Genomic DNA, 57,113 nt, shown 5'->3' with positions numbered 1-57,113 from the left:
GCCAACGAGGCCAAGGGCATCTCCGCCGAGGAGGTCGCCGAGACGATCACGCGCGAAATCACCGCCGACCGCCCGCTGCCCCTGGTGGCGCGCGGATCGCGGGCTGGGCTGGTCGTGCCGTTGACGCGCATCCTGCCGACGGAGGCGACGCTGGCCCTCATGCGACGTGTGCACGGGCTGAAGTAGGCCCGACCGAGGCACCACACGGCCCACCTCCCCGGCCACCGCCTCCGCCGCCGCCGTTGCCGCCGCCGCTGGGCCCTCGCCTGCCCAGCTTCCCCCGCCGCCGCCGCTGGGTCCTCGCCTGCCCAGCTTCCTCCGCCGCCGCCCCATCCTCCCGGACCACCGGCCCATCCCGGCTAACCCACCCCGAATGCGCAACCCCACCCGCTGTAACGGGTGGGTCTGCACATTCGGGGTGGGCTTGCGTCAGGGGTCCGGGCGCCACCGGAGGCAGCGTGCGGGTGGTTTAACGGGCCGGAGGGTCAGCAGGGCCGGCGGTTTAGCGGGCGGGCAGTTTGGCGTGCAGGCGGATCAGCGTGCGGGTGGTTTAGCGGGCCGACCGTTTGGCGGGCGCTCAGCGGCGGCGCCTTCCTCGGCGGCGGTGTCTTCCCCGCCGCCGGCCTCCCCCTCGTCGCGCCCCTTGTCGCGCCCCTCGTCGCGGCGAATCGCCCACCACGCGATCGGCCCGGCGTACGGCAGGACGACGCAGATGAACCACCACAGTGACGCGGCGAACCAATGCCCTCGCCAGACTTCGACGGCGACGACCGCCCACGCCAAGACGAGCGCGATCATCCCGAGAATCCACATGATGTCGAAGCTCTCGGGAATCTCGATGTCGCCGATATACGACGGCGTGGCGGTGGCAGCGGTCGCTGTGGCGGTGACGATCACGATCGACCCCCGCCGCTCGTGGCGTCACGCGGGCCGTCGTCAAGCTTCAGCAGCTCGACCCGCGGGCGCTGCGCACGGGCGCGCTCGGCCCGCATCCGCTCTCGCCGCGACCGCCGCACCGCGAACGCCACGACCACCACCGCGGCCACCGCCAGCAGCACGTACAGGACCACGGAGAACCCGTCGATCCACTCCGCGACGATGTGCCACCGATTGCCCAGCAGCACGCCCAGGTACACCAGCACGCCGTTCCAGATCGCCGACCCCGCCGTCGTGTACAGGGTGAACTTCAGAAGCGGCATCCGCTTCAGGCCCGCGGGGATCGAGATGATCGACCGGATGCCCGGCACCATGCGGCCGAGGAACACCGACGCGTCGCCGTGCTTGCCGAACCACCTCAGCGCCTTGTCCACGTCCGACGTCCTCGCCAGCGGCATTTTCCCGGCCAACGCCCGCACGCGCTCCGCCCCCAGCGCCGCGCCCGCCCAGTACAGGACGAACGCGCCGAGCACCGATCCGCCCGTCGCCCACGCCACCACGGCCCACCAGCTGAACTTCCCCGTCGTCGCCGTGAATCCGGCGAGCGGCAGGAAGAACTCCGACGGCACCGGCGGGATGATGGTCTCCACGAGAATGGCCACCGCCACGCCCGGCGGCCCCAGCGTGCCCATCAGGGACACGGACCAGTCGATGATCGTTTGCACGGGGCTCCTCCAGCGCGGCTCGGGGGTTCTGATCGTCGGCCGCTTGCGCCGATTGTCGCGCCTCGGCGACTCCCCCACAACGGGCCGCCGCCCCCGCGGGTTCCCGCCCGCGGCGGGGGTAGCGTGCGCGCCACCCGGATACGGGCGCGCGGGCCACTGTATTTTCGCAGGTGAAGCGGTGCAATTGGGTCAGACGGAGCAACGGGCCCCGTCACCGGGAAACGGAAGGACCCGTCATGAACACCCCCAACACTTCGCTTTACGACGCCGCCGAGGGGCGCGGCACGCGGTCCGTCGCCAAGCGCGACGACCGGCGCGGCGCGACCGCCGCAACCGACGATGCCGGCGCGCGCCGCCCCCGCACGCTGGGCGAAGGGCTGAAACGGCCCGGCTACCTGGTGTCGAAATGGCCGTGGCTTGCCATCGGCTACGCGCTGATCGGCGTCGTCCTGGCCTCGGCGCTGTCGTCGGTGCTGCTGGTTCTGCTGCTGCTGAGCCTGGTGCCGCAGCTGCGGGCAATGATCTGGCCGGCGCTGCTGCGCGCCGAAGCCTGGCGGCTGGGCATCATCGACGCCCCCGCGTCCGAGCAGATGACCCCTCCGCTCGCGCGGATGGTCGAAGACGGCGGCACGCCGACGTTCTCTCAGTTCGCGCACCTGGCGCTGGTGACGTTCGTCATCGGCCCGCTGTCGACGGCGCTGGCCGCCGTCATCCCCTTCGCGGCTTTCACCGTCCTGTTCCCCTGGTGGCTTTTCGACGTCGCCGTGGTGCAAAGCGGGGCCACCCCGCAGGAGGCCGCCGACGTGGCTTCCGTGTACGACGCCGTCATCGCACCGCTGCCCACGTGGGCCATCGCGGCCTGGGTGATCGTCGCGGCGCTGGTGACGATCATCGTTTCGCTGTACCTGTTCGGCCTGTGGGCCCTGGCCCTGGGCAAGCTGGCGAAGACGCTGATGGCGCCGACCGAGGAGCAGCTGCGCGCCGACGTCGACCGTCTCGAGTCCGCCCGCGCCGACGTCCTCGACGCCGCCGCGCTGGAGCGCACGCGGATCGAGGGGGCCCTCCACGACGGCGTCCAGCACCGCCTGGTCGCCCTGACCATGAAGCTCGGCATGGCCGAGGCCGAGGATCCCGACGGCCCCACCGGCAAGCTGGCCGCCGACGTGCACCGCGAGATCGACGAGGTCCTCGCCGACCTGCGCCGCGTGATCCGCAACATCCAGCCGCGCGCCCTGTCCGAGCGCGGGCTGCGGGCGGCGGTGGCGGACCTGGCCGCCGGGATGCCGCTGCCCGTCGACGTCGACGTCCCGTCGGCGCGGATGCCCCGCCACATCGAGGAGGCGGCGTTCTTCATCGCCGCCGAGGCGCTGTCCAACGTGGCCAAGCACTCCGGCGCCACGCGGGCGACGGTGATCGGCGGCATCGAGGGTGGCCTGCTGACCCTCACCATCGCCGACGACGGCCGTGGCGGCGCGGCGGAACGGGCCGCGGATCCGCTCGGCTCCGGCCATGGGCTGCGCGGCATGCGCCAGCGCGCGGCGGGCGTCGACGGTACCGTGACCGTGACCAGCCCCGACGGGCGCGGCACGACGGTGACGCTGACGTGCCCGGCGATGATCGTCCAGGCGGCGTCCGCGTTCGATGGTGGCGCGGGCACGGGTGCCCTCGCCGCCGCCGGCGGTCCCGCCGATTCCGCGGTCGCCGACCGTGCCGGCGGCACCATCGCCGGGCCCACCGCCCCGTCCCCCGAGGAGGATTCCCGCCGATGACCGCCGCCACCCCCGCGCAGAAACCGCTGCGCATCGTCCTCGCCGAGGACTCGCCCCTGCTCCGCGCGGGGGTGGAGGCCGTTTTGGCGCGCGGCGGCCATGAGGTCGTCGCGGCCGTGGGCGACGGCGACGCCCTCGTCGACGCGGTGCGCGCGACGGTGCCCGACCTGGTGATCACCGACGTGCGCATGCCGCCGGGCCATTCCGACGAGGGCCTGCGCGCCGCCGCCCAACTGCGCCGCGAGCGGCCGACGCTGCCGGTGATCGTGTTGTCGCAGTACGTGTCGGTGGCGTACGTCGACGATTTGATGGCCGGCGGCGGCCGCAGCCTCGGGTACCTGCTGAAGGACCGCGTCGCCCACGTCCGCCACTTCCTCGATGCCGTCGCCGATGTGGCGGCGGGCCAGACGATCATCGACCCGGAGGTCGTCCGCGCGCTGGTCGGCGGTGCGGCGGCGTCGGGCCCGCTGGCCACGTTGACGCCCCGCGAGCGCGAGGTGCTGTCGCTCATGGCGGAGGGCCGTACGAATCATGCGATCGCCGAGGAGCTGGTGGTGTCGGAGGCGGCGGTGCGCAAGCACATCGGCGGGATCTTCTCCAAGCTTCCGCTTGACGACGGCGCCGACCGCCGCGTGTCCGCCGTCCTCGCGTACCTGCGGTCGGAGGTCCGATAGCCGGGGCACTGGCCGCCCCCACCATCGCCCCGGCCCCGTTCGGGGGGGTTTCACCAGCAAAAGCGTTAGCCGCCATTCACGGAAGCCGATTTCGCCGGTAGGGTTGCCGCATGACTGTGACGCGGAACACACCCGGGTTCTCCGGCCCACCGGACGACCCGATCGAGCCCGGAAACTCCGGCACATCCCACGCCCCCACCGCGCCGCAATCCCCCGCCCGCCCCGCCATCGGCCGCCGCGACTGGCTCCGCGTGGGCCTGGCGATGTTCGCCATCGGCTACGGCGCGAACCTCTTCGCCCCGATGCTCGAGGTCTACCGGGACCTCAACGGCACGAGCCAGTCGTCGGTCACGGCGATGTTCGGCATCTACGCCGCCGGGCTGGTCCCCGCGCTGCTGATCTTCGGCCCCATCTCCGACCGCCGCGGCCGCCGTGCGGTGCTGCGCCCGGCGATGCTCGTCTCCGCCACCGGCACCGTCATCCTGGCGTCGGCGGCGGCCGGGCCGGAGTGGCTGCTGTTCCCCGGGCGCTTCGTCGTCGGCGCTTCGGTGGGCATGGCAATGGCGTGCGGGGCGGCGTGGATCAAGCAGCTTTCCGTCGACAAGCCCGCCGCGGGCCCCCGGCGCGCAACCGTCGCCGTATCCGCGGGGTTCGGCGGCGGGCCCTTCGTCGCCGGCCTGGTCGCCGAGTTCGCTCCCGGCCCGAAACTGGTGCCCTACCTGGTGTTCCTGTGCGTGCTGGCGGTGGTCATCCCGATCATGTGGACCACCCCGGAAACCCAGTTCCGCACCGGCGCGGCGACCGCCCGGCGCGGCCCGCTGATCCCGAAGGTCGCGCTGACCGGCACGTTCCTGTGGGCGGTGGCGGCATGGGCGCCGTGGGTGTTCGGCACGGTGACGGTGTCCTTCGTGACGCTGCCCGTCTACGTCGCACAGGACGTCGGCATGAAGACGGCGTACATCGGCGCGCTCGCCGGCGTGGCCATGATCGCGGGCATGCTCATCCAACCGACCGCCGCCCGCGTCGCCGCGAAGGGCATGCTGCCGCTGTCGGTGATGGCGCTGGGCATCGCGTGCGCGGGCATGCTGCTCGCGGCGGCGACGGTGTGGCTGGACAGCGCGGCGATGGTGTTCCCCGCGGCGATCGTGCTGGGCGCCAGCTACGGCATCATGATGGTCGCCGGCCTCCGCGAGGTCGAGGCCATCGCCCGCCCCGACGAGCTCGGCGCGCTGATCGGCGTGTTCTACGCGCTGTCATACATCGGCTTTTTCGTGCCGTTCACGCTGTCGCTCGTCGCGCCGCTGGTCGGGCGCGTGACGGGGCTGGGCGGCGAGTGGGGCATCATCCTGTGCCTGCTCTTCGGCGCGGCGGTGTGCGTGGCGTCGATGGTGCCGGTCGGCCGCGCCGCCGAGCGGGGCCTGAAACTCGCCCGACGAAAGGACTCCCCATGACCGACTCCACCCCGCCCACCAACCTCCCCGATCCCATTGCCGCATGGGTCGCGGCGGACCGCGCAATGGACGTGGACGGCATGCGCGCCCTGATGTCGCCCGGGGTCACGCTGGTGTCGCCCCTGACGGATGCCTTCGACTTCACCGGCCCCGTCGACGTCGCCGGGGTGTTCGCCGCGGCATTCGACGTCCTCGACGACGTCGACGTCGCCCGCGTGACGGGCGCCGGGCCGGACTGGGCGATCCATGCCACGAACACCGTCAACGGCCGCCCGCTGGAGGAGATCCAGTGGCTGCACCTGGGCGCCGACGGCCTGATCGACCGCATCACCCTGTTCATGCGCCCGGTTGCGTCGGCGGCGGAGTTGCTGGCGACGATCGGCCCGGCGCTCGCCCGGCGCGGCCTGATGATGCCGGGCCCCGCGCGGGCGGCGTCGGTCCTGGGCCGGATGCCGGCGATGCAGCTGCACATGGCGGAAAAGCGCATCATGCCCCGGCTGCGGCCGGGCCGCGCCTAACCCAGTCGCTCCCACACCTCGTGGTACGCCCGCGCCAGCGACGCGACCGTCTCGTGCGCGTTGAGGCCGCTGGGGTTGGGCACGACCCACGTCTCCGCGCCGCCGATTTCCCGGTCCTGCTTGCCGACGGCCACCGGCTCCCCGTCCGCCGTTTTCGCTCCGAACGCCGTGCGGAATGCCCCGATGCCCGCGACCATCACGATCTCCGGGCCACCCCGGGCCTCCCGCTGGCGGGCGACCTTGTCGTCGAGGATGCGGCCGCCGGCGCGGATTTCCTCGTCCGACAGTTCGCCCGCGCGCGCCGTCGCACGGGCCACCACGTTGGTGAACCCGAGGCCCACCCGGGCGAGCATGCGGAGGTCGTCGTCGCAAAGCCCCTCGCGCGCGTCGACGAGCCGGGGCGTGATGCCGGCCTCGTGCAGCGCCGGCCAGAAGCGGTTGCCCGGCCGGGCGAAGGGCGCGCCGACCTTGGCCGTCCACAGGCCGGGATTGATGCCGACGACGAGCAGGCGGCAGGCATCGACGTTGATGTCGTCGATGACCGCGTCGCGGAAGGAGTCGAGGTCCCCGCTCATCGGGGGCGTTCCTCCTCGCCGAAGAGAACCGCACCGTCGGATTCGCCGCGGCGGGCGCGGATGGCCAGCTCGACGGTGCGGTCGAAGCGGGGCCCCATGGACGGCACCTGCGACAGCGGCACCCATTCGGCGGCGGTGTTCTCGCCGTCGGCGGGGTGTGGCCGGGCATCTTGTCCGGCCTCGCCACTGCCCCCGTCACCGGCCACCCGGGCGACGAAGGCATGGTCCAGGTACCGCGCCCGGTCGCCGTTGGGGTACTCGATGGCGCGGGTGGCCTGCACGGCCAGCAGCGATTCCAGCTCGACGTGCAGCGCCGTTTCCTCCAGGACCTCGCGCACGCCGGCGACGTCGGGTTCCTCGCCGGGGTCGACGATGCCGGTCACCGGCGTCCACCGGCCGTCGTCGGCGCGCCGGACCAGCAGCACCTCCTCGGCGCCGTCGTCGCCGCGCACGACGATGACCGTCACGCCGATCAGCCACAGTTCCGCATGGCCGAGGTGCCGGCGCAGTTCCACGATGAATTCCGGGGTCATGCCCCCACGGTAGGTCCCATCCGGCGGCGCGCGCCGCAACCGGTTATCGGGCTACTCCGCCAGCGCGCGGATCTCCACGGTGTTGGCGCAGGCCTCGGCGGCCTCGGAGGCCAGGTCGAGGGCGATGTCGTCGCCGTCTGCCTCGATGATCCAGAAGCCGCTCGGGAACGTGTCGGCGTCGAGGTACGGGCCGTCGACGACCGACCCGTCGGGAAGCACGGTCTTCGCCGCCTCCGGCGGGACCAGCCCGCCGGCGAGCACCCAATGGCCACGGTCCTGGAGGGACTGGTTGAACACGCCGACGCGTTCGAACGCGGCGTGCATGTCCTCGTCCGAGTCGTAGGGGTTGATGTCACGGCGCCCGTGGACGCTCAGGAGATACTGCATGGCGTTCCTCCATTCACTGCCGGGGGCGCGCACCGCCTTCGCCGACGGCGGCGCGATTCCATCACTCCGGCCCTGCATTTGCCTACGAAATGGTAACACCGAGCGGAGATGGGCGGGAGAGCCGAAGCCCCGCTCACCTCCGTTAACGGTGTGGCGCTGCCCCTTCGGCGAACCGAACGGCGTTCGGCTCGCACGCGCGTAGGGTCGGGCCATGGGCGATTCAACGCGAGAAACGTCGGCGGGCGAAGCATCGGGGGACGCCGGCGGCGGGTCGATCCGCACGGCCAAAATCCACGATCTTCGGTCCGGCGCCGACGGCGCGGGCGGCGGGCGCACCGTGCTCGTCGACCGGCTCTGGCCGCGGGGAGTGGCCAAGGACGACGTCGACCTCGATGATTGGTTCAAGGACGTCGCCCCCTCCCCCGACTTGCGGAAATGGTTCGGCCACGACCCGGACAAGTTCGGAGGATTCGCCGACCGCTACCGCCATGAGCTCGACGAGCGCGCCAAGCGGATCCCCGAATCACGTCGGGGCAGCGGAGATGAAGGGGCCGGGAGCGGAAGCGGGAACGATGTCGCGGCAGATGGCGCCGATTCCGAGGCGGCCGAACTGGCGGAACTGATCCGCGCGGCCGGTGCGGCGACCGTCGCAAAGCCGCTGATCCTGGTCTACGCGGCGAAGGACCGCGACCACAACCACGCCCTGGTGCTGGCGGAGTGGCTGCGCGGCGAGGTCGACTGAGGTCCGGCGTCAGCGGACCGGTGGGGCTACCGCACCCACACCCACAGCATGGTGATGGTGACCACGGCCCCGACCAGGAAGTTCAGCCACAGGAACACGGTCCAACCGCGGTGGGCGTCCTCGCAACGGTCGTCGGTGATCGTCCAGAAGCGCCCGGCATTGACGGCATACGTGATCGCGGCGAGCGCGACCACCCAACCCGGCGACGGCAACAGCAGGAGGAGGGCGGCGGCGACGGCGTACGTGATCGTCGAAAAGCGGACCGTGGCGCGCGCACCCAGCACCGTCGCGATGGAGTCCAGCCCGCCCTCCCGGTCGGCGCGGACGTCCTGCACCGCACCGAGGGCGTGGCTGGCGACGCCCCAGAGGAAGAAAGACGCGACGGCGACCCAGAAACCCGCCGGCGGCGATCCCGGCGCCATCGCCCCGCCGACCAGCGCCGGAGTGACGAAGTGCGTCGACGACGTCACCGAATCCAGGAACGGGCGCTCCTTGAAGCGCAGGTGGGGCGCCGAATACGCCACCACCGCGAACAGCGACAGCGTCAGCCACGCCGCCGACGCCCACGTGCCCACCGCATACAGATAGACGGCGAAGGGCACGACGGTGATCGCCGACGCCCACAACAGCGCCGAATGCAGATCCTTCGACAGCACCGCGCCCTCGACCCCGCCCTTGCGGGGATTGCGGATGTCGGACTCGTAGTCGAAGACGTCGTTGATGCCGTACATCGCGATGTTGTACGGCACGAGGAAGAACAGCACCCCCAGCCAGAAGACCGCGTCGAACCCGCCGCCGGAGACGAGATACGCGGCGCCGAACGGGAACGCCGTGTTCACCCAGCTGATCGGGCGCGAGGCCCCCAGCACGCTCAGAATCGTCCTCACGTCGGATCCACCTTCCCTTCGTCGTGCCCTTCGTCATTCGCGCCGCCGCCTCTCGCGGCGGCCGGGCCACCGCGGTGCCCCGTCCAGAGCGCCGGCACCGCAATGCCCGCGACGATGGCGTAGAGCAGATCCTCCACGGGCATCGCGCCGATGTACAGGCCGCTCATCTGCGCCTCGTCGTAGCCGACCAGTCCGGCGAGGATCATGAAGTTGTCGAAGACGGTGGTCAGCACCACCAGCACCGCCACCACGAGCGCCGTGACGGCGAGCTGTCGGGGCGCGCTGCCTCGGCGCCACAGCCACAGGGCCAGCGCCAGGACGATGAACGGCACGCTGATCAGCAGGTACGTCATGGCGCCGCTCCTTCCGGACCCCGCGCCCCCAGCAGCAATCGCGCCCCGGAGGTCAGGTTCATGGTCAGGTACGTCAGGAAGAACAGGAAAATCGGCTCCTCCAGCGGCATCTCGGGCGCCAGCTCGATGCCCGTCATGAACGGCGAGCCACCCCGGAAGAACACGCCGGTGACGATCCCCAGCGCATCCCACGCCAGAAACAGCGCCAGCATCAGCGCGCTGACCGCCCACGCCCGCCGCGCATCGTGGAAGAACACCAGCCGCCAGCGAAAGTCGCACAGCACCATGCACACCAGGGTGGTCAGCAAAATGACCAGGTAGACGAAGGGTTCCACGGCGGCGGGGATCATGGGAGGGCCCGCCTCCCGCGTCCCGTACGCCCCATCCGGGCGGCGGCGACGACGGCGCGGCCCGCGATGGCGGTCTTCTTCGGGCCGGGCACGCGGATCCGGGAGGTCGCGATCAGCTCCGCCGGCGTCGCGCGCAGGCGCCGGGACAACTCGGCGAACAGGTCCGTCGCCGCGAGCACCCCCGCGCGGGCGGCGCCGGGCAGCAGGGGGATGGACACGCGCGCGTCGGCGAGGTCGGCGTCGATGTCGTCGAGCAGCTTCCCCTTGATCGGCTCGGTCAGCGTCCGGCCGTCCAGCTCGTCGAAGTACGTCCGCCCGAGCTGCCCGGTGTCCTCGGCCAGGTCGCGGAGGAAGTTGATCTTCTGGAACGCCGCGCCCAGGCTCCGCGCCCCGGACGTCATGGTGGCTCGGTCGGCGGCGCCGGCTGGGTGGCCGGCGAGGAAGATGGACAGGCACATCAGGCCGATGACCTCGGCCGACCCGTATACGTACTCGTCCAGGGCGTCGGGGTCGTAGGTCGTTTCGGTCAGGTCGCGGCGCATCGACCGGAAGAACGCCCGCACGTGGTCTTCCTCGATCCCGCAGCGCCGCACCGTGCCCGCGTAGGCGTGCAGCACGGGATCGGAGTGGAAGGCAATCGAGGGCGCGCGCAGCACCTGCTCCTCGTATTCGTCGAGAAGCACGCGGATCTCGTCGTCGGAACAGCCCGCTTCCGCGGCGGTGCCGTCCACGATCTCGTCGGCGATGCGCACCATCGCGTACAGGTTCCGTATGTCCTGACGCTCGCGCTTCCCCAACAGGCGCGTGGCCAGCGAAAACGAGGTGGAATACGTGCCGATCACCGTCGAGCTCGCCTTGCGCGCCATGCGGTCGTAGCGCGGGGTGAACCGCTTTGCGACGTCCCGGCGCTCATCCTCGGCGGCCATGGCGAACCAAGCTCCCTTCGATAGGACCGGCGACGGCCGCCGGCCGCGACGACCGTTGGCCGACCGCGGGCGGACCCGGGGCCGGCGACATTTGCGTCCCTACCAAACGGAGCTTATAGGTGTTTCCCGGCGCGGGAGCGGCGAAGGCGAAAACGCCGTCCGATTCATCGGTTGCGGCAATCGCGCCCGGCCGCCGCCCCGGGCCGCGGCAACCACCGGTCAGCGGAAGACGTCGAGCTTCCCGAACTTCTCGGCCAACAGGTAGTAAACGGCGAGACGGCCATTGCGGGTGCCGTCGCGCATCTTCTCCCCGACCTCGGCGATCGCGGCGTCGAGCGCCTCGTCGTCTTCGGTCAGGCCGAGCTTCTTCTTCAGGAAGCTCTCCCGGACGGTCTTCAGCTCCTCCGGGTCGCTGAAGGCCACGGCGGCGGAGTCCCTCTGGGACAGCACCAGGCGGTAGGTCTTCAGCATGTTCTCCAGTACGGCATCATCCGCATCCGGTGCGTACTTCTTGACGTCCGCAACCCAATCGACGGCCATGTCCGATCCCTCCTCGGCTCTGGGGCGGAGACGCTGATGCGCCTCCGACTTCCAGGGTAGGCCCGTCATCACCGCCGGACAACGGGCTTTTTCCCGGCGCCCGCCGACCCGGGCAGCAGCCCGCGCTCGCCGAGGCGCCGGGGCGGGTGCTGGTCGCGCCAATTGACCCGGATGGTGTGCGCGCCGCGCCGGAACCGGCGGGCCACCTGGCGCATGCCGACGAGCGCCCGCGGGTCCATGTCCAGCACCAGATCCCGCTGGAACCACACCGTCTCGTGCGGGCGCACGGCAAAGGACAGGTGCATGTCCTCGTGGACCTCGACGTCGGAGAAATCGACGCCGCCGCGCACCTCCTCCCACCACGACCGGCGGATCGAGTAATTCGTCCCGAAGAACGGTTGATGCCCCAGGGCCGAACCCACGGATGCGCGGTATGCCCCGAGGTACATGGCCGTCGCCAAGCGCCCCCGGATGCCGGGGAGTTCGAACCGGCCCGAGCCCGTCACCCCGACGACCTCCCTCTGGCCGTGCTCCGGCCCGGAGTTGGCGTCGGCGGCGTCCCACGCGGCATGCAGCTTGCCGACGAAATCCGGCGCGGGAGCCACATCGGCGTCCGTGCGGAGCATGACGTCGCAGGTCGAGGCGTCGAAGCCGGTGCGGGTGGCCCAGGTGATGCCGCGGCGGGGCTCGTCGACGACCCGGGCGCCGAACTCGGCGGCGACGGCCGCGGAGTCGTCGGTGGAGCCGTTGTCCACCACCACGATTTCGTCGGCAAGTGTCGATTGGGCCGCGAAGGCGGCGAGGCAGCGGCGCAGCAATTCGCCGTCGTTCAGGCATGGGATGACGACGCCCAGCGTGCGGGTCCGGGTCACGGGATTCCTTTCGGGTGGCGTGCCGTCGAGGGTAGCGGCTTCCCCGGCCTCCGGCGGCGCCACGTTTAATTGGGGCATGGGCAATGACGGGAGCGAGACGGGCGGCGGCGCCGGGCGACCGGCCGCGGGCCGGGAACCGTCGCGGCCGCGGCGTCCGGGCTCGCCCCGACTGGGGCTGGGCCGTCTGGTGCCGCGCAGTCTCGTGCCGCGTTCTCCGTCACTGCGGAGTCTGGTGCCGCCGGCGCTGGTCGGCGCCCGGCGCAGCCTGCCCGGCGACGCGATGGCGGGCCTGACCCTGGCGGCGATTGCGCTGCCCGGGTCGATGGGCACCGCGCAGCTGGTCGGCGCCCCCGCGATCGCCGGCCTGGTGGCGTTCATCGTCGGGTCCGTGGTCTTCGCGCTGCTCGGCGGGCACCGCACGCTGTCGGTCGGCGCGGATTCGTCGATCGCCCCGATGCTCGCGGCGGCCGCGGCCGGCGGCGCCATCACGGGCTCGGCCACCGTCGGCGAGCTCACTCCGGCGGGGCACCCGGTCATCCACGCCGAGACGCTCATGCTGACGTCGGTGCTGGTCGGCGCGATTCTGCTGATCGTCGGGGTGTTCCGCGGCGGGTGGATCACCCAGTTCCTGTCCCGGCCGGTGACCATCGGCCTGCTGGCCGGGATCGGGCTGGACATCATCGTCGACCAGCTGCCCGTGGCGATGGGTCTGCCGCGCCACGGCGGCGGGGCCATCTCCGGCGTCGTCGAAATGCTGACCAGCCTCGGCGAGATCAACTGGCTGACGGTGTCGGTGGCGGGCCTCGTCCTGTTCTTCACCCTCGGGGCGCGGATGATCGGCCCGCGGGTGCCGGGCGCGCTGGTCGGCATCGCCGCGGCCATGGCCTATTCCGCCGCGGCGGATTTGGGCGGCAGGGGCGTGGTCACGGTGCCGCGCCCGAACCTGGCGCCGCCGAACCTGGACTTCGCGTCGGTGACCCCGTCGGCGGCGATGGCGCTGCTGCCGACGGCGCTGGTCATCTCGATTCTCATCGTCATCCAAACCGGCGCGACGGAGGCGTCGTTCCCCGGCGAGCGGCGGACCCTGGACCGCGACCTCGGGACCATCGGCGTGGCGTCGGCGATCGCCGGGGCGCTCGGTTCGTTCGCCGTCAACGCCTCCCCGCCCCGCACGGCCGTGGTGACCGCCGCGAAGGGGAAGTCGCAGGTCGCGGGGCTCGTGGCCGCGGCGATCGTGGCGGCGGCCGGTTTCCTGGGCGCGGGCCTCATTCCCCTGCTGCCGACGGCGGCGCTGGCTGCGGTGCTGCTCACGGTGGCGGCGCGGCTGATCAAGGTGCGGTCGATGTCGCGGATCGCCCGGTTCAGCCGCATCGAATTCGCGGTGTGCCTGGCCACCGTGGTGCTGGTGGCGTTCGTCGGGGTGGTGCAGGGCGTCCTCATCGCCGCGCTGGTCACGCTTCTCGACCGGACCCGGCGCGAGGCCCGCCCGCCGACGCACCGCAAGGGGATGATCCCGAAGTCGAACCATTGGGTGCCCGTCGACGCCGGCACCCCGACGGTGCAGGTCCCGGGCGTTCTGGTGTGGTCGGTGGAGGCGTCGCTGTGGTACGCCGACTCCGAGTTCGTCGTGGACCAGCTCAAGGAGGAGCTCGATGGCGACGAGGGGCCCTACGCGGCGGTCGTCCTCGACGCCGCGGCGATCGCCGACGTCGATTTCACCGGCGCGGGGGCGCTGACGTCGATCATCGACCACCTCGAGGCGGAAATGCTGCCGCTGATCATCGCCCGCCCCAACCGATCGGTCCAGGGGGCCATCCGTAAGGCGGGCCTGGCCGAGCATGTGCTCACCGAGCCGACCGTCGGCGATGCGGTGAAGCATGCGACGCGGCTGGTGGGTCTCGGCGATGAACTGCGGGCCGTGCGCGGCAAGCGGAAGGACCTCGCCGCGCTGAAAGACAAGGGGGTCACGCCGGACGAGGTCATCGAGCGCGCGGAAGAGCAGCTCGAGGAGTAGCTCGAGGAGTAGCTGTCTTGTCCCGGTAGGTTGCGAACGGCTTACGCGGGAGCGGAGACGCTCGGCGACGGTGACGGCCGCGTGCGCCATGGGACGGCACATGTTCCGGCACCGGGGAACCGCGACGCGCTCGGCCATCGCGATCTGCCGGTACGCAATGGCAAACCCACCCCGAATCGCGCCCGACCACCGTCCCCTCCTCTGCGAACCCACCCCGAATGCGCCAACCCACCTGTTAAAGCGGGTGGGTATGCGCATTCGGGGTGGGTTGGCGTGCGTGCTGCGCCAGACGGATGGGTGGGCGCGGCAAGTGCGGCGGGCGCCGCGAGTGCAGCGTGTGCGGGCGGCGGTTCGGCGCCGGTCGCTTGGCGACGGTGACGGCCGCGAGCGCCAGGGCCCGGCAACTGTTCCGGCACCGGGGAACCGGGACGCGGCCCTCAGTGCTCCCGCAGGGCCGCGATCAGCTCGTCCTTGTTCATCGACGACCGGCCATCGACGTCCAGTTCGCGGGCCCGGTCGCGCAGTTCGTCGACGGTCCAGTCCTCGTAGGAGCCGGCTTCGCCGCCCTTGCGGCCGACCTTCTTGCGGGAGGTGTTCGCCGCGGCGTTGGCGATGCGCGCGGCCTTCTCCTTGCTCGCGCCGTCATCGCGCAGCGCCTCGTACACCTCGGGGTCCTTCACGGACGGGCCCGGGTCGCCCTTGCCGCCTGAGTTCCCGCGGCCCGAGCCGCTCTTGCCGCTCTTGCCGCTCTTCCCGTTCTTGGCGGAGTCGCCGCTGGCCATGATCCGCACTTCCTCTCGCGCTCATCCTCGACCCGACCCGATCCGGTCCGGCTCCAGCCGGACGGGGCCGGCGTCTGCCTGCCCCGTCGTTCGAAGGGGTCGGTCGATCGAATGGTCTCGTCGTTGGCTTGGTGCCGTCGTGCTTCCGGGGCGCCGCAGCCTCCGCTCGGTCACCGGTGTGCGCGATGGTAGCGACGGCCGCGGATCCGTGCCGCCCCGTCCACCGCCATCCGCCGCCGTCCACCACACCATTCGACGCCCGTGCACCACCGCACCAACCACCGCCCGGACCGACGCACGTCAGCCGCACCATCCGCTGCCCGGGCCGACGCCCGTCCGCCGCTTCCGCATTCTCGTTAGAATGGCATTCACCTTTTTGCGGCGTTGCCGGTGCGCGCGCGTGCCGCGCCGTCGATGGACGCATCCCCGACCCGAAACGAGTCCCCGATGACCCTCGCGAACCACGCACCGGAGGCCCCGGAAATCCCGGCGTCCGACGACCGCGCCGCCGTTCCCGGACCACCCGCGCCGCGCGGACCGGCCAGCGCATTGTTGCTCGATCTGCTCACCGGCCGCACCGCGCACACGCCCGAGACGATGCGGGCGCTCGCCGATCACGTCGACAGCGCGCTGGCCGAATGCGCCGGAGACACCGGCGACGCGCTCCTCCACCACGATGACGTGCAACTGACGCTTTTCCTCCTCTACCTGCTCCACTACGGCCCGGCGCGCTGGATCGCGGGCGATTTCGAGTGGGATCCCGACCTCCTGGCCATCCGCGCCCGCATCGAGGACGCCTTCGACACCGTCCTGCACGACATCGTCGAGCTTCCCGACGCCGCCGTCACCGCCACCGAACCCGCCCCCGGCCGCACCGTGACCGAGGCGCTGTTCGCGATGACGGATGCCGTCGCAAAGCCGGGCCTGGCCATGTGGGCGGGCCGCAAGGCGACCGAGGAGCAGCTGCGCGAACTGCTGGTGCTGCGCTCGATTTACACGCTGCGCGAGGCCGACCCGCATTCGTGGGCGATCCCGCGCCTGCGCGGCCGGGCGAAGGCGGCGCTGGTGGAGATCCAGTCCGACGAGTACGGCAACGGCCGCCCCGGCCGCATGCACGCCGAGATTTTCGCCGGCACGCTGCGCGGCATGGGGCTTTCCGACGCCCCCGACGCCTACGTCGACCGGGTCCCCGCGATCACGCTGGCCTCGCTGAACATGATGAGCTTCTTCGGCCTGCACCGCCGGCTGCGCGGGGCGGTCGTCGGGCATCTGGCGGCGTTCGAGATGACGTCGTCGATCCCGAACAAGCACTACGCGCGGGCTTTCCGACGCCACGGGCACGGGAACGACGTCACCTGGTATTTCGACGAGCACGTGGAAGCCGACGCCGTCCACGAGCAGATCGCCGGCCGGGATCTGGCGGGCGGCCTGACCGACGACGAGCCGGAGCTGGCCGCGGACATCCTCTTCGGGGCGGCGGCGAGCCTGCACATGGACGACCTCGTCGGCGCGCACATCGACGCCGCCTGGTCCGACGGGCGGTCCGCGCTGCGCGAACCCGGCGGCCCGAACCCGGCTCCGGCCGACGGCGAGGACGGGGGTACCGGCCGATGAGCGACGACGACGCTCGCACCGTGATCACCGCGTGCCCGAACGGCCCGCTGCTGGTCCGCGGCGATTTCGCCATCGCCGCCGAACCCGGCGCGGACCCCGAACGCCCCGATCGCGCGGTGGTGGCGCTGTGCCGGTGCGGGGCATCCTCCATCAAGCCGCTGTGCGACGGCACGCACAAGCTGATCGGCTTCACCACCGGCAAGTCGCGCGGTTAGGCGGGCTCCCCCGCATCCGGGTCGAGCACGAGCAGCAGATCGCCGCCGTTGACCTGGGTGACCCCGGCCAGCGGCACCTGCGTGACCGTGCCGCCGACGGGCGCGGTGATGGACGCCTCCATCTTCATCGCCTCGATGGTGGCCACCTGGGCGCCGGCCTCCACGACGTCACCTTCCGCGACCGTGACGGCGACGGCACCCGCGAAGGGCGCGGCGACGTGGCCGGGGTCTGCGGGATCGGCCCGGCGCACCTCCGGGATCTCGGTGGCGACCGAGTGGTCGCGGACGTCGACGAGCCGCAGCTGGCCGTTGAGGGCGACCATCACGGTGCGCATGCCCTTCTCGTCCGGCTCCGAGATCGCCTCGAGCGTGACCAACAGCCGGACGCCCTTGCCCAGCGAGATCACGTGCTCCCGCTCCGGCGTCAGGCCGTAGAGGAAATCGCGTGTGTGCAGGGACGACAGGTCGCCGTACTTCGCGCGGTGTTCGAGGTGGTCGCGGGTGGGGCCGGGGAACAGCAGCCGGTTCAGCGTCGCCCGGCGCGTCGCGGAATCCGCCGCGAGCGCACGGGAATCCTCCTCGCTCAGGTCCTTCACTCCCCCGGTGACGCCGCGGCCGCGCAGGGCCCGCGTCCGGAACGGTTCGGGCCACCCGCCAGGCGGCGTGCCCAGCTCGCCGGCCAGGAAGTTCACCACCGAATCGGGGATGTCGAAGTTGGCGGGGTCGGCGGCCAGCTCCGCCGGGTCGACGCCCATGCCCACCATCGCCAGCGCCAGGTCGCCCACGACCTTCGACGACGGCGTCACCTTGATCAGCCTCCCGAGGATCGCGTCGGCCGCGGCGTACATGTCCTCGATGGCCTCGAAACGATCGCCCAGGCCCAGGGCGATCGCCTGCTGGCGCAGGTTGGACAGCTGCCCGCCGGGGATCTCGTGGCGGTAGACGCGGCCGGTCGGGGCGGTCAGCCCCGACTCGAACGGCCGGTACATCGTGCGGATGACCTCCCAGTACGGCTCCATCGCGGAGATCGCGTCCAGCGGGATGCCGGTGTCGCGGTCGGTGTGCTCGAGCGCGGCGACCAGGGCGGACGCGGAGACCTGCGACGTCGTGCCGGCCATCGAGGCATCGGCGACGTCCACGGCGTCCACGCCGGCTTCCACGGCCGCCATGATCGTCGCCAGCTGGCCGCCCGCGGTGTCGTGGGTGTGCAGGTGGACGGGCAGGTCGAAACGCTCCCGCAGCGCCGAGACCAGCGTCTTCGCCGCCGCCGGGCGCAGCAGGCCCGCCATGTCCTTGATCGCCAGGATGTGCGCGCCGGCGTCGACGCAGCGCTGCGCCAGCTCCAGGTAGTAGTCGAGCGTGTACAGGTCCTCGGCGGGATCGGCGAGGTTGCCGGTGTAGCACAGGGCGACCTCGGCGACGGCGGTGCCGGTGCGGCGGACGGCCTCGATCGCCGGGCGCATCTGCTCGACATCGTTGAGGGCGTCGAAGATGCGGAAGATGTCCACGCCCGTATCGGCGGCCTCGCGCACGAAGGCATCGGTCACCTTCACCGGGTACGGCGTGTAGCCGACGGTGTTGCGCCCGCGCAGCAGCATCTGGATGGGAATGTTCGGCATCGCCTCGCGCAGCAGGCGCAGCCGCTCCCACGGGTCCTCGCCCAGGAAGCGCAGTGCGACGTCGTAGGTCGCGCCGCCCCAGGCCTCGACCGACAGCAGATGCGGCAGCGTGTGCGCGTACGCCGGCGCCGCGGCCAGCAGGTCGCGGGTGCGCACGCGCGTGGCCAGCAAGGACTGGTGGGCGTCGCGGAAGGTCGTCGACGTCACCGCCACGGCCCGCTGCTCACGCAGTTTCGCGGCGAACCCCTCGGGGCCTTCTTCGAGCAGCACCTGCCGCCACCCGGCCGGCGGGACATGCCGCGACGGGCCGTCGAAAGGCGAGCGCAGGGGTTCGTCCAGCTTGTCGCCGGGGTGCCGGGGCAGCTTGGCGCGCGGGTCCGGGCCCGCGACGGGCTCGCCATGGGGCTTGTTGACGGTCACCTCGGCCAGCCACCTCAATGCCTTCGTGCCGCGATCGGCCGACGCTTCGCCGCGGAGCAGCTCGGGCCGCTTCTCGATGAAGTCGGTGGTCACGTTGCCCGCCAGGAACTCCTCGTCGGCGACCACCGCACGGAGGAAGCTGATGTTGGTGGCCACCCCGCGGACGCGGAACTCCGCCAGCGCCCGGCGCGCCCGCCGGACGGCGGCCTGGTGGTCCCGGCCCCGGCAGATCAGCTTGACCAGCATCGAATCGAAGTGCGGGGAAATTTCCGCGCCCGCGTAGATGGTGCCCCCGTCGAGCCGGACGCCCGCGCCGCCGACCGAGCGGTACGCCGAGATGCGCCCGACGTCCGGGCGGAAGTCGTTCGCCGGGTCCTCGGTGGTGATGCGGCACTGCATCGCCGCCCCGCGCACGCGCAGCCGGTCCTGGGCGATGTCCAGGTCCGCCAGCGTCTGCCCGGCGGCGATGCACAGCTGCGCCTGGACGATGTCGACGTCGGTGATTTCCTCGGTGACCGTGTGCTCGACCTGAATTCGGGGGTTCATCTCGATGAACACGTGCTCGCCGGCGCGCTCGCCGACGGTGTCCACCAGGAATTCGACCGTGCCGGCGTTGACGTAGCCGAGCTCGCGGGCCAGCTTCACGGCGTCGCGGTGCAGGGCCTCGCGGATGCCCTCGTCGAGGTTGGGGGCCGGCGCGATCTCCACCACCTTCTGGTGGCGCCGCTGCAGGGAGCAGTCGCGCTCGAAGAGGTGCACCGTTTCGCCCGTGGCGTCGGCGAGCACCTGCACCTCGATGTGGCGGGGCCGCAGCACCGCCTGCTCGAGGAATACCGTCGCGTCGCCGAAGGCGGTCGCCGCCTCGCGCATCGCCGCGCCCAGGGCGTCGGGAAGCGCCTCGCGGGTTTCCACCCGGCGCATGCCGCGCCCGCCGCCGCCCGCGACGGCCTTGACGAAGATGGGGAAACCGATTTCGTCGGCCTGCTCCAGCAGCGCGTCGACGTCGTCGGACGGCTCCGTCGACCGGAGCGTCGGGATGCCCGCGCGCTGGGCCGCGCGCAGCGCCTCCACCTTGTTGCCCGCGAGCTCCAGCACCTCGGCGCGGGGGCCGATGAAGGTGATGCCGGCCTCCTCGGCGGCGCGGGCCAGATCCGGGTTCTCCGAAAGGAAGCCGTAGCCCGGGTAGATGGCGTCGCACCCGGATTCCACGGCGACGCGGATGATCTCGCCGACGTCGAGGTAGGCGCGGACGGGGTGGCCCTCGACGCCGATCTGGTAGGCCTCGTCGGCCTTCTGCCGGTGGATCGAATACCGGTCTTCGTGCGGGTACACCGCGACGGTCTTGATTCCCAGTTCGTAGGCCGAGCGGAAGGCGCGGATGGCGATTTCGCCGCGGTTGGCCACGAGGATCTTCTTGAACATCAGGTTGGTTCCATTTCCGCCCCGGCCGGCGGGTTCCGGCGGCCGGGGGCTGTTGTCGGGCGTGGTGCGTGCCGGGTCAGCCGAGGAGGATGACGTCCAGGCGGCGGGGCCCGTGCACGCCCTCGACGCGCTCGAGTTCGATGTCCGACGTCGCGGAGGGGCCGGAGATCATGGTGATCGGCGCGGTCGGCTCGACCCGGGCCATCGCCTCGGGCACGAGTTCGGTGACGCTGCCGGCGGGCACGATGCAGATGTGGTGGTCGGGCACCAGGCTGATGGCGCGGCGGCCCTCGTCCGGCCGACCGGTGAGGAAGATCGTCCCGGTCTCCGCGCAGGACACCGTCGACGACGTCACCACGGCGTCGACCGTGTCGTTGAGCTCGCGGACCCCGAGCGGCGCATCGGCCGTGTCGGCGTGGAAGCGGGCCGCACCCGGCGCGCCGTCGCTTCCGGCACCGCCCTCGGGCAGCCACGCCCGATCCAATCCGGAGGGGACGACGACCCGGCGGGCGTCGCAAAGCAGCTCCCCCAACCTGGCCGGGAGGGTGTCCGGGGTCTCGCGGTAGACGTTGGCCCGGTAGTCGATCAGCCGGTCCTCCAGCATGTCCAGGATCGCCGCGGCGTCCCGGCCGGAGGTGCGCCGGTAGTTGCGCGGGACGTCGGGGGCGACCGGCCCGTCGCCGAGCGCGTCCCGGATGCGGCGGAGGATCTCGTTTTTGGCGTCGCTCATTTCTGCTCCTGCTTTCCGCTCCGCGCCCGCTGCCGGGGCTGCTCCTGCTCTCCGGCCGCGCCGGCGTTGCGGGGCGCCCCATCCGGCGCGCTCTCGCTGTTGGTCGCGCCGTGCTTCCTCCACCACGCGCGGAACGACTTCTTCGGCGGGGCGGGGATGTCGCGCTCATCGGTCCAGCCGCCGGCCAACCCGGGCAGCCACCCGATCTTCCGGTCGCGGCCGGCGACGAGGCGGCCCAGCGGCAGGCCCTTTTCCAGCAGCGACATGCGCGATCCGGAGGACATCGCCGCCGACGCGGCCTTCATCATCAGATCCATCTGCGACGGCACCGGCCCGCGCTGCGCCTCCACCGCCTTCGCGCGCAGGTGCACGAGGATTTCGGGGATGTTGATCTTCACCGGGCACACGTCGTAGCAGGCGCCGCACAGCGACGAGGCGAACGGCAGCGACGCGTTCTCCTCCGAGGTGATGCCCGTCAGCTGCGGCGACAGGATCGCCCCGATCGGGCCGGGGTAGGTCGACCCGTAGGAGTGCCCGCCGGCGTGCTCGTACACCGGGCAGACGTTGAGGCACGCGGAGCAGCGGATGCAGTGCAGCGCCGAGCGGCCGACCTCGTCGCCGAGGACCGCGGTGCGGCCGTTGTCCAGCAGCACCACGTGCACGTTCTGCGGCCCGTCGCCGGGGGTGACGCCGGTCCACATGGAGGTGTACGGGTTCATGCGCTCGCCCGTCGAGGACCTGGGCAGCAGCTGCAGGAACACCTCCAGGTCGGAGAACGACGGCACGATCTTCTCGATGCCCATCACCGTGATCAGCGTGTCCGGCAGCGTCAGGCACATGCGGCCGTTGCCCTCGGATTCGACGACGGTGAGCGTGCCCGTTTCGGCGACGCCGAAGTTCGCGCCGGAGACCGCGACGGTGGTGCCCAGGAATTTCTCGCGCAGGTGCAGCCGCGCGGCCTCGGCCAGGTCGCGGGGCTCGGAGGTCAGCGACTCATCGGCGCCGGGCATCTCGGCGAGGAAGATGTCGCGGATCTCGTGGCGGTTGCGGTGGATCGCCGGCACGAGGATGTGCGAGGGCTTGTCGTGGCCCAGCTGCACGATCAGCTCGGCCAGGTCGGTCTCCGTCGCGGTGATCCCCTGCTGCGCCAGGTGGGCCTCCAGCCCGATTTCCTGGGTGGCCATGGACTTCACCTTGATGACCTCGGTCGATCCCGTGTCCCGGATCAGCTTTGCGACGATGGCGTTGGCCTCTTCGGCGTCGCGTGCCCAATGCACCGTGCCGCCACGGGCGGTGAAGTTGCGCTCGAATTCCTCGAGAAGCTCGGGGAGGTTGGCGGCGACGTTCTGCTTGAGCGCCGACCCCGCGTCGCGGAGCAGCTCCCAGTCGGGGAGCTCGGCGGCGACCGCGGCGCGCTTGCCGCGGATGGTGTGGGTGGCGTGGCGGATGTTCGCGCGCATCTGCCCGTTTTTCATCTGCTCCTTCGCCGCCGCCGGGAAGGCCTTGGTGGCGTGCAGGTTCCCGTGGCCGTGGACCGGGCGGGCGGCGGGGATGCCCAGGTTGATGGCGGTCATCGTCGGCCCCCTTCGGTCGCGGCGCTGCGCGTGTCGTGACCGGCGTGAACGGCGTGAGCGGCACCGTCGACGTGATCAGCGTGAGCGGCACGGTCGGCGCAGCCGGCACGGCGGCCGGTCCGCCCGCGGAACCGGCCCGGTTCGGGGATGGACAATTCGACCGGGCCCGACACCTCCAGGGGCTCCTCGCGGGTGGAGGCGAGGATCTCGGCGAAATGCACCGCGGTGACGGGAACCTCGCGCCGCGACATGGCTCCGCCCATGTGCATCAGGCACGAGGCGTCGCCGCCGGCGCACACCGAGGCGCCGGTGCCGACGATGTTGCCGATCTTCGCGTCGACCATCGCCCCGGACACGCCCGGGTTCTTCATGGCGAAGGTGCCGCCGAAACCGCAGCACTCGTCGGCGTCGGGAAGCTCCCGGAAATCGATGCCGCCGACCGTGCGGAGCAGCCCGGGCTGCCGGTCCCCCAGCCGCAGCAGCCGCATCCCGTGGCAGGAGGGGTGGTACGTCACCGGATGCGGGAAGTACGAGCCGAGCTGTTCCGCGGCGTCGGTGATGCCGAGGACGTCGACGAGCAGCTGCGACAGCTCGTAGGTGGTGCCGGCGACCTCCGCGGCGCGCTGCGCCAGGCCGTCGTCGCCGCAGATGCGGGCGACCATCGGCTGCTGGTGCCCGAGGGAGGCGACGCACGACCCCGATGGCGCGACGGCGACGTCGTAGTCGGCGGACTCGAACGCCTCGACGTGGTTGCGCACGACCGGCAGCGCGTCGGCGAGGTACCCGCTGTTGACGTGCATCTGCGAGCAGCAGCCTTGGCCGGGCGGGAAGACGACCTCGTGGCCGAGGCGCTCGAGTATGCGGACGGTGGCCAGGGCGACCTTCGGGTACATCGCGTCCACGATGCACGTGGAGAACAACGCGATTCTCATGGGACCTCCAGGGTGGGTGGGCAGCCGGGATTGCGTCGAAACAGCTGGTGGAGCGGCATTCCGGGGTGTGCGTCGGGTGCCGCCTCCGGCCTCGGCGCGGGATGGGCGGAGTCGAGCGTGACCCCGTCCCGGGCTGTGGTCAGACCACAGTAAACCAGTGAGGCAGGTCACGCAAATGCCGAAACATTTTTGTTTTGGCCCTTGATTTGGGTGACCGCAGTCACATAATCTCCTGTGGACTGACCACACGGAGAAGGCGATCGGCCCCGTCGCAAAGCGGGCCCGGGGACCTCCGCCCGGCGTCAGGCAGACACCCCTCCCCTCCGATCGGGGACGGATGCCCCCCGCATCCCCGAACGACGCACCCCCGGCCCCGCGCACAACCCCACCCAGGAGCACGCGCCCGGCCGCCGAAAGGACCGATACATGGACAATCTCGCCGTGCTGAGCTTCCTGGCTCTGCTGCCCCTGCTGCTGGTGGGCGTCCTCCTCGCCGGCTTCCGCTGGCCCGCCAAACGCGCCATGCCCGTCGGCTACGTCGCCGCCGTCATCGTCGCCGTCACCGTCTGGAAAATGAGCATCACCGGCGTCGTCGCCGCGACCATCGAGGGGCTCGTCGTCGTCTCGACCATGCTCTACATCGTCTTCGGCGCCCTGCTGCTGCTGTCGACGCTCACCGTCGGCGGCGCGATGGCCACCATCCGCGCCGGCTTCAACGACATCTCCGAGGACCGCCGCATCCAGGCGATCATCATCGGCTGGCTGTTCGGGTCCTTCATCGAGGGCGTCTCCGGCTTCGGCACCACCGCCGCCGTCGTCGCGCCGCTGCTGCTGGCCATGGGCTTCCCGGCCATGTCCGCCGTGATGGTCGGGCTCATCGTCCAGTCCACCCCCGTCAGCTTCGGCGCCGTGGGCACGCCGATCCTCGTCGGCGTGGCCAACGGCCTCGGCGGCGACCCCGCCGTCGCCGAGCGCGTCAAGGTACTGGGCGTCACCATGCCGGAGTTCATCAACTCCATCGGGTTCCACACCGCCGCCATCCACGCCATCGTCGGCGTGCTCATCCCGCTGATCATCGTCACCCTGCTCACCGGGTTCTTCGGCCCCGAGCGCCGCTTCCGCGACGGCCTGGCCGTGTGGCCCTTCGCCATCTACGCCTCGGTCGCCATGACCATCCCCTACGTGCTGGTCGCCCGCTTCCTCGGCCCCGAATTCCCGTCCATGTTCGGCGGCATCATCGGCCTCGCCGTGGTCATGTACACCTCCCGCAAGGGCTTCCTCATGCCGAAGGACACCTTCCGCTTCGGCCCCCGCGAATCCTGGCCCGCCCGCTGGATGGGCACCATCGAACCGGCCGCCGCCACCGACGTCTCGTCCCGCATGAGCCTGACCCGCGCGTGGGCGCCGTACGTGCTCATGGCCCTCCTGCTCGTGGCCACCCGCGTCATCGCCCCGCTGAAGGAGTGGCTGACGGGCATCGCCATCCCCTTCAAGAACATCCTGGGCACCGAGGTCTCCACCACCATCCAGCCCTTCTACCTGCCCGGCTTCGTGCTCATCCTCACGTCGGTGTTCGCCTACGTGCTGCACCGCATGAACGGCGCCCAGATCCGCGAAACCCTGCGCATTTCCGGCGGCCAGCTCGCCGGCACCGCCGCGGCGCTGGTGTTCGCCGTGCCGCTGGTGCGCGTGCTCATCCAGTCCGGCCCCGACCTCAACGAATCCGGCCTGTCCAGCATGCCCGTCACCCTCGCCGAGGGCGCGGCGCTGATCTCCGGGTCGGCGTGGCCGCTGATCGCACCGTGGATCGGCGCGCTCGGCGCCTTCATCGCCGGCTCCAACACCGTGTCCAACCTGACGTTCTCGCAGTTCCAGTACTCCACCGGCGTCGCCATCGGTCTCGACCGGCCGGAGCTGATCGTCGCCACGCAGGCCATCGGCGGCGCGGGCGGCAACCCGATCGCCATCCACAACATCGTCGCCGCCTCCGCGACGGTCGGCCTGCTCGGCCGCGAAGGCGACCTGCTGCGCCAGACGATCCTGGTCACCACCTACTACTGCCTCGCCGGCGGCGTCGTCGCCTACCTGTTCATCAACGGCTTCGGGCTGAACCTCGGCACCGTGATGCTCGTGGCGCTGATCGCCGGGCTGGGATTCCTGGCCAACCACCTGTGGCGCAAGGAGTCGCCCGTGAAGGTCGGCGCCCGAGTCTGACGCCCAAGTCGGACGCCCGATCGGTGCGGGCCTATCATCGACGAAAGTCGTTTTCGCCAGGAGGCCCGTTCATGCCCGCCACCACCGCCCGCGCCTACACGGTCGTCCTCGATTGGCTGGAGGAACGCCTCCGCAGCGGGGCCATCTCCGTCGGCGACAAGCTTCCGGGCGAAAGGCAGTTCGCCGAGGACTTCGGCATTTCGCGGGCGTCGGTACGCGAGGCCATCCGCGTCCTCGACGCCATGGGCCTGGTGCGCTCCGCGACCGGTTCCGGCCCGAAGGCGGGCGCCGTGGTCATTTCGGAGCCGTCGGCGGCGCTGGCCTGGGCGCTGCGCATGCACGTGGCCACCCGTTCCCTGCCCGTGCGCGACCTGGTGCAGACCCGCCTGCTCCTGGAGACCCAGTCCGCGCTCGAGGCGGCGTCGGCCCCGGATGGCGAGGAACGGGCGAAGACCCTGGAACGCGCCGGCGAGCTGCTGGACATCATGGATGATCCCGACCTCCCCGCCCGCGACTTCCACTCCAACGACGCCGAGTTCCACGTCCTGCTCGCCTCGCTGGCCGGCAACGTGGTGGTGGAGACGATCATGGCGTCGCTGCGCCAGGCGACGATCGGTTACGTGCAGGAGACCGTGTCGGGCCTGGAGAACTGGCCGGAGATCAGCCGGAACCTGCAGAAGCAGCACCGCGAGATCCTCGCCGCCGTGGTCGAGCGCCGGGGCGAGGACGCGGCGGAACTGCTGCGCCACCACATCATGTGGTTCTACGGGTTCAGCGACCAAAGCTGAGCGCCGCCTACTTTTCCGCCTCCGAGCGTTCCGGGAAGCCCCCGTCTTCTTCCCATCTGGCGGAATCTCGCCGGCTTTCCTTTGCGGAGGTGCCTCGTCATCCTTCCTTTACGGAGGGCGTCGACAGAGGTTGTCCGGAGATCGTTCGCGAGCGGCCGCTTAACGACGTTTGCCCAGGAACCGTTCGTGGGCCGGCGCTTGACGACGGTGGCCCGGGAACCGTTCATGTCGTTTGATCAACGCTCCCCAGTAGCACTTCTGACCACCAGCGGATTCGCGACGCGGATTTCGGCAACGTTGATCATCTGACACAACGGACAGTTGGGTGGCTCGACGAAGAACAGAATGGCCCGCGAACAACCGGGGCTAGCGAACAACCGGAGCCCGACGAATAGACCGAAGATGCAACGGACGACAGGGCAGCTCACCGAACACCGGATGGCCTGCGAACGACCGATACTCAACGAACGACCTGGACTCAACGACGGATGCCCAGGGACCGTTCGTGTCGTTTGATCAACGCTCCCGAGTAGCACTTCTGACCACCAGCGGTTTCTCGGCACCGTTTTCACAAGCGTTGATCATTCGATACAACGGGCACCTGGGCGACACGACGAAGCACCGAATGGCCCGCGAGTAGCTGGGTGGCACGACGAAAAGACCGGAGGTCACGAACCCTTTTCGAGTTCGTAACCTCCGGCCTTGCAGTTCGTAGAACCGCTCGTGGTGGGCGAAGGGGGACTTGAACCCCCACGTCCCGAAGGACACTGGCACCTGAAGCCAGCGCGTCTGCCATTCCGCCACTCGCCCGTGGCAACGAGGAATACAATAACACCCGCACTCCCGCGGGCACCAAATCCGCAGGCCAGCGCATGTTTCCGGGCACACCAAAACGGCCCCGACCACACGTCGCGAAGCAGCCCCCAGGGCCCGAAAACCCACCCGCGCGGGCCCCGAAAAACCGCCCGCCACGGCCGAAACGGGCCCCGCAACGCCCTCCGACCCCGGTCCGCCGGAGATGAACAACCATTCTCTCTGGGGCGGGCGCCCCTATACTGGGGCACGCACATACGCACGCACGCGCGGGCGTCGCAGTCGCAGCCGTCACAGCGGTCACGTCGGGCGCCGTCCGCAACCGATAGCCCGAGCCCGCCCCCGGCAGGTTCGGGGGAAGGCGAAACGACCCGCTAATGGATTTTCTGGGACGCATCAGGAAGCTCGACAGTTCGCTGCAGCGCGGGCTGGACAACAGCTTCGCGCGCGTTTTCGGCGGCAAGGTCGTGCCCAACGAGTTGGAGGAGTGCCTGAAGCAGGAGATCGAGGATTTCCTGATGCAGGATGCCGAGGGCCGCTACCTGGCCCCCAATGATTTCCGCATCGGCGTGAGCCCGAAGGACTTCGCCAATCTTTCGGCCGGCGGCCCGGAGCTGCCGTCGGAGCTGGCGGACCGCATGGCGCGCTACTGCCGCAACAACGGGTGGGCGATGTCCGGTTCGGTGTCGGTGCGCATCCAGCAGGTGGATTCCCTGCACACCGGCCAGTTGAAGACGGCCAGCCAGTTCACCGAGGGTTACCGCGACGAGTCCGGTTTCATCGGGGAGGACGGGGAGCCGATCTCCGTGGATCCCGCGTCCGCCCCGCTTGACGACGCCGCCGCGACCGGCAGTGCGCCCGCGCAGTCGGCCATGCCGTCCGATCGGTACGGCGACGGCGATGGCGCGGATTCCGATTACGGACACGGCTACGGCGCCGGTGCCGCGGGAGCCGCCGCCGGCGCCGCCGCGGGAGCCGCCGGTGCCGCCGGTGCCGCCGGGGCGGGCGCGGCGGGGGCCACGGCCGTGCCGGGCGGCGCTTCGGAAACCGAATCTCACTACCGGGCACCCGGCGAAGAATCCGATCCGGCCTTCGCCCGGCCCGACGCCCGCGCCCCCGCCACCGGATACGCCGACGATGATTTCGCCGCACCCGGCCCGGGCGCCGGAGCCATGGGCGCCGGAGCCATGGGCGCCGGAACCGCGGGCGCCGGGGCGTCGCAAAGCAATGCCCCGTCCCCCCACGACCGCCCGGTGCAGGTCCCCCCGGGGCCCTCGTCGCCGGAAGAGGAACAGCTGACGGTGACCCTGCTGCTGCAGGACGGTTCCAACCGCACGTTCGAGGTCAGGCCGGGATCGAACATCATCGGCCGCGGCACCATCTCCGACTTCCGGCTGCCGGACACCGGAGTGTCCCGCCAGCACGCGGAGATCACCTGGGACGGCCGCGACGCCGTGCTGGTGGATTTGCACTCCACCAATGGCACGATGGTCAACGATTCACCGATCGACAACTGGCTGCTCGCAGACGGCGACGTGATCTCCATGGGCCATTCGGTCATGGAGGTCCGGATCCGTTGACGGGCCAACCGGCCCCGGCGCCGGGAGGGAAAACACCCACCGGCCGGGAAACCGGCGCCGCAACCGGCGCCGCGAAGAGGAGGTAAGTACGTGGAGGCGATCGTCTTCCTGCTGTCCCGCATCGCCGTACTGGTCGTGCTGTGGTTCTTCATCTGGATGACCCTGCGCGCCCTGCGGGCCGACGCCAACGCCGCGTCGGGGCTGCGCCCGGTGCGATCCGCCGCCGCGCCTCCGCTGCGCGGGCGGCCCTTCCAGCGTTCCCAGACGCCCCAGCAGCTGCTGGTGACCGCGGGACCGCTGGCGGGTTCGCGGATGAACCTGGCGAACCAGCGGGAAATCACCATCGGACGCGCCGATGACTCGGCCTTCGTGCTCAACGACGACTACGCCTCCTCGCACCACGCCCGCCTTATCCCCCGCGACGGCGACTGGTACCTGGAGGACCTGGACTCGCGCAACGGCACGTTCCTCAACGGCCAGCGCGTGGACCAGCCCGAAAAGCTCCAGCCCGGCATGGAGATCCGCATCGGCCGAACGACTCTGAGGTTGCAGCCGTGAATTACTCGCTCGATTACACCGCCATTTCGGATCGGGGCCTGGTCCGGCAGAACAACGAGGACTCCGCCTACGCGGGCCCCCGCCTGCTGGCCCTCGCCGACGGCATGGGCGGCCACGCCGCGGGCGAGGTCGCTTCGCAGCTGATGATCGCCCACGTGTCCAAGCTCGACGCCGACCAGCCCGACGCCGACCTGCTCGACGCGCTCGCCCTGGCGTGCGCCGAGGGCAATTCCTCCATCGCGGAGGAGATCGACGCCAACCCGGTGACGCAGGGCATGGGCACCACGCTGACCGCGCTGCTTTTCGACGGCGAGCGCGTCGGACTGTGCCACGTCGGAGACTCGCGCGGCTACCTCCTCCGCGACGGGGAGCTGACGCAGATCACCCGCGACGACACCTACGTCCAGTCGCTCGTCGACGAGGGGACGCTGTCCGCCGAAGAGGCGTCGGTGCATCCCCAGCGCTCGCTGATCCTCAAAGCGCTGACCGGCCGGCCGGTGGAGCCGACGCTGAAGTACCGGGAGGTCCGCAAGGGCGATCGGTACCTGCTGTGCTCCGACGGCCTGTCCGACCCGGTGTCCCGCGACACCATCGCCGAGGCGCTGTCCGAGGGCACTCCCGCCGAGGCCGCCAACCGCCTGGTGGAGCTGGCGCTGCGCTCCGGCGGGCCCGACAACGTCACCATCATCATCGCCGACGTCGTCGACTCCACCGCCGACACCCCGATAGAGCCGGCGCTGGCCGGCGCGCTGGGCTCCACCGATTCGGAGGCGCCGCGCCCGAACACGTCGGCCGGCCGGGCCGCCGCGATGCGCCCGCCCGCCGAACAGGAACGCGCGGTGACGGCCGAGCCCGTCGACCGCCCCCAGAAGCCGCGCGGCCGTTGGCTCGTCGCGGCATTCGTCGTCGTAGCGCTGGTCGCCGTCACCGCCATCGGCGTGTGGGGCTGGCGCAAGAACGATTCGATGTACCACCTGGCCGTCGAGGACGGCGTCATCCAGGTCATGCACGGCGTCCCGGGCAGCCTGCTGGGCATTTCCCTGCATTCGCACCACCAGTACGTCTGCCTGGCCGACGACAACTCGGTGACGCTGCCGGAACCGGGCACCGCCCGCGACTCGCTCAACTGCCACCTGATGTCGCCCGACGACCTCGCCCCGGCCGCGCGCGCCCAGCTCGACGGCCTGCCCGCCAATTCCTACGACGAGATCCGCGGCCAGATCGGCCGCCTGGCCAAGCAGGCCCTGCCGGTGTGCCTGACCGTCGACCGCGGCGAGGGCCGCGACGGACAGGCGCCGGACGACGGCCGCGACGGCCGCGACGGCGGCGGCGATGCCGCGAACCGCGAGGATCCGGGCACCGGCTCCGAACCGGGCGTCAACTGCCGGGAGGTCCGCCGATGACCGCACCCCGCACCGAAACCCAGTCCCGCCCGGGACGCCACCGCGAACTGCTGATGCTGCTGCTGGCCGGCGGCGTCACGCTTTTGGCCCTCGTTTCCGCGGAACTCGGCCAGGGCAACACGGCGACCGTCGAGATGCTCTGGATCGTCGGCGGCTTCATCCTCGTGTTCGGCGTCGCCCACACCGTGCTGCGGTTCTTCGCGCCCTGGTCCGACCAGGTGCTGCTGCCCGTGGTCGCCGCGCTCAACGGTCTGGGGCTGGTGATGATCCACCGCCTCGACATGGCCAATGACACCGCGCTGGTGCGCAGCCAGGTCATGTGGACCGTGCTGGGCGTCGGCATGTTCGTCGCCGTCGTGGTGCTGCTGCGCGACCACCGGTCGCTGTCGCGGTATTCCTACATCCTCGGCCTCGTCGGCCTGGTGCTGCTCGCGCTGCCGCTGGTGTGGCCGTCGTCGATCAACGCCGACGCGCGCATCTGGATCTCCATCGGCCCGTTCTCCGTCCAGCCGGGCGAATTCGCCAAGGTGCTGCTGCTGATCTTCTTCGCGCAGCTGCTGGTCATCAAGCGCTCGCTGTTCAACGTCGCCGGCAAGCGCGTCCTCGGCCTCGATTTCCCGCGCCTGCGCGACCTCGGCCCGATCCTGGTCGTGTGGGGCGTCGCCCTGGTCATCATGGCGCTGCAGAACGACTTCGGCCCGGCCCTGCTGCTCTTCGGCACCGTGCTGGGCATGCTCTACATCGCCACGGCGCGCGGGTCCTGGCTGGTCATCGGCCTCATCCTCGTCGCCGTCGGCGGCTTCGGCGTGTACCAGGTCTCCGCGAAGATCCAGGACCGCGTCAACCACTTCGTCGATCCCATCGCCAACTACGACTCCGGCGGCTACCAGCTGTCGCAGGCACTGTTCGGCATGAGCTGGGGCGGCGTCACCGGCACCGGCCTGGGCAACGGGTACCCGCAGAACGTCCCGGTCGCCCACTCCGACTTCATCCTGGCCGCCTTCGGCGAGGAACTCGGCTTCGTGGGCCTGGCCGCGATCATCATGCTGTTCGCCGTGCTCATCGCGCGCGGCATGAACGCCGCGATGCAGGTGCGCGATTCCTTCGGCAAGCTCCTGGCCTCGGGTCTGGCGCTGACCATCGCCATCCAGGTGTTCGTCGTCGTCGCCGGCATCTCCAAGATGATGCCGCTGACCGGCCTGACCACCCCGTTCATGTCGGCGGGCGGCTCTTCGCTGCTGGCCAACTACATTCTGCTGGCGATCCTGCTGCGCATTTCCGATTCCGCCCGCCGCCCGTGGGGCGCCGCGGCCCCGGCGCCCGAGCAGGCCGAGGAGGTGACCGCACGATGAACAAGTCCATCCGCCAGGTCATGATGTTCACGGTGGTCCTCATCGTGCTGCTGCTGGCCAATCTCACGTGGGTCCAGGCGTTCCGCACGGAGAAGTACGCCGAGAACCCGCTCAATTCCCGCCAGTTCCTCGAGGAGAAGTCGCGCCACCGCGGCCAGATCAGCGCGGGCGGCGAGATCCTCGCCCGCTCCGAGCTCGGTCCCGACGGCTACTACTCCCGCGTCTACGACGCCAACCCCGCGGCGTACGCCCCGGTGGAGGGCTACCTGTCCGACATCTACGGGTCCAGCGGCCTGGAGCGTTCGCAGAACGACATCCTCAACGGCTCCGACCCGTCGCTGTTCGCATCCCGCGCCATCGACACGATCACCGGGCGCGGCCGCAACGGCGCGAACCTCGAGCTGACGCTCGTCCCGGAGGCCCAGGAAACCGCCTACCGCGCGCTGGCCGACCGGGGCTACGTCGGTTCGGCCGTGGCCATCCGCCCGTCGACCGGCGAAATCCTGGCCATGGCGTCGACGCCGTCGTACGACCCGAACCAGATCGCCCGCAACGATTCCGACGTGTGGAAGCAGCTCAATTCCGATTCGAACGCCCCGCTGCTCAACCACGCGACGCAGCGGCCGCTGCCCCCGGGGTCGACCTTCAAGGTGCTCACGACCATCGCGGGCATCGAGAAGGGCGCCACCCCGGAGACCCCGGTCACCGGCGCCGCGCGGATCACGCTGCCGGGCACGAACACGACGCTGGAGAACTACGGCGGCTCGTCCTGCGGCGGCATGACCACCCTGCGCGCCGCCTTCGCCCAGTCCTGCAACACCGCGTTCGCCGAGCTGGCCGTCAAGACCGGCGCCGATCCGCTGCGCGACGTCGCCGAGCGCATGGGCGTCGGCGAGGAAGCCAAGGATCTGGGCGTGCCCCAGGAGAAGTCCACCCTGGGCGACATCCCGGATGACGCTGCCCTGGCCCAGACGTCCATCGGCCAGCGCGACGTGTCCTTCACGCCGCTGCAGAACGCGATCATCGCCGCAACCATCGCCAACAAGGGCAAGCGCATGGAGCCGCACCTGGTCAAGACCGTCCAGGGGCAGGACCTCTCGCCGCTGAAGACCATCAAGCCGAAGGAAGTCAATCAGGCCATCCACCCCGACACCGCCGCGATCCTCACCGATCTGATGCGCGGGTCCGAGAACCACTCCGGCGGCAACGGTTCGGTCATCGCCTCGAAGACCGGCACCGCGGAGCACGGCTCCGAGCGTGGCGCGCTGGCCCCGCACGTCTGGTACATCGCGTTCGCCCCGAATTCCGACGTCGCCGTCGCGGTGGTCGTCGAGTCCGGCGGCGGCCAGGGCCAGGGTGCGACGGGCGCTTCCGTCGCCGCCCCGATCGGCCGCGACGTCATCGCCGCCGTCGAAAGGTCGGTGCGCTGATCATGAACCCCGGAAACGATTCCCCCGACACCGAGGCCGCGGCCGTCCAGCAGATGCTCGGCACCTCGCGCTACCGCGTCCGCAACGTCCTGGGCCGCGGCGGCATGTCGACGGTCTGGCTCGCCGACGACCTGTCCGCCGGCGGGCGCCAGGTCGCCGTGAAGATCCTCAACCGCGAGCTCGGCGATGACGACGAGTTCCGCCAGCGCTTCCGCAACGAAGCGTCGGCGGCGCGCAGCGTCGACAGCCCGAACGTGGTCACCATCCATTCCCACGAGGAACCCGGCCGCGGCGCGGACGGACCGTGCTACATCGTCATGGAGTACATCCGCGGCGAGTCTCTCGCGGACGTGCTGCGCCGGCGCCGCACGCTGCCCGAGCACCTCGCGCTGGACGTCGTCGAGCAGACGGCGCACGGCCTGTCGGCGATCCACGCCGGCAATCTGATCCACCGCGACATCAAGCCGGGCAACATCCTGGTGACGCCGGAGGGCACGGTGAAGATCACCGACTTCGGCATCGCCAAGGCCGCCGAAGCCGTGCCGTTGACGCGCACCGGCATGGTGGTGGGCACCGCCCAGTACGTCTCGCCGGAGCAGGCGCAGGGCCGTCAGGTCACGCCGGCGACGGACATCTACTCGCTCGGTTGCGTGGCCTACGAGATGGTCGCGGGCCGGCGCCCCTTCCTCGGCGACACGACCGTCGCCGTGGCCGTCGCCCACATCAACGAACCGCCGCCGGCGCTGCCGCAGACGGTCCACCCGCACATCCGCGAACTGATCGGCATCATGCTGCGCAAGGATCCCGAGCGCCGCTACGCGGACGGCCGTGAGCTGGCGATGGCGGTGCACCGCGTGCGCCAGGGCCACCGCCCGCCGCAGCCCGCCGGGGTGCAGCCGGTGATCCACCGGCAGTCGGATGCCGCGCATCCGGCGACGAGCGAACTCGGCGCGCTGACGGAACCCGGCCTGCGCCGCGGCCCGGACACCCGCGCAGCGGGCATGGCCGGTGCCGCCGCCACCGGGGCAGGCCATTCCGCCTCCCGCCCGGCGACCCGGTCCGGCCGCGCCCCGCAGCGCCCGCCGCATCGCAAGAAGAGCAACGCCGGCCTGTGGCTGACGTTGATCCTCCTGCTCGCGGTGCTCGCCGGCGCGGTGTGGATCCTCATGGGCCAGATGTCCGAGCGCGGCACCGGCGAAACGTCGACCAGCACGCGGACGACCACCCAATCCGTCACCCCGCCGCGGTCCGAACCGACCCGGACCACCCCGTCCACGCCCAGCCCGACCCCGACCAGCGAGGAGCCCACCAGCGAAACGCCTTCCATTCCGTCCCTGCCCGAAATCCCCGGTCTGCCGGGCCTCGACGACCTCCCCGGCCTCGGGGGCGGCGGCAACCAACCTGATCCCGGCCCCGGCGGCAATCCCGGCAACGGTGGCGGCAACCAGGGCAATGGCGCCGGAAACGCCGACGTCAACGGTGCTCCCGCAATGGGCGGGATACCTCTTCCGCTCGGAATTGCGGGATGATGGAAGCGACACCATGTTTTTCCGAGGAAATGCGCACATACTGCAGGACCTGACCGAAGGGAGTCTCCGATGACCACCGGCGACGAACTCCTCTCCGGCCGCTACCGGCTCGGCGGGCTCATCGGCGTCGGCGGCATGTCCGACGTCTACTCCGCCAACGACACGTTGCTCGGCCGCGAGGTCGCGGTGAAGATGATGCGGGCGGACCTCGCGCGCGACGAGAACTTCCTCGAACGCTTCCGCCGCGAGGCCAAGAACGCGGCGTTCCTCAATCACCCGGTCATCGTCTCCGTCTTCGACACCGGCGAGACCGCCGGCCCGATGGGCACGGTGCCGTACATCGTCATGGAGCTGGTGCAGGGCGAGACCCTGCGCGACATCGTGCGACGCGAGGGCCCGATGGATCCGCGGCGGGCGGCGTCGATCCTCGCGGACGTGTGCGACGCCCTGGATTTCTCGCACCAGCAGGGCATCATCCACCGCGACGTGAAGCCGGCGAACATCATGCTGACCAACACCGGCGCGGTGAAGGTCATGGACTTCGGCATCGCCCGCGCGATGGGCGATTCGACGACCATGACGCAGACCGCGGCGGTGATTGGCACGGCGCAGTACCTGTCGCCGGAGCAGGCGCGCGGCAAGACCGCCGATGCGCGCTCGGACATCTACAGCCTCGGCTGCGTGTTCTTCGAGTCGCTGACCGGCCAGCCGCCGTTCACGGGCGAAACGCCCCTGTCGGTGGCGTACCAGCATGTCCAGGACGATCCCCCGTTGCCGTCGAGCCTGGTCGGCGGGCTTTCCGACGAAGAAGGCACGGCGCTGGACGCGGTATTGCTCACGGCGATGGCCAAGGATCCCTCGGAGCGGTACGACACGGCGGCGGATTTCGCCGAGGAGCTGCGCCGCATCAGCCGTGGCGAGATCCCGCTGGCCGCGCTGCCGCATCTGGACGACGACGAACCCACGACGGCGATGGCCGCCGCCGGTCCGTCGACCAGGACGCGCACCGCCGCCGCGGCCGGTGCCGGAGCGGGCGCCGCCGCCACTCCGCGGCGATCGGATGCCGCACCGGCCCGTCGCAAAGCGGGCGAGGCCGCCCAGCGCGACGACGAGAACAAGCGGGCGCGGCTGGCCACCATCGCGTGGCTGGCCGTCGCGGTGCTGCTGCTCGGCGGGGTGGGCATGGTGTCCTACAACCTCTTCACCAATGCGGGGCAGAACCAGTCCGTGGCCATCCCGCAGGTCGAGGGGATGCCCGCCGACCAGGCGCAGAAGATGCTCGAGGACGCCGGTTTCAAGGTCGACCGCCGGGATGAGCCGCACCCGGACATCGCGCGCGGGTTCGTGATCGGCACCGAGCCGTCGTTCGGGTCGGGGCTGCCCAAGGGGTCGTCGGTGGTGCTGAAGGTGTCGTCGGGCCGCGAGATCACCGACGTCCCGGACGTGCGCGACAAGCCCGCCGAGGAAGCGCGGAAGCTCCTGGAGGAGGCCGGCCTGCAGGTCGACCCGTCGCTGCGCGAGCAGGCGTCGCCCGACATCAAGCGCGGGCACGTCATCGACCAATCGCCGGCCGCGGGCTCGCAGGTGTCCAAGGGCACGCGCGTGACTCTGACGGTGTCCTCCGGCCCGGAGACCCGGACGGTGCCCGACGTCGCGGGCCAGGATCTGGAGTCGGCGCGCACGACGCTGGAATCCGCCGGCTTCGTGGTCCAGGTCGTCGAAGTCGACTCGCCCGAGCCGGAGGGCCGCGTCCTCGAGGTGCCGCAGGCCGGCGAGCGCCTGCCCACCGGCACCGCCATCGAGGTCCGCGTGTCGCGCGGCAACCAGGTGCGCATGCCGGACCTGCAGGGCCGCAAGTTCGGGGAGGCCGAACGGATGCTTCGCGACGCCGGGTTCACCGGCACGATCAACCGCCGCGAGGTCACGACCCTCGACCCGACGCGGGTCGACACCGTCAACGGGCAGCGCCCGGCCCGCGATGGCGTGGTGGGCAAGGGCGGAACCGTCGAACTGGAGGTCTTCGTCCTGGGCGTGAGCAACCCGCCCGAGGACGACGGCGGGCTGCCCGTCCCGAGATTGCCCGGGAATTGAAGGTGGTAGCCACGTAGGCGCCGACGACGACCGAGGCCCGGTCCCTCCCGAAGGGGGGCCGGGCCTCGTCGCGTGTGCGGGGTCGGTCGGGGTGGTGCGGGCGGAACCGGTTGATCGCGGGCGCCCGCGATCGTGACCGCGACCGCCGCCGGGTCAGCCGGCGACGACGTCGTCGAAGGCGCGCTGGTACCCGGCCTGCTCCTCCTCGAGCGACGCGAGCAGGGACTCGGGGTAGGACCCGCCGGCCTCCGCCAGCCAGTTCGCCAGCATGCGGTGGCCGTACTGGGTGAGCACGGATTCGGGGTGGAACTGCACCCCGTGGATGGGCAGGTCGCGGTGCCGCATGGCCATGAGCATCCCGGAGGGGGTGTGCGCGGTGGCGATGAGCTCGTCGGGAAGCGTCTTTTCGTCGATGGTCAGCGAGTGGTACCGCGTCGCCGTGAACGGGACGGGCAGGTCGCGCAGCACGCCGGTGCCGTCGTGGGACACCGGGGAGGTCTTGCCGTGGAGCAGCTCGTCGGCGCGGACGACGGTGGCGCCGAAGACCTCGCCGATGGCCTGATGGCCCAGGCACACGCCGAGCAGCGGGGTGCGCGCGTCGGCGCAGGCGCGGACCATCGCGGGGGTTTGCCCGGCGTCGGCGGGGGTGCCGGGGCCGGGCGACAGCAGGACGGCGTCGAAGTCGCGGGCGACGGCGGTGGGGTCCGCGAGCCGTTCGTCGTCGTTGCGCCACACGGTCGTCGACTCACCGAGCTGGCCGAGGTACTGGACCAGATTGAAGACGAAGCTGTCATAGTTGTCGACGACGAGGATGCGCATGGGCCAGAATCATACTGGTAGATTGGTCGCAGATGAGGGCCGGGCGCCGTTTTCCGGCGCCTCCCGCCCCGGTGGCCGCCGCGCCGATCGCGAGCATCGGCCGCGACGAGCGACCACGAGCACCGACTACGAGATGGAATGGGGATCCGATGCCCAAGGCAAAGGTGAATCGCACGACCAACGCGCCGGCCGGCGGCTCCGGGGTCAGCCGCACCCCGGTGAAGATCAACACCACCCAGACCCCGACGTGGTACAAGATCATCATGTTCGGCCTGATGGCCGTGGGCCTGCTGTGGCTGGTGGTCAACTACATCGCGGGCCCGAAGATCCCGTTCATGGTGGACCTCAACGCCTGGAACTACGTCATCGGCTTCGGCATGTTCGTCCTGGGCCTGCTGATGACCATGGGTTGGCGCTGACGCCTCACCCAAGCCGGCTTCCGGCTTTTCCCACGCCCCGCGCCTCGTGCGCGGGGCGTTTTTCTTTGGCGAGGCCTTCTTCTTCGGCGGAGTGGTCGTCGTACCGGGGCCTTTCCTCGTCTGAATTCGGCTCGATCCGGATTCTTCTATCTTTGCGCCGTTCTTCGTGCTCAAACGTCTTTGTCCGGGGCGCTCCTGCTTCCGGACGGATCCACTTTTGCCCGGGTGCGGGGGTACTTTACGACGCCTGCGTACCCCCGGATCGGGCAACAGTTAACGCCAATCGCCGGTTGATGGGCCACGGACCCTTGTCGAAGTTATCCACAGAAAACTGTGTATCAACGGTGTAATTTGTGGATGAACGGTGTTCCTCCGCTGTGGACACCTGTGGATGGTTTCGACGACGATTTCCGTAAAGTTCGCCGACTAACACCGTGTGAAACTGTCCACATTCTCCACAGCCTGTGGATGATCCTGTGCACAACACCAGCAGATACCCCAGTGGGTCTCGTCGTAACCCCTTGTTCACCTGATTTTCAACGGTTTCGCACGGCTTTTCGTAAATTACAACAGTGGAATTATCCACAAGTGTGGACATCCCTGTGGAGCTTTCGGAGAACGCCGTTCGTTTCCTACGGTTGCGTCGTAAAGTGATCAAAACCTTGATGGATGGGTGGACGGACCGTCGAGAAAACCATCCACAGGGCTGTGGACATGTGGAAGACACCCCCTCCCCCACTACCCCTGAAGTTCACATCGAGAGTTCGCACATGTGCAGCCAACGAATCACTCAGCGCTTCGGGCTTCCCCCGGCTCCACCCGCCCGATTCCCAGGCGGCCTCCCCTCCGTTGCCGCAAACCCACCCCGAATGCGCAGAGCCACCCGTTACAGCAGGTGGGTCTGCACATTCGGGGTGGGTTTAACGTCCGGAGGCGCTCCACACTGCCCTTGGTCCGTGCCTTGGTGCGGCGGTTCCTCCGTGCGGCGGCTCCTCCGTGCGGCGGCTCCTCTCTTCGCCGGTGCTGCCCTCCCGCGGGCATGAAAAAACGCCGGCGGACGTGATGTCCGCCGGCGTCGGGGCCGGATGTCGGCGCTGGCCGGGCGATCCGGCCGGGAATTACTTGGCGATGTCGATGCCGGTGATGACGACCGGCTCGAGCGGGCGATCCCAGTGGTCGGTGGCGACGCGCGCGATCTCGTCGACGACCTTGCGGGAATCGTCGTCGGCGACCTCGCCGAAGATGGTGTGGTTGCCGTTGAGGTGCGGCGTCGGCACGACGGTGATGAAGAACTGCGAGCCGTTGGTGCCGCGGCCGCCGCGCTTGCCGGCATTGGCCATGGCCAGCAGGTACGGGCGGTCGAACTGGAGCTCCGGGTGGATCTCGTCGTCGAAGTTGTAGCCCGGGCCACCGGTGCCGGTGCCCAGCGGGTCGCCGCCCTGGATCATGAAGCCGGCGATGATGCGGTGGAACACCGCCTCGTCGTAGAACGGGCCGGACTCGGTGCCGGAGGCGTTCTGCCCGGAGTACTCCTTCGTGCCCTCGGCGAGGCCGACGAAGTTGTCGACGGTCACGGGCGCGTGGTTGCCGAACAGGTCGATGACGATGTCACCGTGGTTGGTGTGGACGGTTGCGGTGGCGGTTTTCATGGTCACCTGGCCGAGGATACCGGCCATTCCGCGACTTCATCAACGACGGTCGGCGCGGCGGACGCCACAGGACCTGACACGGCGGACGACTCGGCGTACGCCACGAGCCAACCCGGCGGACGACACGGCAGACAATGCGGCGCTCCCGGGGCGGCACCCGAGGACGGGGCGGCGCAACTGCGGGACATCCGCGGACCCGCCACCGGAGCGGCCGGAAATGAATACGCTGGAAGGTGAACATCGTGCCATCGTGCGCCCGCACCGGGCGCTCGGCCACGGAGACTGTCCACACTGACGAGGAGAGCACCACACCATGTACCCCAGCACCGTTTCGCTGGCTCTCAAGGGCGCCAAGTCGGCTTACGAGACATACGCCGACTACCGCGACAAGAAGGCCGCAGAACTGTACGACACGTTGCAAGACGCAAAGAAGGTCGCGGAAAAGCGGAACAAGGAGACCATGAAGAAGGCCTCGGCGCTCGCCGATCAGGCCCGTGACCAGCTCCAGGACTTCGGCGACGACGTCGCCTCCGAGGCCGACGACCTGCGCGAGCGCGCCGCCGACGGCGTCGCCGACCTGAAGAAGGCCGGCGAGAAGAACCGCAAGCAGAGCGCCAAGAAGGTGGCCAAGCTGCGCAAGAAGGCCGACAAGAAGGGCTGGAAGGCCCGCCGCGAGGCCAAGAAGACCCGCAAGGATCTGGCCAAGCGCGCGAAGGCCGGCCGGAAGGACCTGGAGAAGAAGGTCCAGCAGACCGCCGACAAGCTGTCGGGCAAGGAGGCGCGCCGCGCCAAGGCCGGCCGCATCGCCACCGGTTCGATCATCTTCGCGGTCGTCGCCGCCGTCGTCGCCGCGATCGTCTGGAAGCTGAAGTCCGGCGACAAGATGCCGGTCGATCCCGCCCCGGTGAAGCAGAAGGCCGCGGAGGTCAAGGACACCGTCGCCGCGAAGGCCGCGGAAGCCAAGGACGCCGCCGCCGACAAGGCCGCCGAAGTCAAGGACGCCGCGGAGAAGAAGGCCGATGAGGCCAAGGCCGCGGCCGACGAGAAGGCCGCCGCCGCGAAGTCCACCACGGCCGCCGCCCAGGCCGACGCCGCCGACAAGCGCGCCGACGCCGCCGAGAAGGCCGCAGAGAAGGCCGAGGACGCCAAGAAGGCCGCGGAAAAGAAGGCGGCCGAGGAGCGCGCCACCGCCGAGAAGAAGACCCAGGAGGCCAAGGCCGCCGAGGAGAAGGCCGCCGCGGAGTCGCAGAAGGAGGCCGCGAAGGCCGGCGGCGCCAAGTCCACCGACGCCGACGTCTCCGGCGACGTCGCCCCGACCGAGGTGAAGGTCCAGTCCGAGGTCAAGGCCCCGAAGGCGAACGCCCCGAAGCCGGGCGGCGCGAAGGGCGCGGCCCCGAAGCCGGGTGCGGCCAAGGGCAAGGGCAACGCCCCCAAGCCGGGCGCCCCGAACCCGGGCCAGATGCCGGAGCAGGTCGACGAGGCCCCGAAGCCGATCCTCGACGACGAGAACAAGTAGCCGGCACGGCGGCCGGCCGTGGCATCGGCCCCGCCACAGAACGACGAAGCGGCGCCCTCCCGAATCACTCGGGAGGGCGCCGCTTTCGCTTGCCCCGAAACGCGAAAGCCCCCGCCGGCGAACCGACGGGGGCTTCGTTGCGCGGATCCTGCGTGGGCCACGCAGGGATCTGTCGTGGAGCATAGGAGAATCGAACTCCTGACCCCCACCTTGCAAAGGTGGTGCTCTACCAATTGAGCTAATGCCCCGGTTCACGGAAAACGGGAAACCCCGCGTCGACGAGCTTTCGACTTCGTCGGCGCGGGGCCCGTTCGTGGTGGGCCTAGGAGGACTTGAACCTCCGACCCCTTCGTTATCAGCGAAGTGCTCTAACCGCCTGAGCTATAGGCCCCTGAACCGGGATATAACTTAACCCGGACGCTCGCGGGATACCAAATCGGCAGGTCAGCAACCTTTTTGGGCTTCGCTTCCGACGCACTCGCAAGCACGCCTCCGGCGGCTTCCCGCTTGACGACGGCCACGTGGGCGTCGACAAGCGGGAAGCCCCGCTATTCGACGTCCGCTATTCAACGTCGTCGAGGGTCACCGTCACGCCGCCGACCAAGTCGGAGCAGGCGTTGTAGACCACCGTGCCGAGGGTCGCCAGCGCGGTGACCAGCACCGCCCACAGCAGACCCACGCCGGCCGCGACGCCGAAGATCATTCCGACGCCGAGGGCCGCATCGCCGCCGAGCAGGTCGTTGAAGCGGTCGCGGAAGCCCATCGCCTCGAACAGCAGGTAGAGCAGCCCGACCGCGAGCATCCACGCCAGGAACCCGATGACGCTGATCGCCGCGGTGACCCGCATCGTGGTCCACGGGCTGATCCGCCGGACCAGAAGTTGCGTGTCGGCCATGGCCTACTCCCCGTCGCCCTCGTCCGAGCCGGACTTGTTCTCGTTGTCGGAGGCGGAGACCCCGCCCGGCCGCGGATCGACGATGTCGAGGGTGCCGGTCTCGGAGACCTTCACGGCGGTCTCCTCGCCCTCGTCCTCGACGTTGCGGTCGATGGCCAGCAGTTCCGTGCCGTCGGCCAGGTTGACCAGACGGACGCCCTTCGTCGCGCGCGCCGTCGCGCGGATCTCGTTCACCCGCGTGCGGATGATGTCGCCGGCGGAGGTGACGGCGAAGATCTCGTCGTCGTTGGAGACCACCAGGGCTCCCATGATCGCGCCGCGCTTGCGGTCGTACTTCAGGGTCAGCACGCCCTGGCCGCCGCGGCCCTGCGGCGCGTACTCGTTCAGCGGGGTCTTCTTGCCGTAGCCGCCGGTGGTGGCCACCAGCAGGTGCTGGCCCTCCTCCACGACGACCATGCTCAGCAGCTTGTCGTCGCCCTTGAAGCGCATGCCCAGCACGCCGGCGGTGGCGCGGCCCATCGGGCGCAGCGCGTCGTCGGAGGCGGTGAAGCGGATCGCCTGGCCGTGTTCCGAGATGAGCAGCAGGTCGTCGTCGTCCGAGCAGAGGCGGGCGCCGATGAGGGTGTCGCCCTCCTTGAGGTTGATGGCGATCAGGCCCGCGCTGCGGGCGGAGTCGTACTCCTCCAGGCGGGACTTCTTGACCTTGCCCTGCTGCGTGGCCAGCACCAGGTACGGGGAGTCCTGGTAGGTCTGGATCTGCAGCACTTCCGCGATGCGCTCGCCCGGCTGGAATTCCAGCAGGTTGGCCACGTGCTGGCCGCGGGCGGCGCGGGTGGCCTCGGGCAGCTCGTAGGCCTTGAGGCGGTAGACGCGGCCGCGGTTGGTGAAGAACAGGATCCAGTCGTGCGTGGAGCAGACGAAGAAGTGGCGGATGATGTCGTCCTGCTTCAGGTCCGCCCCGCGCACGCCCTTGCCGCCGCGGCGCTGGGACTTGTAGGCGTCGACCTTGGTCCGCTTGGCGTAGCCGGTGGAGGTGATGGTGACCACCACGTTCTCGCGGGCGATGAGGTCTTCCTCGGTGACGTCGCCGACGGCGCCGATGATCTGTGTGCGGCGGTCGTCGCCGAACTTTTCCACGACCTCGGCGAGCTCGTCGCGGACGATGGCGCGCTGGCGGTCGGAGCTGGCCAGGATGTCCTTGAGGTCGGCGATCTTCTCCTCGAGCTCGGCGAGCTCGTCGATGATCTTCTGGCGCTCGAGGGCGGCGAGGCGGCGCAGCTGCATCGCCAGGATGGCGTCGGCCTGCACCTCGTCGATGTCGAGCAGCTCCATCAGGCCGGTGCGCGCGGTGTCGACGGTCGCGGACCGGCGGATCAGCGCGATGACCTCGTCGAGCATGTCGAGCGCCTTGACCAGGCCGCGGAGGATGTGGGCCTTCTTCTCGGCCTCGTCCAGGCGGTACTGGGTGCGGCGGACGATGACCTCGATCTGGTGGTCGACGTAGAGCCGGACCATCTGGTCGATGCGCAGGGTGCGCGGCACGCCGTCGACGATGGACAGCATGTTGGCGCCGAAGCTGGTCTGCAGCTGGGAGTGCTTGTACAGGTTGTTGAGCACCACGCGCGGCACGGCGTCGCGCTTGAGCTTGACGACGATGCGCATGCCCCATTTGAGGTCCGATTCGTCGTCGATGGAGGAGATGCCGGCCAGGCGGCCGTCGCGGACCTGCTCGGCGATGTTGGCGATGAGCCGGTCGGGGTTGACCTGGTAGGGCAGCTCGGTGATGACGATCGACTGGCGGGTGCCCTCCTGCTCGATGGAGGTGACGCCGCGCATGCGGATGGAGCCGCGGCCGGTGGTGTAGGCGTCCTTGATGCCCTTGTCGCCGACGATCTGCGCGGCGGTCGGGAAGTCGGGGCCCTTGATGTGGGACATGACCGCCTCGAGGGTGGTCTTGTCGTCGGCGTCGGGGTTGTCCAGGCACCAGTTGATCGCCGCGGCGACCTCGCGGAGGTTGTGCGGCGGGATGTTGGTGGCCATGCCGACGGCGATGCCGCCGGAGCCGTTCATCAGCAGCTGCGGCACGCGGGAGGGAAGGATGACCGGTTCGGTGGTGCGGCCGTCGTAGTTCGGCTGGAAGTCGACGGTGTTCTCGCGGATGTCGCGGACCATTTCCATGGCCAGCGGGGTGAGGCGGGCCTCGGTGTATCGCATGGCGGCGGGGCCGTCGTCGCCGCGGGAGCCGAAGTTGCCCTGGCCGTCGACCAGCGGGTAGCGCATGGACCACGGCTGGGCCATGCGGACCATGGTGTCGTAGATCGCGTAGTCGCCGTGCGGGTGGTAGTTGCCCATGGTGTCGGAGACGGGCTTGGCGGACTTCACGTAGCCGCGTTCGGGGCGGTAGCCGTTGTCGTACATCGCGTAGAGGATGCGGCGGTGGACGGGCTTCAGGCCGTCGCGGACCTCCGGCAGCGCTCGGCCCACGATGACGGACATCGCGTAGTCGATGTAGCTGGACTGCATCTCGTCGTTGATGTCGATGGGGCGGATCTGGTCGCCGCCGTCGCCGCCCCCGCCGAACAGGGTGCCGTTGTCGTCGCTCACTCGTTTTACCTCCGGGTCTTCCCCGCGCTCGGGTGGCGCCGGTGGTGGCGGCGCATTGCGGGTTCGAGAGTTTTACTCCCCCAGCATACGCCCCGGGAATGCGTCGTCGGCGCCGTGCGGGCCGTTGCGGGGCCCGCTTTGCGATGTCGCGCCGTGGGAGCGGTATCAGGGTGATACCGTTTTCGCCGTCGCGGCGTTATTCTGTCGGCATGGCGATGACATTGAGGCTGAGCCCGGCGGAGGATCGGGCGCTGGCGTTGCTGGCGGGCACGAGGGGCACGTCGAAGCAGGAGGCGGCGCGGCGCGCGATCGTGGAGGCGGCCGCCCGCTCGGTGCGGGATGCCGAGGTGCGGATGCTCGCCGCGGAGACCGTCGAATCGCACGCCGCCGTGCTGCGGCGCCTGGCTAAATGAGCGCGGGGGTGGGCGAAATGAGGAAAGTCATCGGCGGTGCGGGGTTCCGGACCAACCATGCGCCAATAAGCGCGGACCGTGCCGCGATGTCCGGCGGTGCCGCATGCGGGGTTTGACCGCCGAGGACCTCGTGTCCGTCATCGACGTTCTGGTGGAACTGCTCCCCGAGTTCGCGGACGTGCGCATCGTGCGGCCGTGGGCGTTGCCGGCCGCGGCCGCCGCGGCGGAGGGGGTGATCGCCGGCATCGACGTCCACGACCCCGGGGCGAACGGCGTGAATGCGGGCGCGCGCAGCGATGCAGCCGGGGCGATTGCCCTTAACGCTGCGACCAGCATGAATGGCGGCGCCTCCGACGAGGAGCGCATGCGGGCGCTGGCCGTAACCATCCGGCGTCTCAAGCCCCTCGACCGGGGCAATGCAGCGTTCGCGGTGACGGCGGTGCTGGTCCACGGCCGGCTCCTGGGCGAGGCCATGTCCCTCGAGCGGGCCGCAGCCATCGCCGGTGCACGCATGCCCGGCCCACCTGCGTCACCGCCGCACTGAGCCCGTCACCGGGGCGGGCGAGTTCCCCCGACTGCGAGCTCTTCGAGCCACAGCTCGAATCGATCGGCCACCGCCTCCGGCTCGCGCGCCCAGCGGTTGTGGCCCAAGCGGCGGTCGATGAACTCGAAACGAGCGGCGGCGGGCAGGCGCGAGGCCAGATCCATCGCCGAATCCGGCGTGCAATCGCGGTCGCCGTCGCACGTCAGCATGAGCACGGGCGTGGTGACCTTCAACATCTCCCGCGAGTAATCGATGTCCGCCTGCGTGGGGCGCAGCCGCCCGTTGCGCGCGAACATCGCCCACTCCCGGACGTGGCGGCCCGACTGGCGCCCGTACCGGGCGAGGTCCCACGGGCCCGCCGGCCAGTACCCCAGAATCGTGGAGACGGTCCACATCACCGGCCCGCCCCAGCACAGCCGCGTGTATTCGCGGCCGGTGAACCGGATGTAGTGGGGGGTGCCGGAACCGATGGTGATCATCCCGTCGACGTCGGCTTCCGGGCGCGCGAGGTACAGCGAGCCGATTTGCCCGCCCATCGAATGGCACATCAGATACAGGGGCAGGCGCTCCCCCGGTTCCTGGAATTCCTTGCGGGCCGCGGCGACTGCCGCCGGGTAATCCACGGACGCGATCTCGTGGTAACCCCACTGGTGCCCGCGGGTGGCGCGGGCGGTCTGGCCGCCCTGGCCGTGGAGCTCCGAGACCAGCACGGCGAAACCGCGGTCGCGGAGCTCCTGGGCCATCGGCCAGTAGTACCGGGCGCCCATGCCGAACCCGGGGAAGAACACGACGATCGCCCGAGGCTTGCCCTTCGGGCGGTGGATCTGCATGGGCGTGACCGAACCGTCGAGGAGGACGCGCTCGATCATCTCGGGCTCCTCGCGCGTGCGGGCGACGGGCTCGACGCGCTCATGTCCGGCGCCGGGGCCCGCAACGAAGTCGCCGGGCATCTCGGCGGCATGATTCGCGCGGCCGCCGCGCGCGTTTACCGCGTCACCGCCGGTGCCGCCCCTGCGGGGAACGGCACCGGGATTCGCCTGCTCATCGTGTTGGTTCACGGGCGATACGATATCCCCGGAATCGTCGGGGGGAAAACCGGGGCGAGCGCCGAACGCCGTTGCGCAGTGCACCCCCGCACCCCCGCGGCCCGCGTCCGCCGCAAATTCACAGGCAGGGCACGGTTTTCCGCCGAAACGTCCGCGTTTCCCTTTGCGTTCGCCAATAATACGACCCATGGCATTCCGCACCCGCATCCGGCGCCGCGCCGCAGCAGCAGCCCTCGTCAGCACCTTCATGATCGGCGGCGTGCTCGCCCCGGCCTCCGCCGCCCCGGTTCTCCCGGGCCTGCCGGCGGGCGTCCCCGGTCTCCCCGGCAACCCGGCCGCCATCCCCGGCCTTCCGGGCGGGCCGGCGGCTTCGCCCGGAAGTCCCGATGCCCCCGACGATCCTGCCGGCGACGCCCCGACCTCCGATGGTCCGGCCAACGGACTCCCGGGCTCCGCCGGAGGCCCGGCCGCGGCCTCCCCCGGCTCCTCCGACGACTCCCCCGCCATCGACGATTCCTTCTACGACACGTCCACCGTCACCCCGGGCGCCCCCGGCTCCATCCTGCGCACGGCGACCGCCCCCACCGCGCCGATGCCGCCGGAGCTGGATTATCCCCTGCCGTCGTCGGTGACGAAGGTCCTGTATTCCACCACCGACATGCACGGCAAGGCGGTTCCGGTCAGCGGCTACATGGTCGAGCCCTCCGTCCCCTGGACCGGGGCGGGAGAGCGGCCGACTGTCGTCATCGGCCGAGGCACCGTCGGTCAGGGCGATCAGTGCGCGCCGTCGCGGAACTGGCCGCTGGATAATCAGGCCGATCCGTTTTCGTCGAAGCGCCTGGTCAATCTCGAGGGCCTCTACGACTGGGTCTTCGCCGGCGCCGGGGTCCGCGTATTCGTCACCGACTACATCGGCATGGGCACGCCCGGCATGCACACGTACATGAACCGGGCGGAGCAGGCGCATGCGATGCTCGACGGCGCCCGCGCGGCACGGAACCTTTCCGGCGGCAACGGCAAGGTCGCCTTCTACGGCCACTCGCAGGGCGGCGGCGCGTCGGCCGCCGCCGTGGAGGAAGCAGCCTCCTATGCCCCCGACGTCCCGGTCGCCGCGGCGTACGCGTCGGCGCCCCCGGCCGACCTCGACGCCGTCCAGCGCAACATCGACGGCTCCGACCTGGTCGGCGCGATCGGCTTCACCATCAACGGCCTCGCGGCGCGCTATCCCGAAATTGGCCCGCTGATGAAGCGCCACATGAACGAGCAGGGCCAGGCCACGCTCGACGCGCTGTCCTCGATGTGCACCAACGAGATCACCTCGGCCTACGGCTACCAGCGCACCAACGAGTGGACCGTCGGCGGCCGCAGCCTCGACGAGATCCTCGGCGAGATTCCCGAGGGCCGCGCGGCGATGGAGGACCAGCGCATCGGCCGCGGCAAGCCGTCGGCACCGACGATGATCGTCTCCGGCCGCCACGACGAGAACGTCGAGTACCGCCAGGCCCGCGATCTGTCCGAGACGTGGTGCTCCAACGGCGGCGAGGTCTTCTACCTCGACGACGCCCTGCCGAAGATCGGCTCGTACAACCACTTCGCGCAGGCGGTCAGCGGCGCCCCGTTCGGCATCGGCTTCATTCTGGCCATGTTCAACGGCGCTCCTGCCGCCGGCGCCTGTTCGGGCGCGGTGATTCCGGGCGGCTCCGGCGAGATCCCGGTCCCCGCTTCCTGACCGGGCCCGCTCCGCGGCGGTCCGGCGTCTTTGCTCGACGACGGCCCGCCGCGCCATCCATGGGCGGATGCCAATGATGGGGTGTCGGCGACAATCTCATGTCGAGACTGTTGCCGACACCCCATCGGCGTCGTAAAGCAGCAGGTCGATGCCGGTCCAACGTCCGGCCCGCCGACCCGCGCACTCACTAGACATCCAGGAAGCGGACATCCTTGGCGTTGCGGGTGATGAAGGAACGGCGCGAGGCGACGTCGTCGCCCATGAGGATGGTGAACAGCTCGTCGGCCTTCTGCGCATCCTCCAGCGCCACCTGGCGCAGCACGCGGTGCTCCGGATCCATGGTGGTCTCCCACAGCTCCGAGGCGTTCATCTCGCCCAGGCCCTTGTAGCGCTGGACGCCGTCGTCCTTGTTGATCTTCCGGCCGGCGGCCAGGCCCTCGGCGAGCAGCTTGTCGCGCTCGGCGTCGGAGTACGCGAACCCGGGCTCTCCCTTGCCCCACTTGAGCTTGTACAGCGGCGGCTGCGCCAAGTAGACGTGGCCCTCGTCGATCAGCGGGCGCATCAGGCGGAACAGCAGCGTGAGCAGCAGCGTCGCGATGTGCTGGCCGTCGACGTCGGCGTCGGCCATGAGCACGATCTTGTGGTAGCGCAGCTTGGAAATGTCGAACTCGTCGTGGATGCCCGTGCCCAGCGCGGTGATGATCGCCTGGACCTCGGCGTTCTTCAGCGTCTTGTCCAGCCGCGCCTTCTCCACGTTGAGGATCTTGCCGCGCAGCGGGAGGATCGCCTGGAACATCGAGTTGCGGCCCGACTTCGCCGAACCGCCGGCGGAGTCGCCCTCCACCACGAACAGCTCGGACTTCATCGGGTCCTTCGAGCGGCAGTCGGCGAGCTTGCCCGGCAGACCGCCGAGGTCGGTCGCGGACTTGCGTCGCACCAGGTCACGGGCCTTGCGGGCGGCCTGGCGCGCATGCGCCGACGCGATCGCCTTGTTGACGATGGCCTTGGCCTCCGCCGGGTTGGCCTCCAGCCAATGCGCGATGTGCTCGTTGGTCATGCGCTGCACGAACGAGCGGATCTCGGTGTTGCCGAGCTTCGTCTTGGTCTGGCCCTCGAACTGCGGGTCCGCCACGCGCACGGAAATCACGGCGGCCAGGCCCTCGCGGACGTCTTCGCCGGAGAGGTTGGCCTCCTTCTCCTTGAGCAGCTTGTGCTCGCGGGCGTAGCGGTTCATCAGCGAGGTCAGCGCCGAACGGAAGCCTTCCTCGTGCGTGCCGCCCTCGATGGTGTTGATGGTGTTGGCGAAGGTGTGCACCGACTCCGAGTAGCCGCCGTTCCACTGCATGGCGATCTCGACCTCGTGGCCCTCGCCGACGGCCTCGAAACCGATGATCGACGGGTGGATGGCGTTCTTCGACTTGTTCAGGGCCTCGACGTAATCCTGGAGGCCGTTGGGGAAGTGGTAGACCTTCTTGCGCTCGCGGCGCTTCTTGGCCTTGGCCACCTCGTCCTGCGTGCCGTCGCCGTTGGCGTCGACCAGCGCCGCGGACTCCTTCTCGGCCTGGTCGGCGAGAGCCTCGGCCTCGAGCTCCTCCTCGGACACGCGCTTGTCGACGAGCGTGATGGTCAGGCCCTTGTTCAGGAAGGCCATCTCGCGCAGGCGGCGGGCGATGGTGTCGAAGTTGAACTCGGTGGTCTCGAAGATCTCGGCGTCGGGCCAGAATCGCACGGTGGTGCCGGAACCGCGGGCCTTCTTGCCCTGGACCAGCTCCTCCGGCACGGCGGCGTTGAAGTTCTGCAGCCACACGTGGCCGTCGCGGACGATCTCCGCCTCGACGCGGGTGGACAGGGCGTTGACCACCGAAATGCCGACGCCGTGCAGGCCGCCGGAGACCGCGTAGGACTCCGAGTCGAACTTGCCGCCGGCGTGCAGCTGCGTCATGACGACCTGGACCGTCGGCGCACCCGACGGGTGCATCTCCACCGGAATTCCTCGGCCGTCGTCGACGACCTCGACGCCGCCGTCTTCCAGCAGCGTCACCTTGACCTCGGACGCGTAGCCGGCCATGGCCTCGTCGACGGAGTTGTCCACGACCTCCCACACCAGGTGGTGCAGGCCGCGTTCGCCGGTTGAGCCGATGTACATGCCGGGTCGCTTGCGAACGGCCTCGAGCCCCTCGAGGATGGTGATCGATGAGGCGTCGTAATGGTTTTCGGTGGCAGCCACTGTGGAACCGGTCTCCCTTTGTTGGTGCGCTGAATCTACCGGCCCATCTTACCCCGTAGTCCCCCACATGACACGCATCAGGTCACGTCAGAAAGCCTTTGAGCGCCGATTTTCGGGAAATCGGGTCGGTGTGATCCGCGCTTTCGCCGCCAAAACACGCCGCACGCGACCCGCCGCCCCATTCGGCGGCACGGGTTCGCCGTCGGCCTCGGCCTCGAGCGCGGGATCCGCCCGGAACACGGCTCCACTGCTCAGCCGTAGGTGTCACGCGGCCCCCGGCCCTTGACCCGCAGCCGCCCCTTGGACCAGCTCGGCCCGGATGGCCCCTTGATGTGCAGCTTTTCGACGATGCCGTCCCCGACCTCCTCCGCGATCGTCGCCAGGATCTTGGATTGCGCGAGGCGCAGCTGCGTCGCCCACGTGCTCGACGCGCATTGGACGACCAGCGTGTTCTCCTTGAACTCCACGACTTCCGCGTGGTCGGCGATGACCTCGCCGACGATGTCCGGCCATTTCGACATGATGATGCCGTTGGCGATGTTGCGCTGCCACCCGCGCTCATTGGCCTGTCCGGCCAGGACCGCGCCGAAGGTCAGGGGGCTTCGATCGCGGCGCCGGCGGATGCGGATGCCGTCTCGGTAGAGCAGGCGTTGCGGCACGCGCGTGCCGGCGCGATCGCGCACGACGGGCGCGGTGTCCCCGCCGTCTCCGGCGATCCGGCCTTCCTCATCCCGCTTCACCACCCGCGGTCCGGCGTCCAGCGTGAACCCGGAATTCTTCCGGGGCGGCCGCTGGAGCGAGGGCGGGTGTTTGCCGCCGGTTTTCGCCGTCGACCGCATCCGCTCGAACACCTCGCCGACCAGGTCGGGGGCTTCGTCGTCGACCATCACCGGTCACCTTCGGGTGAGGTGACGTCGCCGGTGGCTGCGGTATCGGGGGCTTCGGCGACGTCGGCGTCGAGCACCGAGATCCGACCCGCTTCGGTGTCTTCGACGGTCACGACGTGGGTGGTCACGCGCGGGGCGTCGGCAAGCCCCTCGGGCAGTTCTTCGCCGACGGCGGAGGTGATGAGCACTTGCTCGGCCTCCTTCGCGATGCCGACCAGCGCTTCACGCCGGTGCCGGTCGAGTTCCGCGAAGACGTCGTCGAGGACGAGGATCGGGTCCGGGCCCTCCTCGCGGAGCATGAGGTACGCCGCCAGCCGCAGCGACAGCGCGAACGACCAGGTCTCACCGTGGCTGGCGAAGCCCTTTGCCGCGGCGTCGCCGAGATTGAGCTGCAGGTCATCGCGATGCGGCCCGACCAGGCTGATGCCGCGCTCGATTTCGCGGTTGCGGCGGGCGCCGAGCTCGGTGAGCAGCAGCGCCTCGATGATCTCGGGGTCATCGGGGAGGTCGTCGGCGGGCAGCTTCGTGCGGTATTCCACGTGGGCCGGCCGCGACGACGGCGCGAGGGTGGCGTAGGCCTCCACGACGCGGGGCGCGAGATCGCGGACCAGCGCGATGCGCGCCGCCGTGATGATCGCGCCGACGTGCGCCAACTGCGCATCCCACGTATCGAGCGTGGCCAGCGCCGCCTGTCCCTCGGCGGAGGAATAGCCGCGGCGCAGCGAACCGCCGGCCGTCTTGAGCAGCGCGTTGCGCTGGCGCAGGATCCGCTCGTACTCCAACCTGGCCCCGGCCATGCGCGGCCTGCGCACGGCGAGCAGATCATCGAGGTAGCGGCGCCGCTGGGCGGGTTCGCCCTTGACCAGCTCCAGGTCCTCCGGCGCGAAGAACACCGAGCGCACGGTGCCCAGCAGCTCGCGCGGGCTGCGCAGCCGCGTCCGGTTGAGCTGCGCTTGATTCGCGCGATGCGGGTTGATCAGCAGGTGCGCGGTGAGTTCCCGTCCGTCGTTGACGGCGGTGGCGGACACCCGCGCCGAGTCGGCACCCGACCTGACCAGCGGCGCATCCGTGGACACCCGATGCGACGACAGCGTGGACAGGTACCCGACGGCCTCGACGATGTTCGTCTTGCCGTAGCCGTTGCGCCCCGTGAACACGGTGATGCCCGGCTCGAGCTCCAGGCTGAGATCGGGCCACGACCGGAAGTCGCGCAAACTCAGCGAACGCAGATACATGTCGGCACCGCGGGGACGTCGCCCCGCTTTCCTTCCGCCCCGGAGTCGCCGGTCAGCCCGGAAGGCGGACGGGCATCAGCAGATACGTGAATTCCGTCTCCGGGTTCGGGAACATGCCGTCTTCGCCGGCCTCGGGCAGCTCATCCGGTTCCGGGATGAGCACCGCCGGACGCGACGGCTGCGTGAAGCCCATGACCACGCGGTCGGTGTGGATCGCGGACAGGCCATCCGAGAGGTACCCCGGATTGAACGCGATGAGCAGCGGCTCGCCGACGAAGGCGCACTCCAGGACTTCCTCGGCGCGGCCGGCTTCGTCGCCGTGGGCGGAGAGGACGACCTGGCCCTCGGAGAAATCCATGCGGATCTGGGCGCCGCGATCGGCGACCAGGGACACCCGTCGGATGGCCTCGCGCAGGGGATCGATGCGCACCGAGGCCAGCGACGAGTGCTGCTTCGGAAGCAGCGGGCGGAACTTCGGGAATTCCGCGTCGAGCAGGCGGGTGGTCGTGCGGCGCGGGTCCGCGAGAATGCCCAGCAGACCGTCGGCGCCGACCGCGCGGCCGTCGGAACCGTCGCCGAAGGCCAGGGTCACCGGCTCGCTCGAACCGGAATCCAGCGAACGGGCGGTGTCGGCCAGGGTCTTGGCCGGGATGAGCAGCTCCGCGTCGCCTTCCGGGATCTGGTTCCACTTGAACGTGCGCACCGCCAGCCGGAAGCGGTCCGTGGCGGCCAACGTGACCGTGTCGCCCTCGGTTTCCATGCGGATGCCGGTGAGCATGGGCAGGGTTTCGTCGCGGCCGGCGGCCACGGCGACCTGGCCGATCGCCTCGGTGAACAGCTGCGGGTCGATGGTGCCGGTGGCGGCGGGGACCGACGGCAGCGCCGGGTAGTCCTCGAGCGTCATCGCCGGCAGCTCGAAACGGGACTTGCCGCAGGTGACCAGGACCTTCGTGCCGTCGTAGTGCATGTCGATCGGCTTGTTGGGCAGCTTCGAGACGATGTCCGAGACGAGCTTGCCGTTGACGGCGAAACGACCGGTTTCGGAGATTTCCGCGGCGATGCGGATCTGCGTCGAAACCTCGTAGTCGTAACCGGCGATCTCCAGGCCGTCGTCGCCGGCCGTGAAAACCATGCCGCGGAGGATCGGCTGCGTCGGGCGCGTCGGCAGATTACGTGCAACCCACCCCACCGCATCAGCGAGATCGTCCTTGGCGGCGCGGAGACGCACGTCCGTCTGCTCCATCGTCCCTCCATGAGTTCCACGGTTTTGTCGTCCCTCCGCGATCGCGGACGGACCGGCCGTCGCCGACCGTTCTTCGAAACACAACCTTAACCCAGTTTCGCCGCCGTGATGTCGGCGGTCGATGAGTTCTTGTCGTTCGGCGACTCGGTCACCGCGGTTTGTCGACACGCCCCTTTTTCTCGGACGGTGATTGAGATGAAGGGTCGGGGGAAGCAGTAGGGGCTGTGAATCCTGTGGGTCGGGCGTCGGATCGCTGGTCGGCGCGGGGATCCGCGTGTTGAGGGAAAGTTGATGAATCTGTGGACGGATGGGCCAATCTGTGGATGAATTCCCGGCGATCGAATTTGTCCACAGTCGGACACCGTTCATCCACAGGTCTGTGAACGAAAAACGGCTGGTTAACCACAAGATCGGTGTGACCGGGGTCTCCTAATTACACAGATGTAATTACGTGTCCGACTCGTGATTTCGCGGCCGATTCGTCGTCAAGCGAAAGAGCCGCGAACGTCCCGCGCATGCCGCGCGACGGTCGCTCGCCGTCGCGGGCCGGTGCGGTCGCCGGCGACGTGGACGGCCCAGGGCCGATCCCCGGCGACGATCAGCCGACCGTGCGGGATCGCTCGCGGATGCGCGTGGTCAGATCGTTGACCTGATCGTGGGTGGCGCGCTTTTCGGTGATCTCCTTCTGGATCTTCCGGTGGGCGTACAGGACCGTCGAATGGTCGCGGTTGCCGAAGACCTTGCCGATCGCCGGCAGGGAAATGTCGATCAGCGACCTGGTCAGGTACATGGCCACCTGGCGGGCATGCGAAACCGGCCGGGTCTTGCCCGGGCCCGTGAGATCCGCGACGGTGAGGCCGTAGAACTCGGCGGTCGCCGAAATGATGATGTCCGGCGTGATCTCGACGACGGCGCTGTCCGAGCCGATGATCTCCTCCGCCAGCGCCAGCGTGACCGGCATCTTCAGCAGCGACGCCTGGGCGGTGACCTGCAGCAGGCGGCCCTCGAGCTCGCGGATCGACGACGCCGTGTGCTCCGCGATGAACTGCAGCACGTCATGCGGGACGTTGAGGCGGTCGAGCTGCGCCTTCTTCGACAGGATCGCGATGCGCGTCTCCAGGTCCGGCAGCTGCAGATCCGGGGTCAGGCCCCACTCGAAGCGGGTGCGCAGGCGCTCCTCCAGCGTCTTCAGCTCGCGCGGCGGGCGGTCCGAGGACAGCACGATCTGGCGGTCGGCCTGGTGCAGCGCGTTGAAGGTGTGGAAGAACTCCTCCTGCGTGCCTTCCTTGCCCTCCAGGAACTGGATGTCGTCGACGATGAGGATGTCCAGGTCGCGGTACCGGCGCTTGAAGCTCTCCTGCGCGTCATCGCGGACGGAGTTGATGAAGTCGTTGGTGAATTCCTCCGACGACACGTAGCGGACGCGCAGCTTCGGGTCGAGCGCCGTCGCGTAGTGACCGATCGCGTGGAGCAGGTGGGTCTTGCCCAGTCCGGAACCGCCGGAAATGAACAGCGGGTTGTAGGCGCGCGCCGGCTGCTCGGCGACGGCGGCGGCCGCCGCGGCGGCGAAGCGGTTCTGCGGGCCGATGACGAACGTCTCGAAGGTGTACTTCGGGTTGAGCGTCGGCTCCTCGACCGGCTGGCTCATGGGGTTCTGCAGCTCGGACAGGTGGTATTTGCCCTGGCCGAAGAGGTCGGCGGCCGTCCCCTGCGTCTGCGGGGCGCCGGGGTGCGGCGCATGCGGGGGGTTGGGCAGCTGCTGGCCGCGATTGGGTTGGGGCATCTGCGTCGACCGCGGGTCGTGCACGTGCGTCGCGGCGGGGCGGAGTCGGGGGTCGCCGAATTCGGCGGAATCGCGTGTGTCCCGCTCGAACTCGAGGGTGCGCCACGCGGTGGAATCGCGGCCGTCGGCCTGGTGGGCGGGGTGCATGCGATCGGTGCCGCGATGCTGCGGATCCCCGCCGCCGTGCCCGGGCCCGTGGGCGGGGGCGGCGCCGGACTCGGGTCCGGCCTGGCCGGCGGCATGCCCGGCGTCGGCGGAGTCGCCGTGCCCGGAATCCTCCGAGATGGTCACCACCACCTGCTGCGGGCTGCCGGTGATGGCCTCCAGGGCCCGCTCGATGCGGCCGGCGAGCTCTTCCTTGACCAGCGTCTGGACCATTTCGCTGCCGGTGGCCAGCAGGACGAACCCGTTGACCTGGCCGACCGGTTGCACGGAGCGGAGCAGCGCCTTGTGGTTCGTCTTGAGAGGCTGCGGGTCCCCTTCGGGCACGTCCGTGCCCTGGATGAGCATGTCTACGACCCGGGTCCAGGTGTCGTGGAAGCTTCGGCTGGGGGTGGTCAACTCTGTGATCCTTTTCGGGTCGGTCGGACGGTCTGCGCATCCCCCGGGGTTTCCGGGGGTTCTTCCGCGCCCGGGCCCTCGGGTGGAGGGTCGGGCACGCCCGTCCGCGCCGATGGCTGGTCGTTCGGCCGGGGGTGGGGTGGGTGTTTCGGGTGGGCCTTTCGGTTGTGGGAATTCGATCCACACCGTGTTGGCCCGGTGGCCAGGGCTTCCACACTTGGGTGCACAGGTGTGGAGCGTTCCGCGGCGTCGGTTTCTCAACAGTCTATCCACACCCCGCCGCAT

Annotated in this window: 48 protein-coding genes, 3 tRNA genes and 1 pseudogene (1 of these 52 running past the window's edge); 23 read left to right on the top strand and 29 right to left on the bottom strand. The window is 70.1% G+C overall.

Annotation, left to right across the window (positions count from 1 at the left end):
- Nucleotides 1-186, top strand: partial view of an SDR family oxidoreductase gene (locus CHAN_RS00260; protein WP_290290702.1) — the 3' portion only. The gene continues 678 nt to the left of window position 1, outside the view; 186 of the gene's 864 nt are visible here — the last part of the coding sequence; the start codon falls outside the window, past its left edge; it ends in the stop codon at nt 184-186.
- A 348-nt stretch (nt 187-534) separates the two neighbouring features.
- Here CHAN_RS00260 and CHAN_RS00255 read toward each other — a convergent pair whose 3' ends face one another.
- Both CHAN_RS00255 and CHAN_RS00250 read right to left on the bottom strand, forming a co-directional pair.
- Nucleotides 535-897, bottom strand: coding sequence for a hypothetical protein (locus tag CHAN_RS00255; protein ID WP_290290700.1), 363 nt, complete (start codon nt 895-897; stop codon nt 535-537).
- Nucleotides 894-1,601 carry a DedA family protein gene (locus CHAN_RS00250; protein WP_290290698.1) on the bottom strand — a complete coding sequence of 236 codons (708 nt, stop codon included), beginning with the start codon at nt 1,599-1,601 and terminating at the stop codon, nt 894-896. The genes CHAN_RS00255 and CHAN_RS00250 overlap by 4 nt, the downstream gene beginning before the upstream one ends.
- Nucleotides 1,602-1,837: 236 nt before the next feature.
- Between CHAN_RS00250 and CHAN_RS00245 the strand changes: the two genes are divergently transcribed.
- The 4 genes from CHAN_RS00245 (at nt 1,838) to CHAN_RS00230 (ending at nt 6,013) form a co-directional block, all read left to right on the top strand.
- The gene (locus CHAN_RS00245) at nt 1,838-3,370 is read left to right on the top strand and encodes a sensor histidine kinase (protein WP_290290696.1); all 1,533 of its coding nucleotides are present in this window, start codon (nt 1,838-1,840) and stop codon (nt 3,368-3,370) included.
- Complete coding sequence (locus tag CHAN_RS00240) at nt 3,367-4,044, top strand: response regulator (RefSeq protein ID WP_290290693.1); 678 nt, start codon at nt 3,367-3,369, stop codon at nt 4,042-4,044. The genes CHAN_RS00245 and CHAN_RS00240 overlap by 4 nt, the downstream gene beginning before the upstream one ends.
- A 110-nt stretch (nt 4,045-4,154) precedes the next feature.
- The gene (locus tag CHAN_RS00235; protein WP_290290690.1) at nt 4,155-5,495 is read left to right on the top strand and encodes an MFS transporter; all 1,341 of its coding nucleotides are present in this window, start codon (nt 4,155-4,157) and stop codon (nt 5,493-5,495) included.
- Entirely contained in the window at nt 5,492-6,013 is a 522-nt protein-coding gene (locus CHAN_RS00230) for a nuclear transport factor 2 family protein (protein ID WP_290290689.1), read from the top strand. The genes CHAN_RS00235 and CHAN_RS00230 overlap by 4 nt, the downstream gene beginning before the upstream one ends.
- Here the strand turns inward: CHAN_RS00230 and CHAN_RS00225 are convergent.
- The 3 genes from CHAN_RS00225 to CHAN_RS00215 are packed head-to-tail and all read right to left on the bottom strand — an operon-like array spanning nt 6,010 to nt 7,508.
- Nucleotides 6,010-6,588 carry a mismatch-specific DNA-glycosylase gene (locus CHAN_RS00225; protein ID WP_290290686.1) on the bottom strand — a complete coding sequence of 193 codons (579 nt, stop codon included), beginning with the start codon at nt 6,586-6,588 and terminating at the stop codon, nt 6,010-6,012. The two genes, CHAN_RS00230 and CHAN_RS00225, sit on opposite strands and share 4 nt — an antisense overlap.
- Nucleotides 6,585-7,121, bottom strand: coding sequence for an NUDIX hydrolase (locus tag CHAN_RS00220; RefSeq protein ID WP_290290684.1), 537 nt, complete (start codon nt 7,119-7,121; stop codon nt 6,585-6,587). Before CHAN_RS00220 ends, CHAN_RS00225 begins: the two co-directional genes overlap by 4 nt.
- A gap of 51 nt (nt 7,122-7,172) precedes the next feature.
- Nucleotides 7,173-7,508, bottom strand: a complete 336-nt coding sequence (locus CHAN_RS00215) for a YciI family protein (RefSeq protein WP_048744371.1) — start codon at nt 7,506-7,508, stop codon at nt 7,173-7,175.
- A 211-nt stretch (nt 7,509-7,719) separates the two neighbouring features.
- Between CHAN_RS00215 and CHAN_RS13720 the strand changes: the two genes are divergently transcribed.
- Nucleotides 7,720-8,250 carry a DUF488 domain-containing protein gene (locus CHAN_RS13720; protein WP_377748399.1) on the top strand — a complete coding sequence of 177 codons (531 nt, stop codon included), beginning with the start codon at nt 7,720-7,722 and terminating at the stop codon, nt 8,248-8,250.
- Nucleotides 8,251-8,276: 26 nt separating this feature from the next.
- On the opposite strand, the gene CHAN_RS00205 is transcribed toward CHAN_RS13720, so the two are convergent.
- The 6 genes from CHAN_RS00205 to CHAN_RS00180 form a co-directional block, all read right to left on the bottom strand.
- A complete protein-coding gene (locus tag CHAN_RS00205) occupies nt 8,277-9,137 on the bottom strand; it encodes a prenyltransferase (protein ID WP_290290681.1) in 861 nt (286 codons plus the stop codon).
- Nucleotides 9,134-9,490, bottom strand: a complete 357-nt coding sequence (locus CHAN_RS00200) for a lycopene cyclase domain-containing protein (protein WP_290290679.1) — start codon at nt 9,488-9,490, stop codon at nt 9,134-9,136. The genes CHAN_RS00205 and CHAN_RS00200 overlap by 4 nt, the downstream gene beginning before the upstream one ends.
- Entirely contained in the window at nt 9,487-9,840 is a 354-nt protein-coding gene (locus CHAN_RS00195; protein ID WP_290290678.1) for a lycopene cyclase domain-containing protein, read from the bottom strand. The genes CHAN_RS00200 and CHAN_RS00195 overlap by 4 nt, the downstream gene beginning before the upstream one ends.
- On the bottom strand, nt 9,837-10,766 hold the full coding sequence (locus CHAN_RS00190; RefSeq protein WP_290290676.1) for a phytoene/squalene synthase family protein: 930 nt from the start codon (nt 10,764-10,766) through the stop codon (nt 9,837-9,839). Before CHAN_RS00190 ends, CHAN_RS00195 begins: the two co-directional genes overlap by 4 nt.
- A 219-nt stretch (nt 10,767-10,985) precedes the next feature.
- Nucleotides 10,986-11,306: a DUF2853 family protein gene (locus tag CHAN_RS00185; RefSeq protein WP_048744381.1), complete on the bottom strand. Its 321-nt coding sequence runs from the start codon at nt 11,304-11,306 to the stop codon at nt 10,986-10,988.
- Between the two features lie 68 nt (nt 11,307-11,374).
- Nucleotides 11,375-12,178: a glycosyltransferase family A protein gene (locus CHAN_RS00180; protein ID WP_290290673.1), complete on the bottom strand. Its 804-nt coding sequence runs from the start codon at nt 12,176-12,178 to the stop codon at nt 11,375-11,377.
- 232 nt (nt 12,179-12,410) lie between these two features.
- On the opposite strand from CHAN_RS00180, the gene CHAN_RS00175 reads away from it, so the two are divergent.
- The gene (locus tag CHAN_RS00175; protein ID WP_290290671.1) at nt 12,411-14,192 is read left to right on the top strand and encodes a SulP family inorganic anion transporter; all 1,782 of its coding nucleotides are present in this window, start codon (nt 12,411-12,413) and stop codon (nt 14,190-14,192) included.
- A gap of 437 nt (nt 14,193-14,629) precedes the next feature.
- On the opposite strand, the gene CHAN_RS00170 is transcribed toward CHAN_RS00175, so the two are convergent.
- A complete protein-coding gene (locus CHAN_RS00170; RefSeq protein ID WP_290290669.1) occupies nt 14,630-14,974 on the bottom strand; it encodes a DUF7218 family protein in 345 nt (114 codons plus the stop codon).
- A 447-nt stretch (nt 14,975-15,421) separates the two neighbouring features.
- Here CHAN_RS00170 and CHAN_RS00165 point away from each other — a divergent pair, with 447 nt between their 5' ends.
- Nucleotides 15,422-16,588 carry an iron-containing redox enzyme family protein gene (locus CHAN_RS00165; RefSeq protein ID WP_290290667.1) on the top strand — a complete coding sequence of 389 codons (1,167 nt, stop codon included), beginning with the start codon at nt 15,422-15,424 and terminating at the stop codon, nt 16,586-16,588.
- Nucleotides 16,585-16,803 (top strand): CDGSH iron-sulfur domain-containing protein, encoded by a 219-nt coding sequence (locus CHAN_RS00160; protein WP_048744387.1) that lies wholly within the window; start codon nt 16,585-16,587, stop codon nt 16,801-16,803. Before CHAN_RS00165 ends, CHAN_RS00160 begins: the two co-directional genes overlap by 4 nt.
- On the opposite strand, the gene CHAN_RS00155 is transcribed toward CHAN_RS00160, so the two are convergent.
- From CHAN_RS00155 to CHAN_RS00140, 4 genes and pseudogenes are all read right to left on the bottom strand, one after another.
- A complete protein-coding gene (locus tag CHAN_RS00155; RefSeq protein ID WP_290290663.1) occupies nt 16,800-20,264 on the bottom strand; it encodes a pyruvate carboxylase in 3,465 nt (1,154 codons plus the stop codon). The two genes, CHAN_RS00160 and CHAN_RS00155, sit on opposite strands and share 4 nt — an antisense overlap.
- A gap of 76 nt (nt 20,265-20,340) precedes the next feature.
- Complete coding sequence (locus CHAN_RS00150; RefSeq protein WP_290290661.1) at nt 20,341-20,994, bottom strand: LutC/YkgG family protein; 654 nt, start codon at nt 20,992-20,994, stop codon at nt 20,341-20,343.
- Entirely contained in the window at nt 20,991-22,568 is a 1,578-nt protein-coding gene (locus CHAN_RS00145; RefSeq protein ID WP_290290659.1) for a LutB/LldF family L-lactate oxidation iron-sulfur protein, read from the bottom strand. Before CHAN_RS00145 ends, CHAN_RS00150 begins: the two co-directional genes overlap by 4 nt.
- Before the next feature lie 164 nt (nt 22,569-22,732).
- Nucleotides 22,733-23,500 (bottom strand): annotated as a pseudogene (locus tag CHAN_RS00140) ((Fe-S)-binding protein); the annotation flags it as partial.
- Nucleotides 23,501-23,926: 426 nt separating this feature from the next.
- Here CHAN_RS00140 and CHAN_RS00135 point away from each other — a divergent pair.
- Nucleotides 23,927-25,714, top strand: a complete 1,788-nt coding sequence (locus tag CHAN_RS00135) for an L-lactate permease (protein ID WP_290290657.1) — start codon at nt 23,927-23,929, stop codon at nt 25,712-25,714.
- Between the two features lie 71 nt (nt 25,715-25,785).
- Nucleotides 25,786-26,502, top strand: a complete 717-nt coding sequence (locus CHAN_RS00130; protein ID WP_290290655.1) for a FadR/GntR family transcriptional regulator — start codon at nt 25,786-25,788, stop codon at nt 26,500-26,502.
- A gap of 724 nt (nt 26,503-27,226) precedes the next feature.
- Here the strand turns inward: CHAN_RS00130 and CHAN_RS00125 are convergent.
- Nucleotides 27,227-27,312: transfer RNA gene (locus CHAN_RS00125), tRNA-Leu, on the bottom strand.
- A gap of 380 nt (nt 27,313-27,692) precedes the next feature.
- Here CHAN_RS00125 and CHAN_RS00120 point away from each other — a divergent pair.
- From CHAN_RS00120 to pknB, 7 genes are all read left to right on the top strand, one after another.
- A complete protein-coding gene (locus CHAN_RS00120) occupies nt 27,693-28,895 on the top strand; it encodes an FHA domain-containing protein (protein ID WP_290290654.1) in 1,203 nt (400 codons plus the stop codon).
- 90 nt (nt 28,896-28,985) lie between these two features.
- Entirely contained in the window at nt 28,986-29,453 is a 468-nt protein-coding gene (locus tag CHAN_RS00115; RefSeq protein WP_048740554.1) for an FHA domain-containing protein FhaB/FipA, read from the top strand.
- Nucleotides 29,450-30,856: a PP2C family protein-serine/threonine phosphatase gene (locus CHAN_RS00110; protein WP_290290651.1), complete on the top strand. Its 1,407-nt coding sequence runs from the start codon at nt 29,450-29,452 to the stop codon at nt 30,854-30,856. Before CHAN_RS00115 ends, CHAN_RS00110 begins: the two co-directional genes overlap by 4 nt.
- Entirely contained in the window at nt 30,853-32,208 is a 1,356-nt protein-coding gene (locus tag CHAN_RS00105; protein WP_290290649.1) for an FtsW/RodA/SpoVE family cell cycle protein, read from the top strand. Before CHAN_RS00110 ends, CHAN_RS00105 begins: the two co-directional genes overlap by 4 nt.
- Nucleotides 32,205-33,638 carry a penicillin-binding transpeptidase domain-containing protein gene (locus CHAN_RS00100; protein ID WP_290290648.1) on the top strand — a complete coding sequence of 478 codons (1,434 nt, stop codon included), beginning with the start codon at nt 32,205-32,207 and terminating at the stop codon, nt 33,636-33,638. The genes CHAN_RS00105 and CHAN_RS00100 overlap by 4 nt, the downstream gene beginning before the upstream one ends.
- Before the next feature lie 2 nt (nt 33,639-33,640).
- The gene (locus CHAN_RS00095) at nt 33,641-35,167 is read left to right on the top strand and encodes a serine/threonine-protein kinase (protein WP_290290646.1); all 1,527 of its coding nucleotides are present in this window, start codon (nt 33,641-33,643) and stop codon (nt 35,165-35,167) included.
- 69 nt (nt 35,168-35,236) lie between these two features.
- Nucleotides 35,237-37,258: a Stk1 family PASTA domain-containing Ser/Thr kinase gene (pknB, locus tag CHAN_RS00090; protein WP_290290644.1), complete on the top strand. Its 2,022-nt coding sequence runs from the start codon at nt 35,237-35,239 to the stop codon at nt 37,256-37,258.
- 153 nt (nt 37,259-37,411) lie between these two features.
- Here the strand turns inward: pknB and CHAN_RS00085 are convergent, their stop codons facing one another.
- The gene (locus tag CHAN_RS00085; RefSeq protein ID WP_290290642.1) at nt 37,412-38,077 is read right to left on the bottom strand and encodes an aminodeoxychorismate/anthranilate synthase component II; all 666 of its coding nucleotides are present in this window, start codon (nt 38,075-38,077) and stop codon (nt 37,412-37,414) included.
- Nucleotides 38,078-38,226: 149 nt separating this feature from the next.
- On the opposite strand from CHAN_RS00085, the gene crgA reads away from it, so the two are divergent.
- Nucleotides 38,227-38,496, top strand: coding sequence for a cell division protein CrgA (gene crgA, locus CHAN_RS00080; RefSeq protein WP_048740567.1), 270 nt, complete (start codon nt 38,227-38,229; stop codon nt 38,494-38,496).
- A 1,118-nt stretch (nt 38,497-39,614) separates the two neighbouring features.
- Here the strand turns inward: crgA and CHAN_RS00075 are convergent.
- On the bottom strand, nt 39,615-40,145 hold the full coding sequence (locus CHAN_RS00075; RefSeq protein WP_377748434.1) for a peptidylprolyl isomerase: 531 nt from the start codon (nt 40,143-40,145) through the stop codon (nt 39,615-39,617).
- A gap of 313 nt (nt 40,146-40,458) precedes the next feature.
- Between CHAN_RS00075 and CHAN_RS00070 the strand changes: the two genes are divergently transcribed.
- On the top strand, nt 40,459-41,661 hold the full coding sequence (locus CHAN_RS00070) for a hypothetical protein (protein WP_290290636.1): 1,203 nt from the start codon (nt 40,459-40,461) through the stop codon (nt 41,659-41,661).
- A 175-nt stretch (nt 41,662-41,836) separates the two neighbouring features.
- On the opposite strand, the gene CHAN_RS00065 is transcribed toward CHAN_RS00070, so the two are convergent.
- The 4 genes from CHAN_RS00065 to gyrA all read right to left on the bottom strand — a co-directional run bounded on the left by CHAN_RS00065 (nt 41,837) and on the right by gyrA (nt 45,160).
- A tRNA-Ala gene (locus CHAN_RS00065) sits at nt 41,837-41,909 on the bottom strand.
- 66 nt (nt 41,910-41,975) lie between these two features.
- Nucleotides 41,976-42,052, bottom strand: a tRNA-Ile gene (locus CHAN_RS00060).
- Nucleotides 42,053-42,223: 171 nt separating this feature from the next.
- Nucleotides 42,224-42,556, bottom strand: coding sequence for a DUF3566 domain-containing protein (locus tag CHAN_RS00055; protein ID WP_048740576.1), 333 nt, complete (start codon nt 42,554-42,556; stop codon nt 42,224-42,226).
- 3 nt (nt 42,557-42,559) lie between these two features.
- The gene (gene gyrA, locus CHAN_RS00050; RefSeq protein ID WP_290290632.1) at nt 42,560-45,160 is read right to left on the bottom strand and encodes a DNA gyrase subunit A; all 2,601 of its coding nucleotides are present in this window, start codon (nt 45,158-45,160) and stop codon (nt 42,560-42,562) included.
- Nucleotides 45,161-45,369: 209 nt separating this feature from the next.
- Between gyrA and CHAN_RS00045 the strand changes: the two genes are divergently transcribed.
- Nucleotides 45,370-45,573 carry a CopG family transcriptional regulator gene (locus CHAN_RS00045; protein ID WP_290290631.1) on the top strand — a complete coding sequence of 68 codons (204 nt, stop codon included), beginning with the start codon at nt 45,370-45,372 and terminating at the stop codon, nt 45,571-45,573.
- Between the two features lie 130 nt (nt 45,574-45,703).
- Nucleotides 45,704-46,117, top strand: coding sequence for a hypothetical protein (locus CHAN_RS00040; RefSeq protein WP_290290629.1), 414 nt, complete (start codon nt 45,704-45,706; stop codon nt 46,115-46,117).
- Between the two features lie 5 nt (nt 46,118-46,122).
- On the opposite strand, the gene CHAN_RS00035 is transcribed toward CHAN_RS00040, so the two are convergent.
- Entirely contained in the window at nt 46,123-47,175 is a 1,053-nt protein-coding gene (locus CHAN_RS00035; RefSeq protein ID WP_290290627.1) for an alpha/beta fold hydrolase, read from the bottom strand.
- A gap of 175 nt (nt 47,176-47,350) precedes the next feature.
- Between CHAN_RS00035 and CHAN_RS00030 the strand changes: the two genes are divergently transcribed.
- Entirely contained in the window at nt 47,351-48,892 is a 1,542-nt protein-coding gene (locus tag CHAN_RS00030; RefSeq protein ID WP_290290625.1) for a lipase family protein, read from the top strand.
- Nucleotides 48,893-49,079: 187 nt separating this feature from the next.
- Here CHAN_RS00030 and gyrB read toward each other — a convergent pair whose 3' ends face one another.
- From gyrB to dnaA, 5 genes are all read right to left on the bottom strand, one after another.
- A complete protein-coding gene (gene gyrB, locus CHAN_RS00025) occupies nt 49,080-51,119 on the bottom strand; it encodes a DNA topoisomerase (ATP-hydrolyzing) subunit B (protein WP_048740588.1) in 2,040 nt (679 codons plus the stop codon).
- A gap of 251 nt (nt 51,120-51,370) precedes the next feature.
- A complete protein-coding gene (locus tag CHAN_RS00020; protein ID WP_290290621.1) occupies nt 51,371-52,006 on the bottom strand; it encodes a DciA family protein in 636 nt (211 codons plus the stop codon).
- Nucleotides 52,006-53,241 (bottom strand): DNA replication/repair protein RecF, encoded by a 1,236-nt coding sequence (gene recF / locus CHAN_RS00015; RefSeq protein WP_290290619.1) that lies wholly within the window; start codon nt 53,239-53,241, stop codon nt 52,006-52,008. The genes CHAN_RS00020 and recF overlap by 1 nt, the downstream gene beginning before the upstream one ends.
- A gap of 52 nt (nt 53,242-53,293) precedes the next feature.
- Nucleotides 53,294-54,484, bottom strand: a complete 1,191-nt coding sequence (dnaN, locus tag CHAN_RS00010) for a DNA polymerase III subunit beta (RefSeq protein ID WP_048740594.1) — start codon at nt 54,482-54,484, stop codon at nt 53,294-53,296.
- Nucleotides 54,485-55,082: 598 nt separating this feature from the next.
- The gene (dnaA, locus tag CHAN_RS00005) at nt 55,083-56,828 is read right to left on the bottom strand and encodes a chromosomal replication initiator protein DnaA (protein ID WP_290290617.1); all 1,746 of its coding nucleotides are present in this window, start codon (nt 56,826-56,828) and stop codon (nt 55,083-55,085) included.
- Between the last annotated feature and the right edge of the window lie 285 nt (nt 56,829-57,113).

This window comes from Corynebacterium hansenii (assembly GCF_030408795.1).
GTDB lineage: Bacteria > Actinomycetota > Actinomycetes > Mycobacteriales > Mycobacteriaceae > Corynebacterium > Corynebacterium hansenii.
This window is presented reverse-complemented; position numbering and strand designations above follow the sequence as displayed.

Coding starts and splice junctions, on each gene's coding strand:
- CHAN_RS00245 (WP_290290696.1), top strand. CDS start 1,838: ATGAACACCCCCAACACTTCGCTTTACGACGCCGCCGAGGGGCGCGGC.
- CHAN_RS00240 (WP_290290693.1), top strand. CDS start 3,367: ATGACCGCCGCCACCCCCGCGCAGAAACCGCTGCGCATCGTCCTCGCC.
- CHAN_RS00235 (WP_290290690.1), top strand. CDS start 4,155: ATGACTGTGACGCGGAACACACCCGGGTTCTCCGGCCCACCGGACGAC.
- CHAN_RS00230 (WP_290290689.1), top strand. CDS start 5,492: ATGACCGACTCCACCCCGCCCACCAACCTCCCCGATCCCATTGCCGCA.
- CHAN_RS00225 (WP_290290686.1), bottom strand. CDS start 6,588: ATGAGCGGGGACCTCGACTCCTTCCGCGACGCGGTCATCGACGACATC.
- CHAN_RS00220 (WP_290290684.1), bottom strand. CDS start 7,121: ATGACCCCGGAATTCATCGTGGAACTGCGCCGGCACCTCGGCCATGCG.
- CHAN_RS00215 (WP_048744371.1), bottom strand. CDS start 7,508: ATGCAGTATCTCCTGAGCGTCCACGGGCGCCGTGACATCAACCCCTAC.
- CHAN_RS13720 (WP_377748399.1), top strand. CDS start 7,720: ATGGGCGATTCAACGCGAGAAACGTCGGCGGGCGAAGCATCGGGGGAC.
- CHAN_RS00200 (WP_290290679.1), bottom strand. CDS start 9,490: ATGACGTACCTGCTGATCAGCGTGCCGTTCATCGTCCTGGCGCTGGCC.
- CHAN_RS00195 (WP_290290678.1), bottom strand. CDS start 9,840: ATGATCCCCGCCGCCGTGGAACCCTTCGTCTACCTGGTCATTTTGCTG.
- CHAN_RS00190 (WP_290290676.1), bottom strand. CDS start 10,766: ATGGCCGCCGAGGATGAGCGCCGGGACGTCGCAAAGCGGTTCACCCCG.
- CHAN_RS00185 (WP_048744381.1), bottom strand. CDS start 11,306: ATGGCCGTCGATTGGGTTGCGGACGTCAAGAAGTACGCACCGGATGCG.
- CHAN_RS00170 (WP_290290669.1), bottom strand. CDS start 14,974: ATGGCCAGCGGCGACTCCGCCAAGAACGGGAAGAGCGGCAAGAGCGGC.
- CHAN_RS00165 (WP_290290667.1), top strand. CDS start 15,422: ATGACCCTCGCGAACCACGCACCGGAGGCCCCGGAAATCCCGGCGTCC.
- CHAN_RS00160 (WP_048744387.1), top strand. CDS start 16,585: ATGAGCGACGACGACGCTCGCACCGTGATCACCGCGTGCCCGAACGGC.
- CHAN_RS00155 (WP_290290663.1), bottom strand. CDS start 20,264: ATGTTCAAGAAGATCCTCGTGGCCAACCGCGGCGAAATCGCCATCCGC.
- CHAN_RS00150 (WP_290290661.1), bottom strand. CDS start 20,994: ATGAGCGACGCCAAAAACGAGATCCTCCGCCGCATCCGGGACGCGCTC.
- CHAN_RS00145 (WP_290290659.1), bottom strand. CDS start 22,568: ATGACCGCCATCAACCTGGGCATCCCCGCCGCCCGCCCGGTCCACGGC.
- CHAN_RS00135 (WP_290290657.1), top strand. CDS start 23,927: ATGGACAATCTCGCCGTGCTGAGCTTCCTGGCTCTGCTGCCCCTGCTG.
- CHAN_RS00130 (WP_290290655.1), top strand. CDS start 25,786: ATGCCCGCCACCACCGCCCGCGCCTACACGGTCGTCCTCGATTGGCTG.
- CHAN_RS00120 (WP_290290654.1), top strand. CDS start 27,693: ATGGATTTTCTGGGACGCATCAGGAAGCTCGACAGTTCGCTGCAGCGC.
- CHAN_RS00105 (WP_290290649.1), top strand. CDS start 30,853: ATGACCGCACCCCGCACCGAAACCCAGTCCCGCCCGGGACGCCACCGC.
- CHAN_RS00100 (WP_290290648.1), top strand. CDS start 32,205: ATGAACAAGTCCATCCGCCAGGTCATGATGTTCACGGTGGTCCTCATC.
- CHAN_RS00095 (WP_290290646.1), top strand. CDS start 33,641: ATGAACCCCGGAAACGATTCCCCCGACACCGAGGCCGCGGCCGTCCAG.
- pknB (WP_290290644.1), top strand. CDS start 35,237: ATGACCACCGGCGACGAACTCCTCTCCGGCCGCTACCGGCTCGGCGGG.
- CHAN_RS00085 (WP_290290642.1), bottom strand. CDS start 38,077: ATGCGCATCCTCGTCGTCGACAACTATGACAGCTTCGTCTTCAATCTG.
- crgA (WP_048740567.1), top strand. CDS start 38,227: ATGCCCAAGGCAAAGGTGAATCGCACGACCAACGCGCCGGCCGGCGGC.
- CHAN_RS00075 (WP_377748434.1), bottom strand. CDS start 40,145: ATGAAAACCGCCACCGCAACCGTCCACACCAACCACGGTGACATCGTC.
- CHAN_RS00070 (WP_290290636.1), top strand. CDS start 40,459: ATGTACCCCAGCACCGTTTCGCTGGCTCTCAAGGGCGCCAAGTCGGCT.
- CHAN_RS00055 (WP_048740576.1), bottom strand. CDS start 42,556: ATGGCCGACACGCAACTTCTGGTCCGGCGGATCAGCCCGTGGACCACG.
- CHAN_RS00045 (WP_290290631.1), top strand. CDS start 45,370: ATGGCGATGACATTGAGGCTGAGCCCGGCGGAGGATCGGGCGCTGGCG.
- CHAN_RS00030 (WP_290290625.1), top strand. CDS start 47,351: ATGGCATTCCGCACCCGCATCCGGCGCCGCGCCGCAGCAGCAGCCCTC.
- CHAN_RS00020 (WP_290290621.1), bottom strand. CDS start 52,006: ATGGTCGACGACGAAGCCCCCGACCTGGTCGGCGAGGTGTTCGAGCGG.
- recF (WP_290290619.1), bottom strand. CDS start 53,241: ATGTATCTGCGTTCGCTGAGTTTGCGCGACTTCCGGTCGTGGCCCGAT.
- dnaN (WP_048740594.1), bottom strand. CDS start 54,484: ATGGAGCAGACGGACGTGCGTCTCCGCGCCGCCAAGGACGATCTCGCT.